51 protein-coding genes and 1 other RNA gene (2 of these 52 cut by a window edge) are annotated in these 56646 nt (G+C 65.7%); 24 read left to right on the top strand and 28 right to left on the bottom strand.

The genetic code is table 11. The features are described from left to right. The 4 genes from pheA to gyrA form a co-directional block, all read right to left on the bottom strand. Positions 1–1069 carry the 5' portion of a prephenate dehydratase gene (gene pheA, locus LK542_RS02815; protein WP_227810716.1) on the bottom strand. The gene continues 2 nt to the left of window position 1, outside the view, so the window shows 1069 of its 1071 coding nt (coding positions 1–1069); it begins with the start codon at positions 1067–1069; only part of the stop codon is in view: it crosses the left edge, with 1 base visible at position 1. Between the two features lie 109 nt (positions 1070–1178). After that, the gene (gene serC / locus LK542_RS02810; protein ID WP_227810715.1) at positions 1179–2267 is read right to left on the bottom strand and encodes a 3-phosphoserine/phosphohydroxythreonine transaminase; all 1089 of its coding nucleotides are present in this window, start codon (positions 2265–2267) and stop codon (positions 1179–1181) included. 15 nt (positions 2268–2282) lie between these two features. Beyond that, a complete protein-coding gene (locus LK542_RS02805) occupies positions 2283–2822 on the bottom strand; it encodes a DUF2059 domain-containing protein (RefSeq protein ID WP_227800449.1) in 540 nt (179 codons plus the stop codon). A gap of 73 nt (positions 2823–2895) precedes the next feature. Beyond that, entirely contained in the window at positions 2896–5511 is a 2616-nt protein-coding gene (gene gyrA / locus LK542_RS02800) for a DNA gyrase subunit A (protein ID WP_227810714.1), read from the bottom strand. A 349-nt stretch (positions 5512–5860) separates the two neighbouring features. On the opposite strand from gyrA, the gene ompA reads away from it, so the two are divergent. From ompA to LK542_RS02780, 4 genes are all read left to right on the top strand, one after another. Further along, the gene (gene ompA, locus LK542_RS02795) at positions 5861–6574 is read left to right on the top strand and encodes an outer membrane protein OmpA (protein WP_227800447.1); all 714 of its coding nucleotides are present in this window, start codon (positions 5861–5863) and stop codon (positions 6572–6574) included. A 135-nt stretch (positions 6575–6709) separates the two neighbouring features. Beyond that, entirely contained in the window at positions 6710–7411 is a 702-nt protein-coding gene (ubiG, locus tag LK542_RS02790; RefSeq protein WP_227810713.1) for a bifunctional 2-polyprenyl-6-hydroxyphenol methylase/3-demethylubiquinol 3-O-methyltransferase UbiG, read from the top strand. 12 nt (positions 7412–7423) lie between these two features. Then, positions 7424–8131 (top strand): HAD family hydrolase, encoded by a 708-nt coding sequence (locus LK542_RS02785; RefSeq protein WP_227800445.1) that lies wholly within the window; start codon positions 7424–7426, stop codon positions 8129–8131. Positions 8132–8285: 154 nt separating this feature from the next. Further along, positions 8286–8960, top strand: a complete 675-nt coding sequence (locus LK542_RS02780; protein ID WP_227810815.1) for a glycine zipper 2TM domain-containing protein — start codon at positions 8286–8288, stop codon at positions 8958–8960. 34 nt (positions 8961–8994) lie between these two features. Here the strand turns inward: LK542_RS02780 and LK542_RS02775 are convergent, their stop codons facing one another. Further along, the gene (locus LK542_RS02775; RefSeq protein ID WP_227800444.1) at positions 8995–9852 is read right to left on the bottom strand and encodes a bifunctional 2-polyprenyl-6-hydroxyphenol methylase/3-demethylubiquinol 3-O-methyltransferase UbiG; all 858 of its coding nucleotides are present in this window, start codon (positions 9850–9852) and stop codon (positions 8995–8997) included. Positions 9853–10020: 168 nt separating this feature from the next. Here LK542_RS02775 and ssrA point away from each other — a divergent pair. From ssrA to LK542_RS02755, 4 genes are all read left to right on the top strand, one after another. After that, positions 10021–10379: a transfer-messenger RNA gene (gene ssrA, locus LK542_RS02770) on the top strand. Between the two features lie 256 nt (positions 10380–10635). Next, on the top strand, positions 10636–10953 hold the full coding sequence (locus LK542_RS02765; RefSeq protein ID WP_227810712.1) for a hypothetical protein: 318 nt from the start codon (positions 10636–10638) through the stop codon (positions 10951–10953). Positions 10954–11072: 119 nt separating this feature from the next. Continuing rightward, the gene (locus LK542_RS02760; RefSeq protein ID WP_227810711.1) at positions 11073–11639 is read left to right on the top strand and encodes a hypothetical protein; all 567 of its coding nucleotides are present in this window, start codon (positions 11073–11075) and stop codon (positions 11637–11639) included. 79 nt (positions 11640–11718) lie between these two features. Then, positions 11719–12159: a hypothetical protein gene (locus LK542_RS02755; protein WP_227810710.1), complete on the top strand. Its 441-nt coding sequence runs from the start codon at positions 11719–11721 to the stop codon at positions 12157–12159. A 662-nt stretch (positions 12160–12821) separates the two neighbouring features. Here LK542_RS02755 and LK542_RS02750 read toward each other — a convergent pair. The 3 genes from LK542_RS02750 to tssF all read right to left on the bottom strand — a co-directional run bounded on the left by LK542_RS02750 (position 12822) and on the right by tssF (position 16350). Continuing rightward, on the bottom strand, positions 12822–13445 hold the full coding sequence (locus LK542_RS02750) for a type 1 glutamine amidotransferase domain-containing protein (RefSeq protein ID WP_227810709.1): 624 nt from the start codon (positions 13443–13445) through the stop codon (positions 12822–12824). A gap of 92 nt (positions 13446–13537) precedes the next feature. Continuing rightward, the gene (gene tssG / locus LK542_RS02745; protein WP_227810708.1) at positions 13538–14518 is read right to left on the bottom strand and encodes a type VI secretion system baseplate subunit TssG; all 981 of its coding nucleotides are present in this window, start codon (positions 14516–14518) and stop codon (positions 13538–13540) included. Next, positions 14515–16350: a type VI secretion system baseplate subunit TssF gene (gene tssF, locus LK542_RS02740; protein ID WP_227810707.1), complete on the bottom strand. Its 1836-nt coding sequence runs from the start codon at positions 16348–16350 to the stop codon at positions 14515–14517. The genes tssG and tssF overlap by 4 nt, the downstream gene beginning before the upstream one ends. 119 nt (positions 16351–16469) lie before the next feature. Here tssF and LK542_RS02735 point away from each other — a divergent pair, with 119 nt between their 5' ends. The 3 genes from LK542_RS02735 (at position 16470) to LK542_RS02725 (ending at position 20969) form a co-directional block, all read left to right on the top strand. Next, the gene (locus tag LK542_RS02735; protein ID WP_227810706.1) at positions 16470–17201 is read left to right on the top strand and encodes a CPBP family intramembrane glutamic endopeptidase; all 732 of its coding nucleotides are present in this window, start codon (positions 16470–16472) and stop codon (positions 17199–17201) included. A 42-nt stretch (positions 17202–17243) separates the two neighbouring features. Then, a complete protein-coding gene (locus LK542_RS02730; RefSeq protein ID WP_227810705.1) occupies positions 17244–18677 on the top strand; it encodes an MATE family efflux transporter in 1434 nt (477 codons plus the stop codon). A 72-nt stretch (positions 18678–18749) separates the two neighbouring features. Further along, complete coding sequence (locus LK542_RS02725) at positions 18750–20969, top strand: S9 family peptidase (protein WP_227810704.1); 2220 nt, start codon at positions 18750–18752, stop codon at positions 20967–20969. A 276-nt stretch (positions 20970–21245) separates the two neighbouring features. Here the strand turns inward: LK542_RS02725 and LK542_RS02720 are convergent, their stop codons facing one another. Next, positions 21246–21449 carry a CsbD family protein gene (locus LK542_RS02720; protein WP_229520612.1) on the bottom strand — a complete coding sequence of 68 codons (204 nt, stop codon included), beginning with the start codon at positions 21447–21449 and terminating at the stop codon, positions 21246–21248. Positions 21450–21626: 177 nt separating this feature from the next. Here LK542_RS02720 and LK542_RS02715 point away from each other — a divergent pair, with 177 nt between their 5' ends. Beyond that, the gene (locus tag LK542_RS02715; protein WP_227800438.1) at positions 21627–22715 is read left to right on the top strand and encodes an AI-2E family transporter; all 1089 of its coding nucleotides are present in this window, start codon (positions 21627–21629) and stop codon (positions 22713–22715) included. Between the two features lie 56 nt (positions 22716–22771). Here LK542_RS02715 and LK542_RS02710 read toward each other — a convergent pair whose 3' ends face one another. The 4 genes from LK542_RS02710 to LK542_RS02695 form a co-directional block, all read right to left on the bottom strand. Continuing rightward, positions 22772–22948 carry a CsbD family protein gene (locus LK542_RS02710; protein WP_227800437.1) on the bottom strand — a complete coding sequence of 59 codons (177 nt, stop codon included), beginning with the start codon at positions 22946–22948 and terminating at the stop codon, positions 22772–22774. Between the two features lie 72 nt (positions 22949–23020). Continuing rightward, positions 23021–23638 (bottom strand): class I SAM-dependent methyltransferase, encoded by a 618-nt coding sequence (locus tag LK542_RS02705; RefSeq protein WP_227810703.1) that lies wholly within the window; start codon positions 23636–23638, stop codon positions 23021–23023. Between the two features lie 248 nt (positions 23639–23886). After that, entirely contained in the window at positions 23887–25944 is a 2058-nt protein-coding gene (locus LK542_RS02700) for a M13 family metallopeptidase (protein ID WP_227810702.1), read from the bottom strand. A gap of 42 nt (positions 25945–25986) precedes the next feature. Beyond that, entirely contained in the window at positions 25987–28602 is a 2616-nt protein-coding gene (locus LK542_RS02695) for a M1 family metallopeptidase (protein WP_227810701.1), read from the bottom strand. 337 nt (positions 28603–28939) lie between these two features. Between LK542_RS02695 and LK542_RS02690 the strand changes: the two genes are divergently transcribed. Then, positions 28940–29221 (top strand): flagellar protein FliT, encoded by a 282-nt coding sequence (locus LK542_RS02690; protein WP_227800433.1) that lies wholly within the window; start codon positions 28940–28942, stop codon positions 29219–29221. 200 nt (positions 29222–29421) lie between these two features. On the opposite strand, the gene LK542_RS02685 is transcribed toward LK542_RS02690, so the two are convergent. Then, positions 29422–30393, bottom strand: a complete 972-nt coding sequence (locus LK542_RS02685; RefSeq protein ID WP_227810700.1) for an HDOD domain-containing protein — start codon at positions 30391–30393, stop codon at positions 29422–29424. Between the two features lie 381 nt (positions 30394–30774). After that, positions 30775–31773, bottom strand: a complete 999-nt coding sequence (locus LK542_RS02680) for a FimV family protein (RefSeq protein WP_227810699.1) — start codon at positions 31771–31773, stop codon at positions 30775–30777. A gap of 84 nt (positions 31774–31857) precedes the next feature. Here LK542_RS02680 and fumC point away from each other — a divergent pair, with 84 nt between their 5' ends. The 3 genes from fumC to LK542_RS02665 all read left to right on the top strand — a co-directional run bounded on the left by fumC (position 31858) and on the right by LK542_RS02665 (position 33887). Then, positions 31858–33255, top strand: coding sequence for a class II fumarate hydratase (fumC, locus tag LK542_RS02675; protein WP_227810698.1), 1398 nt, complete (start codon positions 31858–31860; stop codon positions 33253–33255). Between the two features lie 21 nt (positions 33256–33276). Further along, positions 33277–33489: an RNA-binding S4 domain-containing protein gene (locus tag LK542_RS02670; protein ID WP_227810697.1), complete on the top strand. Its 213-nt coding sequence runs from the start codon at positions 33277–33279 to the stop codon at positions 33487–33489. A 116-nt stretch (positions 33490–33605) separates the two neighbouring features. Beyond that, entirely contained in the window at positions 33606–33887 is a 282-nt protein-coding gene (locus LK542_RS02665; protein WP_227800428.1) for a DUF883 family protein, read from the top strand. A 21-nt stretch (positions 33888–33908) separates the two neighbouring features. Here LK542_RS02665 and LK542_RS02660 read toward each other — a convergent pair whose 3' ends face one another. From LK542_RS02660 to LK542_RS02615, 10 genes are all read right to left on the bottom strand, one after another. Beyond that, positions 33909–35540: a DUF692 family multinuclear iron-containing protein gene (locus LK542_RS02660; RefSeq protein ID WP_227810696.1), complete on the bottom strand. Its 1632-nt coding sequence runs from the start codon at positions 35538–35540 to the stop codon at positions 33909–33911. Positions 35541–35543: 3 nt separating this feature from the next. Continuing rightward, positions 35544–35840, bottom strand: coding sequence for a DUF2282 domain-containing protein (locus LK542_RS02655; RefSeq protein ID WP_227800426.1), 297 nt, complete (start codon positions 35838–35840; stop codon positions 35544–35546). 154 nt (positions 35841–35994) lie between these two features. Then, complete coding sequence (locus tag LK542_RS02650; RefSeq protein WP_227810695.1) at positions 35995–36222, bottom strand: YjfB family protein; 228 nt, start codon at positions 36220–36222, stop codon at positions 35995–35997. A 31-nt stretch (positions 36223–36253) separates the two neighbouring features. Next, the gene (mobB, locus tag LK542_RS02645; RefSeq protein WP_374040110.1) at positions 36254–36790 is read right to left on the bottom strand and encodes a molybdopterin-guanine dinucleotide biosynthesis protein B; all 537 of its coding nucleotides are present in this window, start codon (positions 36788–36790) and stop codon (positions 36254–36256) included. Continuing rightward, positions 36762–37442: a general secretion pathway protein GspB gene (locus LK542_RS02640; RefSeq protein ID WP_227810694.1), complete on the bottom strand. Its 681-nt coding sequence runs from the start codon at positions 37440–37442 to the stop codon at positions 36762–36764. The genes mobB and LK542_RS02640 overlap by 29 nt, the downstream gene beginning before the upstream one ends. A 3-nt stretch (positions 37443–37445) precedes the next feature. After that, a complete protein-coding gene (locus LK542_RS02635) occupies positions 37446–39017 on the bottom strand; it encodes an AAA family ATPase (protein ID WP_227810693.1) in 1572 nt (523 codons plus the stop codon). 18 nt (positions 39018–39035) lie between these two features. Beyond that, the gene (locus tag LK542_RS02630; protein ID WP_227800422.1) at positions 39036–39500 is read right to left on the bottom strand and encodes a hypothetical protein; all 465 of its coding nucleotides are present in this window, start codon (positions 39498–39500) and stop codon (positions 39036–39038) included. A 6-nt stretch (positions 39501–39506) separates the two neighbouring features. Next, positions 39507–39692 (bottom strand): hypothetical protein, encoded by a 186-nt coding sequence (locus LK542_RS02625; protein WP_227800421.1) that lies wholly within the window; start codon positions 39690–39692, stop codon positions 39507–39509. Positions 39693–39765: 73 nt separating this feature from the next. Then, positions 39766–40590 (bottom strand): metal-dependent hydrolase, encoded by an 825-nt coding sequence (locus LK542_RS02620; RefSeq protein ID WP_227810692.1) that lies wholly within the window; start codon positions 40588–40590, stop codon positions 39766–39768. 195 nt (positions 40591–40785) lie between these two features. Then, positions 40786–43647, bottom strand: coding sequence for a PAS domain S-box protein (locus LK542_RS02615; protein ID WP_227810691.1), 2862 nt, complete (start codon positions 43645–43647; stop codon positions 40786–40788). Positions 43648–43866: 219 nt separating this feature from the next. Between LK542_RS02615 and LK542_RS02610 the strand changes: the two genes are divergently transcribed. After that, positions 43867–45222 (top strand): GIN domain-containing protein, encoded by a 1356-nt coding sequence (locus LK542_RS02610; protein WP_227810690.1) that lies wholly within the window; start codon positions 43867–43869, stop codon positions 45220–45222. Positions 45223–45226: 4 nt separating this feature from the next. Here the strand turns inward: LK542_RS02610 and LK542_RS02605 are convergent, their stop codons facing one another. Further along, entirely contained in the window at positions 45227–46261 is a 1035-nt protein-coding gene (locus tag LK542_RS02605) for a kelch repeat-containing protein (protein ID WP_227810689.1), read from the bottom strand. A 301-nt stretch (positions 46262–46562) separates the two neighbouring features. Here LK542_RS02605 and LK542_RS02600 point away from each other — a divergent pair, with 301 nt between their 5' ends. From LK542_RS02600 to LK542_RS02570, 7 genes are all read left to right on the top strand, one after another. Then, positions 46563–47441 (top strand): BadF/BadG/BcrA/BcrD ATPase family protein, encoded by an 879-nt coding sequence (locus LK542_RS02600; protein WP_227810688.1) that lies wholly within the window; start codon positions 46563–46565, stop codon positions 47439–47441. Further along, positions 47438–48523 carry an N-acetylglucosamine-6-phosphate deacetylase gene (gene nagA / locus LK542_RS02595; RefSeq protein WP_227810687.1) on the top strand — a complete coding sequence of 362 codons (1086 nt, stop codon included), beginning with the start codon at positions 47438–47440 and terminating at the stop codon, positions 48521–48523. Before LK542_RS02600 ends, nagA begins: the two co-directional genes overlap by 4 nt. 23 nt (positions 48524–48546) lie before the next feature. Beyond that, positions 48547–49557, top strand: a complete 1011-nt coding sequence (locus LK542_RS02590; RefSeq protein ID WP_227810811.1) for an SIS domain-containing protein — start codon at positions 48547–48549, stop codon at positions 49555–49557. A 2-nt stretch (positions 49558–49559) separates the two neighbouring features. Next, positions 49560–51056 carry a beta-N-acetylhexosaminidase gene (gene nagZ / locus LK542_RS02585; protein WP_227810686.1) on the top strand — a complete coding sequence of 499 codons (1497 nt, stop codon included), beginning with the start codon at positions 49560–49562 and terminating at the stop codon, positions 51054–51056. Between the two features lie 226 nt (positions 51057–51282). Continuing rightward, positions 51283–52599, top strand: a complete 1317-nt coding sequence (locus LK542_RS02580; RefSeq protein ID WP_227800413.1) for a hypothetical protein — start codon at positions 51283–51285, stop codon at positions 52597–52599. 142 nt (positions 52600–52741) lie between these two features. Beyond that, complete coding sequence (locus LK542_RS02575) at positions 52742–53821, top strand: flavodoxin family protein (RefSeq protein ID WP_227810685.1); 1080 nt, start codon at positions 52742–52744, stop codon at positions 53819–53821. 16 nt (positions 53822–53837) lie between these two features. Then, entirely contained in the window at positions 53838–54578 is a 741-nt protein-coding gene (locus LK542_RS02570; RefSeq protein WP_227810684.1) for a GntR family transcriptional regulator, read from the top strand. Positions 54579–54707: 129 nt separating this feature from the next. On the opposite strand, the gene LK542_RS02565 is transcribed toward LK542_RS02570, so the two are convergent. Together LK542_RS02565 and LK542_RS02560 are read right to left on the bottom strand one after the other, a co-directional pair. After that, positions 54708–55499: an SDR family oxidoreductase gene (locus LK542_RS02565; RefSeq protein ID WP_227810683.1), complete on the bottom strand. Its 792-nt coding sequence runs from the start codon at positions 55497–55499 to the stop codon at positions 54708–54710. Positions 55500–55608: 109 nt separating this feature from the next. Continuing rightward, on the bottom strand, positions 55609–56646 hold the 3' end of the coding sequence (locus LK542_RS02560; RefSeq protein WP_374040109.1) for a M16 family metallopeptidase. The gene runs 1707 nt beyond the window's last position; the window shows 1038 of its 2745 coding nt (coding positions 1708–2745); its start codon lies beyond the right edge, outside the window — the gene reads right to left on this strand; its stop codon occupies positions 55609–55611.

Genomic DNA, 56646 nt, shown 5'->3' with positions numbered 1-56646 from the left:
AGAGGCTTTGCGGGTAGGAGCCCAGCACCTTGAAGAAGGCTGCGTTGTCCTTCAGCTCGTCGAGGGCGCGGGCAACGGCTGCGTCGCGCACGTGGCCCTCGATGTCGACGTAGAAGTAGTACTCCCAGGTGCCGATGCGCGCCGGGCGCGACTCGAAGCGCGTCATCGACACGCCGTGCTTGGCCAGCGGCGCCAGCAGGTTGTAGACGGCGCCCGCCTTGTTCGGCACCGCCAGCACGATTGAGGTGTGGTCGCGTCCCGACGGCCCGGTTTCCAGGCTGCCGATCACGGCGAAGCGGGTGCGGTTGTGCGGGTCATCCTGGATGTGGGCCTGGACCACGCCCAGCTGGTACTGCTCGCCCGCCATCTCGCTCGCGATCGCAGCCACGGTCGGGTCCTGGCTTGCCATGATCGCGGCTTCCGCGTTGGATGCCACGGCGCGGCGCTCGATGCCCGGATGATGCAGGTTGAGCCACACCTGGCACTGGGCCAGTGCCTGCGAGTGGGCGCACACGACGGTGACGCCATCCATGCTGCCGGTCTTCGTCATCAGGCTGTGGTGGACCGGGATCGAGATCTCGCCGCTGATCACGGTGGTGGTGGCCAGCATCAGGTCGAGGGTGCGGTTGATCGCGCCTTCGGACGAGTTCTCGACCGGGACCACGCCGAAGTCGGCGGTGCCGGCCTCGGTGGCGCGGAACACTTCGTCGATCGAGACGCAGGGCAGCGTCTCGATGGCAGTGCCGAACTGCTGGTACACGGCCTGCTCGCTGAAGGTGCCGGACGGGCCGAGGTAGGCCACCGTGACGCGCTTTTCCAGCGCGCGGCACGAGGACATGATCTCGCGGAAGATGGTCTGGACGTCGCGATCCTTGAGCGGACCCGGGTTGCGCTCGGCCACGCCGCGCAGCACCTGCGCCTCGCGTTCCGGACGGAACACCGGGGCATTGGTTTCGGCCTTGACGTGGCCGACCTGCTGGGCGATCTGGCCGCGCCGGCTCAGGAGGTCCAGGATTTGCGCGTCGATCGCATCGATCTGCTCGCGCAGGGGAAGGAGTTTATCGTTCATCGTAAGCTCGTATTATTCCGTAGGGTGGGCGGATTCTCTGCCCACGCGGTTTCGGTCCGCATGCGTTGACCGCGTGGGCGGACAAGCCGCCCACCCTACGATCGCAGGCCTAGCGGCCAGCGAATTCGTTCAAATAATCGACGAGGGCTTGCACACCCTCGAGCGGCATCGCGTTGTAGATCGATGCCCGCATGCCGCCGACGGACTTGTGGCCCTTCAGTTGCAGCAGCCCGCGCGCCTTTGCGCCGGCCAGGAATTTGTCGTTCAGGGATTCGTCGCGCAGGAAGAACGGTACGTTCATGCGCGAGCGGTTGTCTGGCGCGACGCGGTTCTGGTAGAAGTCGTCGGCATCCAGCGCCTCGTACAGCAGGCGCGCTTTTTCAATATTCATTTTCTCCATGGCCGCCACCCCGCCCAGCTTCTTGAGATGGGCGAACACCAGCCCGGCGATGTAGATCGCGTAGGTCGGCGGGGTGTTGAACATGGATTCGTGCTCGGCCACGGTCTTCCAGTGGAAGGCCGAGGGGCAGATCGGCAGCGCATCCTCCAGCAGGTCGTCGCGCACGATCACCAGGGTCAGGCCGGCCGGCCCGATATTCTTCTGGGCGCCGGCGAAGATCACGCCGTACTTCGACACGTCGATTTCGCGCGACAGGATGTGCGAGGACATGTCGGCCACGATCGGCACCTTGGGCTTCGATTCGGGCACGAAGTTGTACTCGACACCGTCGATGGTCTCGTTGGTGCAGATGTGCAGGTAGGCCGCGTGCGGGGTCAGGTTCCAGCTGTCCTGCGGCGGCACGCCGGTGAAGCCGTTCGCCTCGCTCGACGCTGCAATGTTGACGTGGGCGTAGCGCTTGGCTTCCTTGATCGACTTGCCCGACCAGGAGCCGGTGTGCACAAAGTCGATGGTCGCCGGCTGCGGGCAGCAGCCGACCATGTTGAGCGGGATGATGGCGTTCTGGCCGAGTCCCCCGCCCTGCATGAATAGGATCTTGTAGTTGGCCGGGACGGCCAGCAGCTCGCGCAGGTCGGCCTCGGCTTGCTGATAGATCGAGATGAATTCCGGACCGCGGTGGCTCATCTCCATGACCGACATGCCGCTGCCGTGCCAGTCGAGCATCTCGCTCGCTGCCTGCTGCAGCACTTCCTTCGGGAGGACGGCCGGGCCGGCCGAGAAGTTGAATACCTGCGTCATGCGGTCCTTTCTCGCTTACTTTTTCTGCACTTCCTGCATCACATCCTGCATCAGCTTGCCGAGGCGCGGCGTCATGATGCGCTGGCCGATGGCCATGCCTTCGGCCGACAGCTTGGGCGTGAGGGTCATCATCTTGCGGCCCACCGGGCTCTTGTAGAAGGTGGTCAGCTGCTTGATCTCGTCGACCGTGTAGTTGTTGGCGTACAGCGGCACCATCTCGTTGAGCATTTCATCGATCAGGGCCGGGTCGTTGAAGACCTTGTTGACGGCCTGCGCCACGCCCGGCAGCATCTGCTCGGCCTTGGCGATTGCTTCCTTCTTCTGCTCGGCGTTCAGCTGCGGGTCCGCCTGGATCATGGCCAGCACCTGCTGGCGCATCATGGCCGGCATGGCCTTCTGCATCTCGGCATACATGGCGGTCATGTTCTTGCGCATCTCCATGGCGTCGAACATGGTTTTCACGGCCGCGGTGGATTGTGCGTCGGCAGCCGATGCAAAGGACGGGAAGGCCGCGAAGGCGGCGGCTGCGGTCAGGGCGAGTACAAATTTTTTCATGTAATTATGCTGGGCCCAAGGCCCTGATTATGTGAAAAAAACGGGCCGCATCAAAGCGGCCCGTCGGGTGCTGTTACTCCGGCGCCTGTTCGAGCTCGACCTCTTCGAGGTCGGTCTCGACGATGCGCTGCAGGCCGGACAGCTTGGTGCCGTCTTCCACTGCGATCAGGGTCACGCCCTGGGTCGCACGGCCCATCTCGCGGATCTCGGCCACGCGGGTGCGGATCAGGACGCCGCCGGTGGTGATCAGCATGATCTCGTCGTTGGCGTCGACCAGGGTCGCGGCCACGACTTTACCGTTGCGTTCGGACTGCTGAATCGCGATCATGCCCTTGGTGCCGCGGCCGTGGCGGGTGTATTCCGTGATCGGGGTACGCTTGCCGAAGCCGTTCTCGGTTGCCGTGAGCACCGACTGCTGCTCGTTTTCGGCCACCAGCAGGGCGATGACGTTCTGCCCCTCTTCCAGGTTCATGCCGCGCACGCCGCGCGCGGTACGGCCCATCGGACGCACGTCGTTCTCGTCGAAGCGCACCGCCTTGCCGCCGTCCGAGAACAGCATCACGTCGTGCTGGCCATCGGTCAGCGCGGCGCCCACCAGCACGTCGCCCTCGTCGAGGTCGACCGCGATGATGCCGGCCTTGCGCGGATTGCTGAAGTCCTTCAGCGGCGTCTTCTTGACGGTGCCGAGCGAGGTCGCCATGAACACGTAGTGGTCTTCCGGGAAGGTCCGGTTCTCGCCCGACAGCGGCAGGATCACGGTGATCTTCTCGCCGTCCTGCAGCGGGAACATGTTGACGATCGGCTTGCCGCGCGAGTTGCGCGAGCCCTGCGGCACTTCCCACACCTTCAGCCAGTACATCCGGCCGCGGTTCGAGAAGCACAGGATGTAGTCGTGGGTGTTGGCGATGAACAGCTGGTCGATCCAGTCTTCGTCCTTCGTTGCCGCCGCCTGCTTGCCGCGGCCGCCGCGCTTCTGGGCGCGGTATTCGGAGATCGGCTGCGACTTCATGTAGCCCGAGTGCGACAGCGTGACCACCATGTCCTGCGGAGTGATCAGGTCTTCGGTTTCGAGGTCGCTGGCATTGTGCTCGATGGCCGAGCGGCGTGCGTCCTTGCCGTTCTCGGTGTAGTCGGCCTTGATCTGCGCCATCTCGTCGCTGATGATGGTCGTGACGCGCTCCGGGCGAGCCAGGATGTCGAGCAGGTCGGCGATGTGGGCCATCACTTCCTTGTACTCGTTGACGATCTTGTCCTGCTCCAGGCCGGTCAGGCGCTGCAGGCGCATCTGCAGGATTTCCTGGGCCTGCTCGTCCGACAGCTTGTACAGGCCGTCCTGCTGCATGCCGTAGTGCTTCGGCAGGTGCTCCGGACGGAAGGCTTCGATGCCGCCGGCCGCGCCGGTCTCGGTGCGGTTGAGCATTTCGCGCACCAGGGAAGAATCCCAGGCGCGCTGCATCAGTTCGGTCTTCGCGATCGGCGGCGTCGGCGCGGCCTTGATGATCGCGATGAAGTCGTCGATATTCGCCAGTGCGACAGCCAGGCCTTCCAGCATGTGGCCGCGCTCGCGTGCCTTGCGCAGCTCGAACACGGTGCGGCGGGTGACCACTTCGCGGCGGTGCGACAGGAAGCACTCGAGCATCTGCTTGAGGTTCAGCAGCTTCGGCTGGCCGTTGACCAGCGCCACCATGTTCATGCCGAAGGTATCCTGGAGCTGGGTCTGCTTGTACAGGTTGTTCAGCACCACTTCCGGCACTTCGCCGCGCTTCAGTTCGATGACCACGCGCATGCCCGACTTGTCGGACTCGTCGCGGATGTCGCTGATGCCTTCCAGCTTCTTGTCGCGCACGTTCTCGGCGATACGCTCGAGCAGCGACTTCTTGTTCACCTGGTACGGCAGCTCGTCGATGATGATCGCGACGCGGCCGCCGTCCTTGCCGTATTCCTCGAAGTGGGTCTTGGCGCGCATCACCACGCGGCCGCGGCCGGTGCGATAACCGTCGCGCACACCCGAGACGCCGTAGATGATGCCGGCAGTCGGGAAGTCCGGCGCCGGGATCAGCTCGATCAGTTCATCGATGCTGCAGTCCGGGTTCTTCAGCAGGTGCTGGGCGCCGTTGATGACTTCCGACAGGTTGTGCGGCGGGATGTTGGTGGCCATGCCCACCGCGATGCCCGAGGAACCGTTGATCAGCAGGTTCGGGATCTTGGTCGGCAGGACGGTCGGTTCCTTTTCCTTGCCGTCGTAGTTCGGCTGGTAGTCGACCGTGTCCTTGTCGATGTCGGCCAGCAGCTCGCTGGCGATCTTGTCCAGGCGGCACTCGGTGTAACGCATCGCAGCGGCGGAGTCGCCGTCGATCGAGCCGAAGTTACCCTGGCCATCGACCAGGGTGTAGCGCAGCGAGAAGTCCTGCGCCATGCGGACCAGCGTGTCGTAGATCGACGCATCGCCGTGCGGGTGGTACTTACCCATGGTGTCGCCGACCACGCGCGCGCACTTCACGTACGGACGGTTGTGCGCGTAGTTACTCTCGTGCATGGAGTACAGCACGCGACGGTGCACCGGCTTGAGGCCGTCGCGCACGTCCGGCAGAGCACGTCCCACGATCACGCTCATCGCGTAATCGAGGTAGCTCTTGCGCATTTCTTCTTCTAGGGAAATGGGAACTGTTTCTTTTGCGAATTGATCCATTGGGCGGGTCGACTGCTTTCAGGCTAATGGTTATTGACTGCAACGGATGATTCTACCATGCCCTAGTTAGCACCAGCACAAAACCGTTCAGGGGGCCAGACCCTTCCAGCGTTGTCGATGTCAGCCCCGTCCGCTTGCCCAAATGTTGCAACAAAACAACGCATCGAGAATATGCATGAAGTTTGATTTAGGTGCAGTCGTGCGTTTTTGGTGCATGTGGCAAAATGGACAGGAAATTAATTGTTTGTTTCACAATGCGAAACTAAGCCCTTCCCTGGACGTGTTAGTATCTTGACCATAACGCCCACGTTGAGTTTCGCAAGGCATTTACCCGAAAGGAAAAAAGAACATGAATAAACTGGCAACCCTCATGCTCGCTGCTTCGGCTGCGATCGCGGGCAACGCTTTTGCCCAGAGCGATGCACCGTATGCACCGCTGACCACCGACATCAAGGCGCGCACGCCGTACAGCGCCTACGTGCAGGACAGCCGCGGCGTGATCGCCCGCAATCCTTTCGGCCTGTGCTGGCGCACCGGCTACTGGACCCCGGCCGACGCGGTCCCGGGCTGCGACGCGCCGCTGTGCGTCCCGCCTGAGAAGCTGGAAAACGGCAAGTGCGTCGCTCCGCCGCCGCCTCCGCCGCCGCCAGTCGCCGAACCGGCTCCAGCCCCTGCTCCGGCTCCGGCTCCGGTCCCGACCTCGGAAAAAGTGTCGTACTCGGCTGACGCCTTCTTCGATTTCGACAAGGCTGTCCTGAAGCCGGCCGGCAAGGCCTCGCTCGACGAGCTGGTCTCGAAGCTGGGCGACATGAACCTGGAAGTCATCATCGCCGTCGGCCACACCGACTCGATCGGTACCGATGCCTACAACCAGAAGCTGTCGATCCGCCGCGCTGAAGCCGTCAAGACTTACCTGAAGGGCAAGGGCGTGGAAGAAAACCGCATCTACACCGAAGGCAAGGGCGAGAAGCAGCCGGAAGCCGACAACAAGAGCTCGGCAGGCCGCGCTAAGAACCGCCGCGTGGAAATCGAAGTCGTCGGTACCCGTACCGTCAACAAGTAATCCTTGCTGATTGCTTAATGAACCCCGCTACGGCGGGGTTTTTTTTCGTTTTCCCGTACGCTTACGGCGACAAGTGCTTGCATATTTTCCGTGCGGCATGCCGTGAGCTTCACCATTTCCAGTATGATCCCGAGTATGAATACGAATGCAGACCCGTTAGAGATCCAGAAATTCAGCGAGCTGGCCCACCGCTGGTGGGACCCGACGTCCGAATTCCGCCCCCTGCACGAAATCAACCCACTGCGCCTCGAGTGGATCAACGCCCGCGCCCCGCTGCTGGGCAAGAACGTGATCGACATCGGCTGCGGCGGCGGCGTGCTGTCCGAAGCCATGGCGCGCAAGGGCGCCAAGGTGACAGGCATCGACCTGTCGAAGAAGGCGCTGAAGGTTGCTGACCTGCACAGCCTGGAATCCGGCGTGGAAGTGCGCTACAAGCACATCGCCGCTGAAGAAATGGCGGCTGCGGAACCGGGCCAGTTCGACGTGGTCACCTGCATGGAGATGCTCGAGCACGTGCCGGATCCGGCCTCGATCGTGCAAGCCGCGGCCAACCTGGTGAAGCCAGGCGGCCACGTGTTCTTCTCGACGCTCAACCGCAATCCGAAGTCCTATCTGTTCGCCGTCATCGGTGCCGAATACATCCTGCGCATGCTGCCGCGCGGGACGCATGACTATGGCAAATTCATCACGCCGGCCGAACTGTCGCAATTTGCGCGTCTCGCTGGATTGCAGGTCGACGGCCTGAAAGGCCTGACTTACAATCCGCTGACCAAGATCTACTCGCTCAACAACGACACCGATGTGAACTACATGGTGGCGTGCAGCAAGCCGCTTTAACTTACCTTTCCCATGACTCTTCCGACCGTCCTGCCGGCACCGCGTGCCGTTCTGTTCGACCTCGATGGCACGCTGGCCGACACCGCGCCCGACCTCGCGGCCGCTGTCAACTGGCTGCGTACCGAGCGCGGCCTGCCGCCGACGCCGTATTCGGTGCTGCGTCCGACCGCGTCCGCCGGCGCGCGCGGCATGATCGGCGCGGCCTTCGGCCTGGGACCGGGCGACGAGGGTTACGAAGAGCTGCGCATGCAGTGGTTCGACCGTTACCAGGAAACCATGGCGGTGCACAGCTCGCTGTTCGGCGGTATCACGGAACTGCTGCACGGGATCGAGCAGGCCGGCATGGCCTGGGGCATCGTCACCAACAAGCCGGCCCGCTTCACCGATCCGCTGATCCCGCAGATCGGCCTGTCGCACGCCGGCTGCGTTATTTCGGGCGACACCACCGGTTTCCCGAAACCCCACCCTGCCCCGCTGCTCGAAGGTGCACGCCGCCTCGGCGTGGCGCCGGAACAGTGCTGGTACGTCGGTGACGACAAGCGCGACATCGAGGCCGGCCACGCCGCCGGCATGGTGACGGTCGCCTGCAACTGGGGCTACTGCGGCGCCATCGAACCGTCGACCTGGGGCGCCGAGTACCTGCTCGACACCCCGACCGACCTGCTGCAGACCCTGCGCCAGGTAGTGGAAGCCGCCCGCGCAACCGCGTCCGCGGCCTGAATCGCCTCCCTCGAGCGGGCCGCAACCCTGTGGCCCGCCTCTCCCTCCGCTTACATCTCATTACGACTGATACAGCCTCAGGGCTAGTTCTGGAAAAGGCTCGCCGGTAATCTACTCCCATACGACAACACAACGTTTCATACGGAGCTAGAACATGGAAACCACCGCACGCTTTAACCGCATTCATCCCCTGATGGCCGCAGCCGCTGCGTCGGTTGTCATTGTCAGCCTCACCGGCGCCGCCGCGATCACCGGCCTGCTGCCGAGCTCGAAGAGCTCCTCCGACGTCCCGGCCATGCCGCTGGCAGCCGCCTCGCCGTACGCAACGCAACAGCCGGGCATGGTCCCGATGACGAATGCGCAAGGCCAGGTCGTGATGGTGCCGGCCGCTGCCCTGCAGGGCCAGGTTCCGGTCGCTGCTCCGCTGTCGGCCACCCCGGTGACGCCGCAGCTGGCCACCCAGCTGGCAGCCGGCACCGCACCGCAGATGATGCCGGTGGCCGCCGCCCAGCCGATCGCCTATGCCCAGCCCGCGCCGCAGCCGGCGCCGGTCGTGATCAAGGAAGTGATCCGCGAAAAGCCGGTGGTTAAGGTGGTTGAAAAGACCCGCGTGGTGCACGCGAAGGCCAGCGAGCCGCGCTACTACCCGCAGCACGCACCTGCCCCGGCGCAGGCTCAGCCGAACTACGTCGGCATCGGCACCGGCGCCGTCATCGGCGGCCTGATCGGCAACCAGATCGGCGGCGGCAACGGCAAGAAGCTGGCCACCGTGGCCGGCATCATCGGCGGCGGCATGATTGGCAACGAGATCGCCAACCGCAACCGCTAAGCCTTCTTCCTTCCCGAAAAAACCGCAGGCGCTGTCAGCCTGCGGTTTTTTTTCGGAAGATGCAGACGATGATGTCGCTCGGGAAAATCCGCAGCACGGGAATCGCGCACATGATCGCGATGTACTGCGCCCACAGCGACAACAGCGGCACGTTGCCCGCACAGCTCAGCCGCTCGCGCAGCCCCTTGGCGCGCAGGGCCGGCAACTCGGCGCTGTCGACCATCTCGAAGCCCCGCCCTGCCACCAGCCTGGCCAGGTTGTCGCTGCTGAAATAATGCACGTGCGGCGACGGCAGGTCTTTCTGCCACAGCCGCTCGAAAGGCGTGCGCCAGCCCAGGCGGGCGATGACTTTCGACAGGCGGTAGAAGAAGCCGCGGCTGTTCGGCAGGTTGAGGATCAGGATGCCATCGGGATTCAGGCGCTGCTGGCAGGCGTCGAGGGCGCTGCGGATGTCCGGGATATGTTCGATGACGTCGTTGAAGACGATCACATCGAAGCGCTCGCCATCTTTCAGCACGTCGGGGAAGAAGCCGGCCCGCACCGGCAGGCCACGCGCGGCGGCGCGCGAACCGACCACGGCATCCGGCTCGACGCCGAGCACATCGAAATCCTCGCGCGCCGTTTCCAGGAACCAGCCATGGGCGCTGCCGACGTCGAGCAGGCTGCGCGCGCCGGGCCGGACATGCCGCTTGGCGTACTGGACGATGGCACGGAAATTCTCGAGCCGCAGGGCCTTCAGGCCGGCTTCGCGCTCGGCTTCGTTGACCTCAGGGCCGGTGTGCTTGTTGATGGCGACGGACAGGGCCGCGCTTTCATAGTGACATGCGGGACAGGTCGCATGCCACGATGCGAGCCCGGCCGTTTGAGTGTTACCGCAGACGATACAAACCATTCCCATTCCTTGTCAAAAAGACGTGAGGCAGACGGCGTAGCCAGGAAATCATATTGCAGTTTCGTCATGCTTGGAGCATATCTTTTAGACCTGTTTGAGCTTAAGCTGGTTCTAAGCAGGCAGACTGCACGTACCGACAGATTGGAGTACAATGAAGGTTCTCTCGTTGGGGGCGACCTGGTTTCGACGTGGGTTGCAAAGCAGCGCAGGGCATACCGAGGACTGGTTACCTCGTAAATACATCCAGAAATCAATAACTGCAAACGATAACTCGTACGCACTCGCAGCTTAATTGCTGCTAGGTCCACACCACCTCGCCCCTGGGGTGTACCGCAAGGTTCGTGGACTCATTTACAGGGGCTCGCAGTAGGCCGGGTTACTTGGTCGACTGTTAAATAATAGGTGACTCGCCTGTCCAAAGGGTGCACATCCCCGTTGTCCAGGTTAAATTAATTGATAGTGCTAAGTATGTAGAACTGTCTGTAGAGTGCTTGCGGACGCGGGTTCAATTCCCGCCGCCTCCACCAACCTCTTCCAAAAAGCCGCTGATTCGTCAGCGGCTTTTTCTTTTCTGGCGCCAGGTTAGGTCTTTGGTACCCACAGGATTGTGAACATGTCTATGGTGCGTACCTCGCTCGTCCGACGCTGACGGAAATGTTTGGGTTGCTGTGAAGGCCAATAAATTCATACACAAGCGATACAATTCGTGATTTTTTGCCAACTCCTTAACGGTATTATTGTTGAGCGAGTCGGCACACCATTGATGCCGAAGCCGAGGCCAAAATGAAAATTCGATTTGCCGTTTTAGTAGGCACCGCAATGTCGCTCGTAGCTATAGCCACTGCGGATGCTGCCGGTATTAGCGTTGGAGCGGCGCCTAAAGGTGAGGCGCAATTCGTAGCGTCCAAGATCATCAAAGACAACCATCCAACATGCAAGAAAGTCTCGGGCGCCAAACGTCGGCCGGATGGTTCGATCAGCGCTCAATGCGATGGCGCCAACTTCTTAGTCTTTACGGTGTTCAACCCGAAAGAAGGTCGCACCCTAGAGCTAGCGTTGAACTGTAGTGCGGCGAAGAAGCATCTCAACGTCGGCTGCTAACCACATCAACCGAAATCACAGCACGAGGTTACAGGAAGAGCGTGATGGTACGCCTCGATCAGCCGAGGATGATGCTTAAGACGCTACGCACGCCCGGGTGCCAAAAAAACTGTTAAGACATGAAGAACACTTTCCTCGCATTAGCTTTTCTCCTGACCGCAGCCGTCGCACCAGCAGCCCCAGTAAAAAAGGTGGCAGCAGCCCCCTCCACGACTAGCCAAGCGGCGGTGCAGGAGCAGGTTGCCGATTTCAAAGCCCTTGTTGCGACTGCCTCAGAACCCAAAACTTGGACGCGAGTCTTCTTGCATCCTCGCAATGGAAAGTGGGTTAAGCAATACTACTTCCTTGGGCAAGTAAAGTTTGACATCAAGAAAACAGACTCGTTGTTGAACCCAGCAATGGGTCTCGTCAACTTTCCTGTGGAGGTAAAACTATCTGATTTTTACGCAACTGAAGAAGAGGCAGCGCAGTCAACCACCTTATCCGATTTGAAGGTTACTTACTTCTATAGCGGGAAGTACCTTTTTAGCGATAGCGGTTGGCATACCGATCAGTTCTCGTATTACGCCGCGATTGGCGACAATCCCCCGGAGCGGACGACGGTACAACTTCCTAGGGAAAGACTGCTGCAGAACCGAGAAGCAGGGAAAGAAGAGTCTCAATGGCTGTACAAGTGGGTTCGATAGTTAGATTTAAAGAGTATTCGCTTGCTTGACAGCAGTATCAAGCGAAACGGCACGCCGAGATGCCGGCAATGAAAGGAAAATGATGAGCAAACTTTTTTTTGTATTGCCTGCACTTTTTTTCTCCGCCGCTCTGTCTGCACAGGCCACCGAGAAGCAAACGCCAACCGATGCGTTCCGCGGCCAAACGCAGTACCAAATAATGATGTGCAGCCTTAAAGTTAAGCTGTTCGCTTCGAAGTCCACCCTCGGCACTGCAACAGCTGAAGATGATCCTGCGAAGTGCATTAAAGATGGCAAGGCGGAAGTGAAAAAATTCTACCCGGCTGCCCTTAAGAACGTATCAAAGAACCCATCTGCTACTAAGCTCATCAAGGACTATTACGCCGCTTGGCTAACCGCATTTGAGGCTGTGCCCCCTCGTTCTGATGAACTAAGGATCGACTACGAGCGCCGCCAAGCAGCTAGCGAGGCGAAGTACGATGAGATCTGGAACCGCCTGGAAGTAGAGGCAGGGATCTAGCATACATGGCGGTCTGGCTAATGGGAGACGTCATGTGATTCGATCTGCCGCAGGATGACGATTATGAGCAGAGCTAAACCTGAAGTGCTGGAAGGCGGCTACACCGTTCTGGTCAAGAATCGTTTGAAGGCTAGCGAAGAGACTGACCCAGCGAAGTGGGGACTGTGGAAGCTCATCTGGGAATGCACCTCTTTCGAGCAACTAGAGAAGCGGGCGCCGAAGGAGGTACTCACCAGCTCGACCGGCCGGCGTGTCACCTGGCAAACTGAGGTACGCTGGGCGCTGCGACGAGGGTGGATTAAGAAGGTTGAGCCAGCACTACGCAGGAGTGCAGAGTGACTTGCCGCACGATGATCATTCGTGAAAGCGTCATTGAAAGCAAAACGTAAGTTCTAACCTATGGAGTGTAAGCGTCGCTGTTCGGATTTCGAAACCCACGAGACGATAAAGCACTCGTTATAACACTGCTAGTGATCTTTACCAAAGATCCCGGCGCCGGCGGCCAGGCAGGCGCGAGGCATTGGCGAAGCCCTAAGGCCTATTTGAGACCTTGCAAGCCAGCTCGCTTGGCTTAAGCGGACTATATTTCCTCTACATTCCTGCCAAAGCACATGGCAACGAAAAGCCGCTGAGTCGTCAACGGCCTTTTCCAATGTTTGCCATTACGAGGTCGGCCCCGGATCCGTCCCCGCCTTCTGAATCACCATCAATTCCTTCATCAGCGCGTCATTGAACGCCGGAATATCCTCCGGCTTGCGGCTCGTGACCAACTTGCCGTCCACCACCACCTCATCATCCGTCCACTCTGCGCCAGCCGCCTTCAGGTCATCCTGAATCGCTGGATAGCTGGTCAGGTGCTTGGACTCCGCAATCCCCGCCTCGATCAGCGGCCACGGTCCATGGCAGATTGCAGCAATGGGCTTGTCGGCATCGTCAAACGCCTTGATGAAGGCAATCGCCTCCGGAATCTGGCGCAGTTTCTTCGGATTCTCTTCACCACCCGGCAGCAGCAGCGCATCGTAATCGTTGACCTGAGCCTGCGACAGGCTTAGCTCCACCTTGAACTTATCCCCCGGCTGGTCATGGTTCATGCCTTGCACTTCCTCGCCCGCGGCCTTCGGCGAAATCAGGGTCACCCGCACACCCTTCCCTTCGAGGAAAGTCCGCGGCCCCGTGTATTCGACCTGCTCGACGCCATCGGTCATCAGGACCGCCACGCGCCGGCCCACCAGGTCCTTCTCGCTCACCAGGTCCAAGTGGTCGCCTGCATTCACAATATTTTCCATATGCCCTCCTGTCTGGTTCATTCAGTCGTCGGGTCGATTGTAGGTCGCGGCTTCGGCAGGCGTCGCGCGGATGATGCCCGCGGGTAGAGGAACTAAGCGAGCAAGTAGCAGACGTCTTCGCGGTCGCGCTTGTCAGGCTGCGTGGACAGAAAGCCGTCCAGCCCGAGCCGGACCGTGCCGTCCAGGCTGGCGCCGTCGACCTCGTCGCCACGCAAAACCACCTGTAGCTCGCGGTACGGAACTTCGATCGCAAAGCGCCCCAGCAGCGCCGCTAGCGCACGCGCCCCGGCAGTGCCAGGCAGGAACTGTTCGAACATGCTAGAGGACAGCGGCCCGACGCGGATGCGGATGCCGAGCTCCGGCCGCAGCAGCCGTTCGCCCAGGGTCGCACCGAACCCGACGTCGCAGTTGTTCTCGCCCAGCCGGCTGCGGTCGGCCGTGCCGAGCGGATCCCAGCGTCCCGCGAACTGCTCGACCGTGACCGGCACCTGCAGGTAGTCGCGCAGCACGCCCGCGATCAGCTCCGCCGGCACCACCCGGCTGCGCAGCTGTGCCGCGAAATAGGCGAGGCTCTCGAAGGGCAGACCGGCATCCAGCTGTCCTGCCTCGGGGTGTGTCCACCCCGCGCCCCCAAGTGCCGCCAGCTGGGCCAGGAAGCGGTCGCGGTTATGCTCGTCCGGCCCGCCGCGCACCCGGTATTTGCGCCAGGCGCGGTAGAACAGCGCCACCTGGCGGCTGGAGAAGGCATCGTAGAAGGCGCGCGGGCCGTCGTCATGGGCCGCGTGTTGCCAGGATGCGATGCGCTCGGTGTAATGCAGGGGCAGCGCGCCGTGCGCACCGAGCAGGCCCATCACCGCTGTGCGTATCCGCAGCCGCATGGCGCCATCGTCGGCCGGGTCGCCGTCGAGGCGCAGCGCTTCGATGTCGCTGGTCGGGAAGGCGAGCGAGAGGCTGTTCTCGAAGCGGATCGCGGTGTCCGGCGACAGGCCGTAGCGGCGTAGCCAGCGCGACAGCAGGCGCACCGCCTGGAACAGTTCGTAGCGCCAGGGCTCGGCCAGCAGCTGGTCGATCACACCAGTGTCAGGTTGCCGTTGCGTGGCTCGCATCGCAGGAGCTCCCTGTCGGTCTGCGCCGAGCGCACCACCAGCCGCGTGAAACTGTTGATGTGCACGTACAGGCCGAAGAAGCGGTTCACCACTTCCGCGAACACGTAGACGCTGCTGCCGGCGAAGGCGTCTTCGTCGACCGTCATGCGCACATCAAGGCCGTGCACCATCGTGGCGCCGATGCGGGTGCGCATCCAGGCTGTGGACGACAGGGTTTCCATCGCCGTGATGCCGGCGATCTGGCGCTGGGTCGCGGCCGAGCGCGAGACGTCGTACAGGGTCAGCACTTCGCGGAAGGCGTCGAGGTCGCCCAGCGAGCGGTGGTTCAGCGCCAGCTGGGCCACCAGGCGCCAGTGGGCGCCGCCGGACGAAGGGAAGCGGTGCGGCAGTGTGGGACGGCGCAGCAGGTGGATCGGCAGGCCGCCAGCGGCGGTCTCGCTGGTCATGTCGCCGCCCGGCGCGCCGAAGCCGGTACTGGTGGCGTGCGCGCCATTGGTGCAGGTCAGGTCGATCGAGGCCACGCACTGCTCGTCGGCGGCCAGCGAGAAGCCGGCGTCGGTAAAACCGATCTTGGTGCGCTGGCGCTGCACGCCGCGGTCGTCGCGGCGGGCGAACCAGTAGCGCTCGCGCAGCTCGCCCCCTTCGCCGTGACGCAGTCCGTAATAGGGCCGGTAGGCGATCGACTGCACCCTGCCCTCCGCCGTGCGCAGCACGTTGACGCTGTCGATGCTGTAGACCTCCACGTCTTCTTCGTGCCGTCCCGGCAGCACGTCGTACATCGCGGTGCGATGGGTGATCCGGACCGGCATCGCGGCCTGGTGGAACAGGTTGACCACTGCCGCGCAGCCGGCGAGCAGGTGCGACGCCTGCAGGGTGCCGAGCAGGCGCGCGGCGCCGCTGTCGCCGTGCAGGCCGTTGACGATCAGGTGCAGCGTGAAGCGGTGCGCCGCGGCCGGCAGCATCGGCGCCAGCTTGCCCAGGTCGATGTCGATGAAGTGGAATTTGTCCGGGAAGGCGAAGTATTCGCTCAGCAGCCGGTAGGCCGCGTGTTCGCTGGGGCGCAGCGGCACCAGCGCGTCGTCGTCGCCGAAGCCGCCCAGGGACAAGGGCATGCGCTCGAGCTGGCGCCACGGGCCGCCGTCGCCGATCTCCAGGTAGCTTGCGCCGACGTGCATGAACAGGGTGTCGATCAGGGCTGCCGCCAGCAGCGGATCGGCATCCACATACAGGCGCAGGCGCGGCATGCCGAGCTGGCGCAGCAGGCGCGCCGGCGCCGCGCTGTCGATGGTGATGGCCACCTGCCCGGTAGCGCGCGCCGGCAGCCGCACGTGGGCCGGCGCATGCACCACCGGTTCGTAGCGCGCCTTGGCCACGCCGACCGGGGCCAGGGTCAGGGGGCTGGTGGTGCGGAAGCGGCAGGCCGTGCCCTTGTGGTGCAGCGCGCTCATCTCGGTGCCGCGCGGGATCGTCTCCACCCGTTCCGGCCGGCCGCTCGCTTGCGGCCCCGGCGCGCCGCCGATGCGGGCGATCGAACACGATGGGATGCCCTGCAGGAAGTAGGGATACAAGCTGCCCAGCAGGGCTTCGGTGAATTCCGGATAGTCGTCGTCGAGCTTGCGCGCCGTGCGCGCGTTGAGCAGCGCGCAGGCCTGGATCAGGCGCCGGATGTGCGGGTCTTCCAATCCTTCGGCGCCAAGGCCCAGTTCGCTCGCCAGGCGCGGGTACTGGTGCGCCAGCTCGCGCCCGACCGTGTTCAGGTAGACCAGCTCGCGCTCATAGTACGGCAATAGTTCTTCCATGACACCTCCTTGGAATACCTTAAGGTCGTGCAGTTTTGCTCAGTCGATCTTGCGCAGACTCAAGAGCTTGCTTCTAGTAAGATTCGCTGTCGCCTGCGCGCACTCCCGGTGGAGATGGAATGATTGGCCCCCTGCTGCTCCTGGTCTCATGGCTGCTGCTGCGCTGCGAAGGCAAGCGCCTCGATGCGCTCGGATTCGATGCGCCGCGCCTGCGCCTGCGGCAGTTCGGCGCTGGCCTGGCGGTGGCGGCGCTGGCAGCGGGCATCCAGCAGCTCGGCTACGCCCATGCGCTCGGGACGACATGGACAGTGAACCCTGCATTCACGACGTCCCGGCTGGTCGGCGGCTTGCGCTGGGAACTCAATTCCGTACTGTTCGAAGAGCTGCTGTTTCGCGGCTATCTGCTCTACCAGGCGGTACGCCTGCTCGGCGAGCGCCGCGCGGTCCTGTTCGACGCCCTGGCCTTCGGCGTCTATCACTGGTTCAGCTACGGCGTCCTGGGCAACCCGGTGGCGATGGTATTCGTGCTGGCATGGACCGGGATGTACGGCTGGATGTTCGCCCTTGCGTTCACGCGGACCGGTTCGCTGGCTTTGCCGCTCGGCCTGCATCTCGGCTGGAATCTCGTTACCAACATGCTGTTCTCGGCCGGACCGCTCGGCGCTGCCGTGCTGGTAGCCGCCAACGGCGCCGCACGGTTGAAGGCGCATGGGAACCTGGGCATGCTGCTGAAATTCGTGCTGCCGGTCCTGCTGGTCGCCGGCGTATGGGCCTGCTTGAGGCGCTCCAAGTCCGCCCCCCCGTCAAGGCAAGGCCAGCCGTCCCAAGGGTCCCGCGATGTTGGCGATTAATCAGTAAAATGGAGGGCTTTCCTGCATCGCCCCTAGAACAACATGACCACTGCCGCCATTTCCCCATCCGCTACGCCCGTCCGCCACGAGGTCGCTACCCTGTGGCGCCTGTCCTGGCCGATGCTGGTGGGCCAGCTGGCGACTGTCGGCATGGGCGTGGCCGACGTGGCGATGACCGGCCACGTCAGCGCCGAAGAGCTGGCTGCGGTCTCGCTCGGCACTTCGGTGTGGTCGATCGTGCTGGTCACCGTGATGGGCACCATGATGGCGATCAATACCGTGGTCGCGCACGAGATCGGCGCCGCCCGCTACGACCAGATCCCGCATTCGGTGCGGCAGTCGCTGTGGAAGGGCCTGATCGTGGGCCTGGTGGCCTGCCTGTTCGCCAACCTGTGCACCCTGCTGTTCGACCATGTCGGGCTGGAGCAGCACGTGGCCGACCGCGCCTCGCTGTTCCTGCACGTGATCAGCCTCGGCATGCCGGCCTTTGCCTGCTACCGCGCCCTGTACGGCTACACCACCAGCATCAACCAGACCAAGCCGATTATGTGGATCGCGATCTTCGGCCTGGTCTTCAACGTGATCTCGAACTGGCTGCTGGTCTACGGTAACTGGGGCTTTCCGCAGCTGGGTGCGGTCGGCTGCGCGGTGTCGACCGCGGTGGGCATGTGGCTGATGCTGGGCGCCATGATCGTCTGGATCAAGTATGCGCCGGCCTACCGCATGACCTACCCGTTCACCGGCTGGGAAGGCCCGGACTGGAAAGAGATTGGTTCGATGCTGCGCCTCGGCCTGCCGATCGGCGTCACTTATTTTGCCGAGGTCAGCGCCTTCGGCCTGATCGGCCTGCTGGTGGCGCGCTTCGGCGTGGTGGCAGTCTCTTCGCACCAGGTGGCGCTGAATTTCGCCTCGCTGGTGTTCATGGTGCCGCTCAGCTTCTCGATCGGCATGATGACCCGCGTCGGCCAGGCCATGGGCGAAGGCAACCCGGTGCGCGCCCGCTTCGTGGGCTGGGTCGGCGTCGGCACCTCGGTCGCTTTTGGCGCGCTGTCGGCGATTTTCATCGCCCTGTTCCGCTGGCAGATCGCCGCCATGTACACCTCCGATCCTGCGGTGCAGGCGGCCTGCGCCAACCTGCTGCTGCTCGCGGCGCTGTTCCAGCTGTCCGACGCCACCCAGGTGGCGACAGCCTCGGCCATCCGCGGCTACCAGGTGACGCGCGCGCCGATGATCATCCAGCTGGTCGCCTTCTGGGGCATCTCGCTGCCGCTCGGCTGCATCCTGGGGCTGGCGCCGGAATGGTTCCCATGGCGGCCCGGCGCGCCGATGTCGACCACCGGCTTCTGGATCGGCCTGGTGATCGCGCTGACGGTGGCGGCGGTGCTGCTGACCTGGTCCTTCGAGAAGCTGGCGCGCCAGCGCATCCGCGAAGGGGTGGCCGGCGAGGCGACTCTGGCGAAGGAAATGCATACGTAATTACAGCGCTCGGGTGCTGACTCTGGTATCGTTCCGCAGTTGTAGCAAATTAACTTACACCAGAGACATTTCATGCGCCCTACCCTGCTTCTTCTGGCCGCCCTCGCGGCCGCTCCCGCTTCGGCCGAACGCCTGACGCTGGACCGTATCTACGGCGACCCAGCCCTGGCCGGCGCCAGTGTCAAGAACCTGCGCGTGTCGCCCGACGGCGAGCGCGTCACCTTCCTGCGCGGCCGCGCCGACAACCAGTACCAGCTGGACCTGTGGGAATACAACATGAAGACCAAGAGCACCCAGCGCCTGGTCGATTCCAAGCGCCTGGTGCCGAACGAGGAACTGTCGCTGGAAGAAAAAGCGCGCCGCGAGCGCGCCCGTACCGCCGGCCTGTCGGGCATCCTGAACTATTTCTGGTCGCCGGATGGCAAGCAGCTCTTGGTGCCGATCGGTGGCGACCTCTACCTGGTCGATGCCGCCAAGCCGGATGCGCCGCGCAAGGTCGCCTCGGGCAACGTGATCGACCCGAAGATTTCGCCGAAGGGCCGCTACGTTTCCTTCGTGCGTAACCAGAATCTGGTCGTGATCGACCTGCAGACCGGCGCTGAGCGCCAGCTGACGACCGATGGCAAGGGCACCATCCACAACGGCGAGGCGGAATTCGTCGCGCAGGAAGAGATGGACCAGCACACCGGCTACTACTGGGCGCCGGACGATTCCGCGATCGCCTACCGCCGCTATGATGAAAAACCCGTCCCGGTCGTGCGCCGCTTCGAGATCTTCGCCGACCGCACCGAAGTGATCGACCAGCATTACCCGGCCGCGGGCGATCCGAACGTGCTGATCGAGCTGATGATCGTCAACCCGGCCACCGGCCAGCAGCGCAAGGTTGACCTGGGCGCCGAGAAGGACATCTACCTGGTGCGCGCTGACTTCAGCGACGACGCCAAGACCCTGGTCTACCAGCGCCAGACCCGCGACCAGAAGCGCCTCGACCTGGTGGCCGTGGACGTGAACACGCTGGCCCAGCGCCCGCTGCTCACCGAGACCTCGAAGACCTGGGTCAGCATCCACAACGACCTGCGCTTCCTGCGCAGCAAGAAAGCCTTCATCTGGGCCTCCGAGCGCAGCGGCCGCAACCACCTGTACCTGTACGGCCTGGACGGCAAGCTGATGCACCCGCTGACCAAGGGTGAATGGGGCGTGGACAACATCCTGGCGATCGACGAAACCGACGGCAAGGTCTATGTCTCGTCGAACAAGGATGCCGTGATCGACAAGCAGACCTATGCGGTCAAGCTCGACGGCAGCAATGCCGGCGCGCCGCTGCGCGTCACCGCCGGCGACGGCTGGCACGACGCCGTGTTCGCACGCAACGGCAAGATCTTCGTGGACACCTACTCGAACCCGAAGACCCCGCCGCAGGTGTCGATCCGCCGCGCCGACGGCAGCATGGTCGAATGGCTCGAGAAAAATGAGCTGAACGCGAACCACCCGTACGCCAAGTACATGCCGGACCACCTGCCGACCGAATTCGGCACGATGAAGGCCAAGGATGGGCAGACGCTGCACTATTCCATCATCAAGCCGGCCAACTTCGACGCGAGCAAGCGCTACCCGGTGTTCCTGTTCACCTACGGCGGCCCGCACTCGCAGCGCGTGACCCGCACCTGGGGCAATTATTTTGACCAGTACATGGCCCAGCAGGGCTTCGTGGTGTTCCGCCTGGATAACCGCGGCTCGAGCCGCCGCGAGCGCGTCTTCACCGACGCCCTCTACAACAACCTGGGCAAGGTCGAAGTGGAAGACCAGGTTACCGGCATCGACTGGCTGGCCCAGCAGAGCTTCGTCGATCCGAAGCGCATTGGCGTGTTTGGCTGGAGCTACGGCGGCTTCATGACCCTGCGCCTGCTGTCGGCAGCCTCGGACAAGATCGCCATGGGCGTGTCGGTGGCCCCGGTGACCGACTGGGCCCTGTACGACACCCACTACACCGAGCAGTTCGTGGGCGGCACCCCGAAGTCCGATCCGGAAGCCTACAAGCGCAGCGGCGTGTTCGCGCACCTGGACGGCCTGAAGTCGCCGCTGCTGCTGATCCACGGCATGGCCGACGACAACGTGCTGTTCACCAACACCACGCGCCTGATCGACGAGCTGGTGAAGCGCAACGTACAGTTCGACCTGATGACCTATCCGGGCGCCAAGCACGGCATCTCGGGCAAGGTCAATCAGCGTCACGTGTATGGACTGATCGAGGCCTTCTTCAAGAAGAACCTGGGTGGGACGGCGGCGAAGTAAGCTTGCTGTCTGCTTAGTGGAAACAGCCGCCTTTGGGCGGCTGTTTGCTTTTGGTAGTAGCTGCTCTACGGAATTGGGTCCCGGCCTCCGCCGGGACGACGTGCTACTGCTAACGATGAATTGAAACGTAGCGGACAGTACCACCAGCTTTAAAAACGTCATGCGCGCCACTGGCGCCCATGACTCCCGGCGCAGGCCAGGATCTAAGTTCGCACCGCAGCCCGTAAACAACAACAGCCGCCCTCAGGCGGCTGTTCTCGAAGCGTAAAAAGCGAATCAGTGCGAGCGGCGCGCGGCGTCGTCCAGCTTTTCTTCCACTTTTTCCTGCGCATCGCCCAGCGTCTTCTGGGTCTTGCCTTCAACTTTGGTCGCCTTGCCCTTGGCTTCCTGGGTCGGGCTGTCGATCGCGTCACCGAATTCTTCTTGGATCTTGCCACCGATTTCTTTCAGTTTACCTTTAACTTGATTTTCGTTAATCATGGTCTTCTCCTTAGAAGTACATGTCCGGATGGCCATGCATGGGTACAGAATACGACTGTCGGCGGAGCTCTTCTGTTCGTGCCCGCACATTGCACAAATGTCAGCATTTGCGCGACGTCAAGACGTCGACAGTGCTAACATTTCGTCAACTCGACAATAGCGCACGAAGGTGATGCCATGAAAGAACAAGCTCAAGAACACGCCGCCGACTCGCCGCCCTCGCAACGCCGCGTCGCCAAGCGGGTCACGATGATCAGCGGGATCGCCATCCTCTTTATCGCCCTCGCCGCCGCCGTGGTACTGGCTGCCGATGCACTGCTGCTGATCTTCGCCTGCATCCTGTGCGCCATCCTGCTCTACAAGCTGAGCGAGATCATGGCGCGGCGCCTGCACATGAACCGCAAGCTGGCGCTCACCATTGTCGTGGTCGCGCTGCTCGCCATCATCGGGCTCGGCAGCTGGGCCATGGCGCCGCAGATCTCCGAACAGTCCACCAAGCTTGCCAAGGAAGTGCCGGCTGCCGTCGAGCGTCTGAAGACGAGCGTTGAGCAGCATCCGCTGATGAAACGCATCGTGGCGGAACTGCCGCCGCCCGAGCAGGTCGTCAAGCAGATGGGCAATATGGTGCCGAATGCTGGACTGTTCTTTGGCGGCGTCATCGGCGCGCTTGGGAACGTGGTCATCATCCTGTTCGTCGGGATTTATTTTGCCGCCAGTCCCCACACCTACACGACCGGCGTGATCCGCCTGATTCCGAAACCACGCCGCAGCCGCGCGCGTGAAGTGCAGCAGGAATTGGGCAACACCCTGGCCAGCTGGCTGCTCGGCAAGGGGGCATCGATGCTGATCGTCGGTGTCGCCACGTCGATCGGCCTGAGCCTGCTCGGCGTGCCGCTTGCGCTGATCCTCGGCATTATTGCTGGCCTGCTCGACTTCATCCCCTACCTGGGTCCGATCATGGCAGGCATCCCGGCGGTGCTGCTGGCGCTGTCGATCAGCCCCGACCTGGCGCTGTACACCGTGCTGCTGTTCGTGGGCATCCAGCTGGTCGAGGGCTACCTGCTGCAGCCGCTGATCGAGGCCAAGGCGGTGGACATGCCGCCGGCGCTGGTGATCGTCATGCAACTCATTTTCGGCACACTGTTCGGCTTTGCCGGGGTGGCCCTTGCCACGCCGCTGGCGGCCGGGCTGTCGGTGCTGGTCAAGATGCTCTACATCGAGGATGTCCTCGGGGACAGACCGGCGCACACATCCAGTTCGGGCTAGCCGACCAGCAATAAAAAAGCCGCGCACAGCGCGGCTTCTTGCTATGGCGAGAGCAATTAGTTGTTGCCCTTGAAGATGTCCTTCACGTCGCCGACCTTTTCCTGCACCTTGCCTTCGGCCTGGTTCGACACGCCTTCGCGCTGGGCCTGGCGGTTGCCGACAGCTTCGCCCACCTTCTCCTGGATCTTGCCGCCGATGTCCTTGGCCTTGCCCTTGATTTGATCGTCGTTCATTTCAGTCACCTCGTCTGTTCGTGGAACGAGGTCCCACCATAGGCCTGATGGAGCTGCAACTCTGTTCGCTGATTAACACACGGGCTTGCGCCAGACGCTGGCGAGCCAGGGCTGCTGCTCGCGCGGCAGGCCGGCTGGGCGGTAGTAATGATGCAGCGGAGCAAAACCTGCAGCCGTGAGGTAGCGCTCCCAGGTGTCGTAGTCGTGGTAGCTGCCGTAGCGCGGGCCATTCCAGCCTTCGCGGTTGTCGCCGCGCGGGTTGGAACTGAACAGGACGCCGCCGGGTTTCAGGGTATTGAAAAGCTTGTCGAGCACGCCCGGCAGTTCGGCGCTCGGGACGTGGAACAGCGACGCGTTGGCGAAGACGCCGTCGAAGGTCTCGGGCGGGAGTTGAAGGTGCAGGAAGTCCTGGTGCCAGACCTCGCAGCCGCTGTAGGCACGCGCCATGTCGACGAAGCGGCTGCTGCCATCCAGGCCAATGGCCTTGTGGCCGAGCTGCGTAAAATTCTTCAGGTCGCGGCCGGGGCCGCAGCCGAGGTCGAGGATGGTGTACGGGGCGGGGGCTTCGATGGCGCCGAGCAGGGCGTCGATGTTCTGGCTGACGTCGTGGTCGATGGTGCCGGCGAAGAAGGCGTCGGCGGTTTGCTCGTAGTGCGCGAGCGTGCGGCGGGAGATGTCGTCGGGGGTCATGACGGCATTATCGGCGGAATTGGTGTAGTGTGTGCGGCACCGTTAGTCCGCTGCGTGAGCACGTCGCCCCTGCGGAGGCCGGGGCCCAAGTTTGCGTGCGTTACGGCGAACGCATGCGGTTCGACGGCTTACAGAAAATTGGGTTCCGGCCTTCGCCGGAAGTCGTAGGCGCCAGTGGCGCGTACGACGGTCTTGAGGCTAAGGGCGAGATCTGGCGTGAACGATGACGATGATCTCGCCCTACCCCATCACCACACCCGCACGCGCTGCTCCGGCGCCAGGTACAGCTTCTGCCCCGGCTGCACATCGAAGGCCTTGTACCAGGAGTCCAGGTTGCGCACGGTGTAGGTGCGGTACTGGCCCGGGGCGTGGCCGTCGGTCAGGACGGCGCGGCGCATCGAGGCTTCGCGCATCTTGGTGCGCCAGCTCTGTGCGAAGCCGGTGTAGAACTGGCGGTCCGCCTCCACGCCGGTGCCCTTGCCGTTCGGCGAGGACTTGAAGGCGTCGTAGGCCGCGGCCAGGCCGGCCAGGTCGGACAGGTTCTCGCTCAGCGTCAGCTGGCCATTGACGGCCAGGTCGTCGAAAGGCTTGTAGGCGTTGTACTGCTCCACCAGCTTCTGCGACGCGGTCTTGAAGTGGGCCAGGTCTTCCTTGGTCCACCAGTCGCGCAGGCGGCCCTGGGCGTCGAACTGGGCGCCCATGTCGTCGAAGCTGTGGCTGATCTCGTGCCCGATCACCGAGCCGATCGCGCCATAGTTGTGCGCGTCCGAGGCCTTCGGATCGTAGAACGGCGGCTGCAGGATCGCGGCCGGGAAGTTCAGCGCGTTCTGCAGCGGCAGGTTGACGGCGTTGACCAGCTGCGGCGGCATGGCCCAGTCGGTCTTCTTCGGCTTCTGCTTGAGCTTGGCGAGCTGCTGGGTGTAATTGAACTCTTGCGCACGCAGCACGTTGCCCAGCGCGTCGGTCGGCGAGACCTGCAGGGCGCCATACGACTTCCACTCATCCGGATAGCCCACGCCCACGTACATGGTGCGGACCTTTTCCTTGGCCTGGGCGCGGGTCGACGGCGCCATCCATTCGAGCTTGTCGATGCGGCGTTCGAAAGCGGTCGTGATGTCGCCGACCATTTTGAGGATGCGCGCCTTGTCCTGCGCCGGGAAGTACTTCGCGACGTACATCTTGCCGACCGCTTCGTCCATCGCGGTATTGGTGGCCGACAGCGCACGCTTCCAGCGCGCCGACTGCTGCGGCGAGCCGGTCAGGCCCTTGCCATAGAACTCGAAGCGCAGGTCGCCGTAGGCCTTGGGCAGGGTGCTGGCGAACTGGTTCATGCTGTGGAAGGCCAGGTAGTCCTTCCAGGTAGCGAGGTCGGTGCTTGCCACCTGCTGGGCCGCGCCCTTGATGGCGCCCGGGTGGTAGGCAATGAAGCGGTCCTGGCCGGACAGGCGCGCGCCCTGCATGAAGGCGTTCCAGTCCATGCCGGGCGCCTTGGCGGCGAAGTCCTTCATGGTCCACGGGTTGTTGGCTTTCTGGATATCGGCCGACTCTTCGCGGCTGGCGTGGCTCTGGGCCAGTTCCGACTCGAGCGCGAAGATCTTGGCGGCGCGCGCTTCGGCGTTGTCGTAGCCGGCCAGTTTCAGCATCGCGCCGATGTACTGCTGGTACTTGGTGCGCAGCTCGGCCATCTTCGGGCTGTTGTCGAGGTAGTAGGCACGGTCAGGCAGGCCGATGCCGCCCTGCAGGATGTAGGGCACATTACGCGACGGCTCGGTCAGGCCCTGGTTGATCCACACACCGAACAGGTTCGGGGTGTTGAAGTTGGTGGCGTTGAGCGGGTCGACATCGGCGCGCAGGAATTCACCCAGCACGCGCGACAGGGCCGCGCGATCCTTGATTGCTTCGATCTTCGCCAGGCGCGGCTTGAGCGCGTTCAGGCCGGCAGACTCGATCGCCGCCTCGTTCATGTAGGCCTTGTAGAAATCGGCCACCTTGCGCGCCTCGGCATTGGCGGACTTGCTGCTGCCTGCTTCCTCGATCAGCTTGACGATGCGGGCATTGGTCTCCTCGGCCAGCGCATACATCGAACCCCAGGCGCCGCGGTCGGCCGGGATCTCGGTCTTGGCCATCCACTCGCCGTTGGCCCAGGCGTAGAAGTCGTCGCCCGGCAGCATGGTGGCGGCGGCCGGCTTGGTCTGGGCGGTGCCGGCGGCGCTTTGTTCGGCCGCGTGCAGCGGGGCAAAGGTGAACGCGGCGCCGCACAGCGCCAGGGTGACGGCGGTCTTGATCGGAGTCCAGCTGGTTTTCATAGATTCCCTTCTCTGTGGTGTGTCTCGTGAATCGGTTTTGTTTTATTGCAGGGCTGCCCGCACCTGCGGCAGCAGGCGGGCCTTCTGGTCGGCGCGGATGCGCACGCCATTGCCGACGCGCTCGGCTTCGACAACGCCATCGGGGCCGAAGTTCTTGCGCATATAGGCTTCCATCATCTCGGCATGCGCCGGGTTGGCGGACGAGGCGACGATGCCGGCGAACATGCTGTTGCGCCCGAGCGCTTCCATGTTGTTCAGCAGCGCTTCGCGGTTGGCGACGGCAAAGTTCCAGGTCTGGTCGAGGTGCTCATTGGCGACGCCGCCCAGGATGTAGGGGGTCAGGTCGGGCGGGGTCTGCGGCGACAGCAGCAGGCCCAGGGTGCGCGCCGCCAGCACCGGGTCCTGCACGCTGGTGAGTGCGCGGCCGAAGCGGTTGCGCTCCTCGCTGGTCGGGGCGTTGGCGGCGCGTGCGGCCAGGGCTTCGTAGGTGGCGGCGTCGGCATAGCGGCCGGCGGTGCCGGTGACGAAGTCGATCATCGATGGCGGCACCGAGGATGGGTCCTGCAAATAGCGCGCAAAGCGGGCCTTGCCCTCCTCGATCGCGCGCGGGTCGCCGGCACGTGCCAGGGCGGTTGCCAGCGTGCCGCGCAGCTGGCTGTCCTCGGCCGTTTCGCCCGGCTTTTCGTCCCAGCCAAGCTTGTCCATTTTCGGGCCCACGAACTCGACCAGGAAGCGGCGGATCAGGGCCTGCTCCGGCTCGCCGCGCGCCAGCGAGTCCAGGGTGCGCAGGTTGGACAGGATCGAGTCCCAGACCGCCATGCGCGGCTCGTCGCCGTAGCTGCGCACCAGCTTCAGGTAGCCGTCCAGCCCCATGCGTCCGTTTGAAGCGAAGCTCCAGGTATCGGTGAGGAGCTTCAGGCGGGTGCTGTCCGGCAGGCGCGGCGCCTGCTCGGCCAGGGCCCGGAAACTGGCCGGGTCGTACTGGACGCGGAAGTAGCCGACGCTGTACGGATCGACCACCAGAGCACCTTCGCAGCCGGCCTGGGTGATCGTGGTGCTTGGGCCGGACAGCAGCGTGTACCAGGCCTTGCCGTTGACGGTGCCGACCTGCAGCGGCACGTTCCACAGGCGCTGCTGCTTGGGCGGCTCGTCGAGGCGGTATTGTTCCTGCGACAGCGTGACCTTGCGCTTGCCCTCCTCGCAGGCCTGCTCGACCTTGATCAGGGGGAAGCCCGGCTGGAGGGTCCAGTCCGAAGCGAGCTTCTCGACCGGCTTGCCGGACGCTTTTTCCAGCGCCGCCCACAGGTCGGCGGAAGTGGTATTGGAGTACTGGTGCTTCGCCATGTAGGCGCGCATGCCCTTGCGGAAGGGTTCTTCGCCCAGGTAGGCCTCCAGCATGCGCAGGAAGGCCTGGCCCTTCATGTAGGTGATCGCGTCAAACGCGGCGGCGGCCTGTTCCTCGGTATCGATCCGGGTCTGGATCGGGTGGGTGGTCTTGCGCGCGTCCAGGTTCATCACGTATTCGCGCTCGGCCATGGCTTCCAGGTAGGGGCGCCACTCGGGATGGAAGTGGTGCGTGGCCTTGGCCGCCATCCACGAAGCGAAGCCTTCGTTGAGCCAGAGGTTGTCCCACCAGGCCATGGTGACCAGGTTGCCGAACCACTGGTGCGCCACTTCGTGGGCGTTGATGTTGAAGGTGAACTTCTTGACCTTTTCCGGGCTCTTCTTCGGGTCGTAGAGCAGGGTCGGCTCGTTGTAGACCACCGCACCCCAGTTTTCCATGGCGCCGTTGAAGCCGCCGGGAATGGCGATCTGGTCGAGTTTCGGCAGCGGGTACGGAATGCCGAAGTAATTATTGTAGTAGCGCAGCAGGTCGCGCGTGGCGGCCAGCGGGAAGGTGGCCGAGCCCAGCTTGCCTTCGGTGGTGACGATGCCGATGTCGACGCCGTCCTGCTTGCTGGCGAGGCGCTCCAGTTCGCCCGCCACCAGCACCACCAGGTAACTCGGCATCTTCGGCGTATTGCCGAAGCTGATGCGCTGCATGCCGCCGGCGAGCTCTTCGCGTTTCTCGATCGGGGTGGTGGAATAGGCCTTGAAGTTCCCTGGGACGTCCACCGTCAGCTTGAAGCGGGCGCGGAAGGCCGGCTCATCCCAGGTCGGGAGCATGCGGCGCGCGTCGGTCGGCGCCATGGTGGTGGCGATCAGTTTCTTTTCCTGGCTGCCGGCCTTGTAGTTCACGTAGAACAGGCCGCGTCCTTCGCGGTTGATCTGGCCGCGGAAGGCCAGCGCCAGTTCGTATTTACCGGGCGCCAGCGGTTGTGGCAGCTTGAAACGCAGCGTCTGCTGCTCCTTGTCGAGGATGGGCTCGAGTTTCAGCTTGCCGATGCCCTTGCCGCCCAGGCTGGCCTCGTCGATCTGCAGGTTGTCGGCATTCAGCATGATGGTCGAGGTCGGGCTCAGGACTTCGATCTCCACCGTCTGCGTGCCACGGAAGGTATTGCCGGCGACGTCGGGCATGATGTGGGCCGCGTACTGCAGCGGAATCACGTCCTTCGGCAGCTTGCCCGGCGTGGCTGCGAAGGAAAACGGCGCCTCGGCCTGCGCCGTGGCGGCGGTCAGCGCGAACGCTGCCGCGGCGACGCTACGCGCGACTGGCATGTCTCTCATAAAAGTCTCTCTCTCGAATCTGTTTTTATTGGCGCGGCTGTTGCGCTCCATGGCGCAAGAACCCAGCATGCACTCTATGAAAGCCGGGCATGCACTGCGCGCGAATTGCGACAGACTGCAAAAAACGGGGCCAGACTGCGCAAACCGGGGAATGGCGGGGGCATTCTGGACCACGCCGGAGGGATTGAACATGTATGACTGACAACATTCGTGGCAGCCGAAAAATTTTTAAAAATATTTTCGAAAAACCCTAAAGTTCCCAAAACCCCAACCGTAAATGCCTTAGATACCCGGCAATCCGGCCGGCGTGAATTGCCTTGGTGCTAACATGACCTCGAACGACGTCCTCTCGATGTACGAAAACCTCGCTGGCCTGAGCGGTCAGATGAAGGGCGCCGCCGAGGCTGGCGACTGGACCGGTTTCGACAAGCTGAACGTGCAGGCGTCGGTGGCTGCAGGCGCGGCAATCGGCGGCGTGCCGGCACTGGAAGGCAGCATGCGCCAGCGTAAGATCGACCTGCTCAAGCAGCTGATGGCCAATGACCGCGCGATTCGTGACGTGACCGAGCCGTGGATGGGGCAGCTGGACCGCGCGATGTGCGCACACTGATCCGGACGGATCGAGCATCGAAGGCACCTGCGGGTGCCTTTTTTGTTTGCCGTAGGTTGGGCGGCTCGTGCTCTGGTCCACCGGACCAGAGCCCCCCACGCGGTCAGCGTTCGCCAGCACTGTCGCGACGTAATCAACCACACCCATTTCCGCGTGGGCGTTTGTAATTCCGGGCACTGCCCAGAATTACCCCGCCCACCCTACGAGTCCAGATTGCTCAGCTTCCCGAGGCAACGCCGCTGGTAGCCATTCAAGCCCTGGCTGACCAGCGCATCGTCCTCGTCGATCAGGCCGGCGTCGATCAGCAGCCGCAGCTTGGCGATCTGGTCGCCCTGGGCCAGCGCCTGTGACAGGCTCGAGCCAATCCCCTCTCCCGCTTCCACGATCGCATCGCCTACGGCTGGCGGGAAATCCCAGTGCGCCGCGATCACCGCCGACAACGCCCGGCTGCGCGCCAGCAGTTCGATGCCGAATTCCTCCGAGCGTGGCACCTTGCCGTTCTGGCAGATCCGGTCGGCCAGGCGGAAGGCGACCACCAGCCCCACGTCCTGCATCAGCCCGGCCAGGCAGGCTTCGAAGATATCGGCCGCCACGGCCGACGCCATCAGGCTGGCCGCGACGGCGCATTTCTCGGAATGGTTCCACACCAGCGGCGCCGCGCGCCGTGCAAAGCCGGCTTCGTGCAGCTTGATGACGGGACGGAAGGCGACCCGCGCCAGCAGCATGCGCAGGCCGTTCTGGCCCATCAGCATGATGGCCGCGTCCAGCGTCTTGATGGGGGTGGCGGGCCGGTAATAGGCGCTGTTCGCTTCGCGCAGCACTTCCGCGACCAGCACCACGTCCTCGGCCAACTGGCTGGCCAGTTCGCCGGTGGACACGCTTTCGTCACGCAGGCTGCGCAGCAGCCGGGGGATCAGTTCGGGCACGCGCGGCACCAGTTCCGCCGCCACGGCGGGGTTCTGCGCCAGCGCGCTTATCTGCTCGAGGATCTGGCGTTCGGTGTCGGCCGGCGCGTCGAACATGGCCGGACCGGCCAGCCAGCGGTAATACAGGGCGTCGGTGCGGCCGCTGTCCGCCCCGCCCTCCTGCACGCCGGGCTGGGCAGCACCGGCTTGCGGCGTCGCCGTCTGCGCCTGCTCGCCGCTCAATAAACGATTGATCCAATTTTTCATAGTAGGCCCGGGTCTGTCCCGCATAGGGATTGTAGCCTGTCCGGCCGACTGGCGGCAGGCCGGATATGCACGCCACATGACAAGGCGCGCCGCGAAACAGGAGCCGGAAAAGAAAAAAGCGCCCGCGGGCGCTTTTGTCGATGTACCCGAGCGGAAGGCTCGGCTACGAAATTGGGGGAGAGCGACCTCCAGGTATCTCCTGGCGTCGCCTCTTGCCGGTTGCATCCGGCGTTTGCTGCCGCAGTTGGCAGACAAACCGCTTCCGGACACAGGCGCTTCTTCAGCGTCACCTGCTTTCCGCGCCACGCTATCGGTGGTGGCTGCGCCAGGTCTCTGTGCCGTTTGTGATCTCGCGACCACGAAACCAGTATAGCGCAATTATCAGACTTGTGTAGACGACTCGTGCGCGCCCTCTTCCAGGGTCGGCTCGACCGTTGTTTTGGGCGCCGGCTTGCGCTTGAAGCGGGCCTTCAGGCGCGCCACCAGGCCGACCCGGGGCTCGACCGCGCGCCCCTTCGCCTTGCGGCGGCGCAGGACGATTGCCAAGACCGCCAGCAGGGCCAGCACGGCGGCGCCGGCTCCAGCCAGCGGCAGCCAGGACATGTCCGGATCAGGCGCAGGCTCCGGCTTTTTCTTCTTCGGCTTGTGCACCTTGACCGGCGGCACAACGGACGCCGGTGAGGCGCCCGCCGCCACCTGCAGCACCTTTAACTTGTCTTCCAGCTGGCCCAGTTGCTCGCGCAGCATGGCGTTCTTCGCCCCCAGCATGACGCAGGCGTCGACATCCTTCCGCACCACGGGGGCGCAGCTGGCGCCTTCCGGTGCTGCTGCAGGCTTCGCTGGCACGACTTCAGCCGGCTTGGGCGCCACAGCGACCGGCTTGGGCGCAGGCGCTGGTTTCGGCACAGGCGCTGGCTTTGGCGCCGGTTTTGGCGCAGGCTCCGCCTTGGCGGCGACCGGCGGCGCGACCGGGACCGGTACCGGCGGCGGCGCCGGATTCGGATCCGGCGTCAGCCACAGGGTGGCCAGGCGCACGCTGCGCTGCGAGCCGTCGGCCAGTTCCAGGTAGAGGTGCAGGTGTTCGGTGTCCACCGTCCCCAGCGAGGTCACATGCAGGAACTGGCGGCCGTCGCGCCGCATCACCGACATGCGCAAGGTCGACAGCACGGCCGGCATGCCGATGTTGGCGCCGCGGTAGACGTTCGGATGCGCCAGGCGCACCTGGACCGGGGTGGCGGCGTCTTCCAGCATGGTCAGCTCGATGTCGGCCACCAGCGGCTGGCCGATGAAGGAGCTGACACGCGCTTCGCCGAGTTCGGCCGCCTGGACGGCGCCGGCCAGCAAGGCGCAAATAAGTAACAGTGGAAGGCGGCTAGCCATAGGAGCAAGAAAATGAAGCCAGAGCGTAGTTAACGGACAATCGGCTAAACTCTTTAATAACAGCCCTCATTCGACAGGAAAGCCATGGAAAACAGGATTGAAAAGGACAGCTTCGGCCCGATCGAAGTGCCGGCCGACCACCTCTGGGGCGCCCAGACCCAGCGTTCGCTCCACCATTTCCACATCTCGACCGAGCGCATGGCGCCGGAACTGGTCGCCGCCCTGGCCCAGGTCAAGCGCGCCGCCGCCGCGGTCAACCGCTCGCTCGGCAAGCTCCCGGCGGACAAGGCCGAGGCCATCATCCGCGCCGCCGACGAAGTGCTCGAAGGCCGCCACCCGCATGAATTCCCGCTGGCCGTGTGGCAGACCGGGTCCGGCACCCAGAGCAACATGAACATGAACGAGGTGCTGGCCAACCGCGGTTCCGAACTCTTGAAAGGGGAACGCGGCGAGAAGCGCCTGCTGCACCCCAACGACCACGTCAACATGGGCCAGTCCTCGAACGACATCTTCCCGACCGCCATGCACGTGGCGGCCGCAGGCGCGGTGGCGCAGAACCTGCTGCCGGCCCTCGCCCAGCTGCGCGCGACCCTGCTGCGCAAGTCGCGCGACTTCGAAGACATCGTCAAGATCGGCCGCACCCACCTGCAGGATGCGACGCCCTTGACGCTGGGCCAGGAGTTCTCGGGCTACGTCGCCCAGCTGGAATTCGCCGAAAGCGCGATCCGCGCCACCCTGCCCGGCCTGCTGGCGCTGGCGGCCGGCGGCACCGCGGTCGGCACCGGCCTCAACGCGCACCCGGATTTCGCCCCGCGCATCGCGGCCGAGCTCGCCTCGCGCACGGGCCTCAGCTTCAAGAGCGCCCCCAACAAGTTCATGGCCCTGGCCGGCCACGACGCCATGGTCGCCGCCCACGGCGCCATGAAAACCCTGGCCACGGCCCTGATGAAGATCGCCAACGACATCCGCTGGATGGCCTCCGGTCCGCGCTCGGGCCTGGGCGAGATCACGATTCCGGAAAACGAGCCGGGCAGCTCGATCATGCCGGGCAAGGTCAATCCGACCCAGGCCGAAGCGCTGACGATGCTGTGCTGCCAGGTGTTCGGCAACGACGTGGCGATCACGATCGGCGGTTCGCAGGGCAACTTCGAGCTGAACGTGTTCAAGCCCATGATCGCGCACAACTTCCTGCAGAGCGCCCGTCTGCTGGCCGACGGCATGCGTTCCTTCGACGAACATTGCGCCCAGGGCATCGAGCCGAACCACGCGCGCATCGCCGAGCTGATGGAAAAATCGCTGATGCTGGTGACTGCGCTGGCCCCGCATATCGGGTATGATCGCGCCGCCCAGATCGCCAAGACCGCGTCGCACGAGGGCCTGACCCTGCGCCAGGCCGCGCTGCAGTCCGGTTTCGTCACCGACGCGCAGTTCGACCAGTGGATCGTGCCGATCGACATGACCCGGCCGGACCAAGTCGAATAAACCCACCACCCCGAGGATAGAATGCAAAAAATAGTTTTCGATTTGACATCAGAATTCGTCGAGGTCAACCAGCTGCTGAAGCTGGTCGGCCTGGTCGACAGCGGCGGCGCCGGCAAGAACATGGTCGCCAGCGGCGTGGTGTCGGTCGACGGCAAGCAGGAACTGCGCAAGACCGCGAAAATCCGCAGTGGACAGACGGTCAGCGTGGGCGACCTGCAGATCCGCGTTCAGTAAAAAGGGGCAAAAAACGGCGGGCTTATGTTTGCGCCCTAACAAACAGAGCGGGGCTTCCTTGTTTATATTTTAAGTCATCAGGACACGACTTATATCAACCGGCCATAGGTGGAGCCATGGAAACCCCAAACCGCGCCCAGTCTCAGGAACAGCTCATTGGCGACCTGCGTCTCGTCATCGAGAACGCGGAAGAGCTGCTGAAAAACACCGATCACTACACCAGCGCCCTGTACCAGAACGCGCGCGCCAAGCTGGCGCTGGCGCTGGAAGCGGCCAACGAGGAGCTTGCGCGTTTCGAAGACGCCCAGCTGGAGCGCATGATGGCCGCCACCCGCGCCGCCAACGAACGCTTCTGCGACCGCACCGGCGAAGACCGCATCCTGCGCGCTTTCCACTGAGTTCCAGCGGCCTTTCCGGCTTTAGGCCGCAATCGCGGCCACCACGCCCAGTCTGAACCAGCCCTGCAGCATGGCGCCGATGTCCGGCGCCCGCCCTTCCACTGTAGCGCCCAGCAAGGCATCGATCGCCTCGCCGAAGCTGGCGCCCGCCGCCAGGCACTCCAGGGCGGCCGCTTCCGCACCCATCAGTTCCACCACCTGTACCTGCCAGCCGCGCCGGACCACCAAGGCGGCGCAGCGCTGGTCCATGCGCGCCGGCAGCGCCGGACCGCCCGGCTGGTGCGCCTGCCACAGCGCCGCGACCGCCCAGCGGCTGCGCACGAGCGCCACGGACGGGTGCAGGGTGAAACGGGCGGCCTCGACGGCGTCCGGCGCCAGCCCAGCCAGCGCCTCGACGCCAGGCGATACCACATCCGGCGCCAGATAGGCCCGGTGCACCGCCCACTCGACCCTGGCCACGTCCGGCAGGTAGGGATACGCGGCGGCCGGGGCAAAGCCGGCAAGAAATTCCGCGAAACGGGCGCCGAAACCGGCCAGGTCCGGGTCTTGCGAAGGTAGCGCCTTCCCATAGACGCGCGCCAGGCCGGCGAAGAATTCCTCTCCCACCAGCTGGCGCAGCACCGGATAGGCCTCGCCCAGGGCGCGTTCCCAGCCGGCGCTCAGGTTGCCGCGATACAGCGCCAGCCGGTCCACCCTGCCCTCGCTCAGCAAAGGCTCCAGGTCGGCTTCGCGCCAGCGGTCGAACAGCGCTTCGCCGAAGCGCTGCTGGAGCGTGGCGAGCCGGCCGTCCACGGGCGCCGGCTGCGGCGCAGCCAGGACCGCCGGCGCCGCGGCGGCAGGCGGCGCATCGCGCGCGATGGCGTCGGCCTGCGCCGCCTGCGCCACCAGGACGGCGAGCTCAGGCAGATCGGCATCCCATTCGACCAGCGCCGGCACCCGGCCGAAGCGTTGCAGCGCGGCGCGGTACAGGTCCCAGACCGGCTCGGCCACCGCGGCGCCGTGGTGGTCGACCAGGGCCAGCGGCGTGTGCAGGTGGCCCGCGAGGTGGATCTCGCCCACGCAGCCCACGGGCAGCGCGGCGATGGCGGCGCGCGCATCCTCGCCGTGGTTGTGCTGGTTGACGTAGAGGTTGTTCACGTCGAGCAGGATGCCGCAGCCGGTGCGCCGCGCCAGCTCGGCCAGGAATTCGGCCTCGCTCATGGTGTCGGCGCGAAAGCGCACGTAGGTCGAGACGTTTTCCACCAGCAGGCGGCGCTTGAGGCGTGTCTGTACCCGGTCGACGCGCTCGCACAGCAGCGCCAGCGCGGCCTCGTCCAGCGCGAGCGGCAGCAGGTCGTTGAGCTGGCGGTCGGCCAGTGCGCCCCAGCTCAGGTGTTCGGAAACGAGGAAGGGATCGACGGCGTCGACCAGGGCGCGGATGCGCTCCAGGTGGGCCTCGGAAAAGCCGCGGGCGGAACCCAGGCCCAGGCCGACGCCGTGCAGGCTGACGGGATAGTCGCGGCGCAGGGTGCCGAGCACGTGCCAGTCCCAGCCGGCGCGCGCGAGGTAGTTCTCGCTATGGACTTCGATGAAGCCGACCGGCGGACGCTGTTCGAGGAAGGCGCGGTAGTGCGGGGCACGCAGCCCCACCCCTGCCGCACCGGGGACATGCATGGATTACTTCTTGGCTTCGGTCTTGTCGGCGTCGGCCTTGCCAGCCTTGCCGGCCTCCAGCGAACCGCCCAGCTTGGTGCAGGTGCCCTTGGCCACGAACTTCCACTCGTTCGGATCGTTGTCGACCTTGGCGACGCCGGCGCAGCCGTGGGTAGCGGTGCCGCAGTCGTTCTGGCCGGCCTTGGCGACGCCGTAGCAGGTTTCCTGGTCGGCCTTCGGCGTGCCCATCTGGTCCTGGGCGGCGGCATGGGCGCAGACGCTGGCAAGGGCAGCGGCGATCAGGGCGTGGCGGTGGGTCATGCGGGTACTCCTGGCAGGGGAAAGGCGCCAGTATTTATCAGGTGGGGGAAAGATGCAAGGTGGGGTGTTGCTGGGTTGCGGCAGCTCAACGAACTTGAGGAGAACGATGCCAGTGGCATGGTTCTCCCTTCACCGAACAGCCGGAACGCGACGGTCAAGCCGTCGTATTGATTTTATTGCCTAAATGCGACGGCAGATTCGAGGACTGCACCGCCGGCAGCGCTTCGAGCAGCTGGGTGGCGGTCGCTTCCTGGATCTGCTGTGCCTTCTTGAAAACGGCGAGGCTCACTTCCTGGCGGGTGCCGGTTTCGGCGATGCTGGTGGACAGCTTGGCAATACTGGACACATCCATGTCGTTCTCCCATTGAGGCGTATCCACCATTAACGGCTCCCCGCAACAGAACTTTAGCTCTTCAGCGCATCCAGTGTTGCAACCACGCCAGCACCCCGTCCGGATCGTTCAGGTCCAGCCAGTCCAGCCCACCCGCCCCGGCAGGCCGCGGACCATCCGACGCCACGGCCACGATGTCCGCATCGTCGGGATACAGCGCCGGCCGCCCCAGGCTGGGCCGGAACACTTCCAGCTTGGGCAGGCGCTCCCATTTGTAGCCTTCGACCAGGGTCAGGTCGGCCGGCGCGAGCCGCGCCAGGTGCTCGGCCAGCGAAGGTTCGGGCGCGCCGCGCAGTTCGCGCAGGATGGCGACGCGGTAGGGTGAGGCCAGCATCACCTCGGCCGCCCCGGCCATGCGCAGGCGCGCGCTGTCCTTGCGCGGCGGCTCCAGTTCGACGTCGTGGTGGCTGTGCTTGACGACGTTTACCCGCAGCCCCTGCCCCGCCAGCCGCAGGATCAGGTGTTCCAGCAGCGAGGTCTTGCCGCTGCCGGACCAGCCCACTACGCCCAATACGGGACCCGGGCCGCGCTCAGTACCCGACACGGTAGCGGTAGCCACGGAAATTCATGATCGCCGCCTTCGGCAGCAGGCGCTCGAGTACGAGCCCGGGCGCGACTTCTTCGCCTTCGCGGCGCAGCATCTTGTCGACCAGCAGCAGGCGCTCGGCCGGGTTCGGCGAATAGATATAGCCGCCGAAGCTCACTTTCGGGATCTCGCGCTGCACCGCGTCCGGCAGGGACTGCAGCGTGCCGACGTTGTCTTCCGGCGCGGGAGCGGCCGCCACCAGCACGGGACGCGACGGCGCCTCCGGCACGGCTTCCACCGGCTCCGGGCGCGGCGCCGGCTTGACGGGAGGCGGCGCTGGCTTCGGTTTCACCGCCTCCACGGGCTTGGCGGGCGCGACGGGTGCCGGCATCGGTGCGGGCGCCGGTGGCGCAGCAAGCGGCGCCGGCGCCTGGACGGGAGCAGGAGCAGGAGCCGCCTGTGCGACGACGGCAGCCGGCGCCGGCGCCGAAGCGGGCTGGCGCAGCAGGAACAGCGCGCCCAGCGCCACCACCAGCGTGCCGGCCACAAGGCCGACGATCAGCGGATTGCGGCTGCTGCGCGTCACCGGCGCCGTATAGCTCGGCGCGGGCGCGTGGATGGTCGGGGCGTTGCCGAGCTGGCGTTCGGCCTGGGCCTTCTTGAGGGCTTCGAGGATGTACGACATTCGTTATTTTCCCGTCGCGTGCGCCAGCAGGCGCGGTTCCGGCACGCCGGACAGCTGGTTCAGGCGCATGTAGGTGCGCGGGCCGGCCAGGCCGTCCGCCTTCAGGTTCTGGGCCGCCTGGAAGCGCCGCAGCAGTTCGCGCGTATCGGCGTCGAGCGGGCGATCGGCCTTCGGGACCGGGGCCTTGTTCAGCTGGGCCAGGCGCCCGGCCAGCCAGTCGACGTCCGGCCCACGCGCGCCCTCGGCCAGCTCCTCGCGGAAATTGCGCGGCATGCGCCAGAAGGTGGTGAACTCGCCGCCGAAACGGGCCACGAAGGTGGCCAGGTCGACCCGCTCGCGCCGGGCGCCGGCGCTGAGGGTGACGCTGTCGGCGTCCATGGCGGACAGCACCGCGTAGCCGGTGCGCGGGCCGTCGTGCAGGGTGACCACGGCCGGACGGTCCAGCAGGCGCAGTTCGTACAGGCCGCCGCGGCCCTGGTGGCAGCGCAGGTCAAGGCGCAGCGCCGCTTCGCAGGGCTTGTCCCCTGCCAGCGGCTGGCCCCACAGCACGGCGAGCTCGCGCAGCGCATTGGTTTCCTCGGCCTGCACCGGCGGCACGGTGGACGAAGCCGGCGCCGCCCTGGCCGGCTTGCTTGCCAGTGCCGGCGGCGCCGACGCCGGCGCCCGCGCGGGCAGCGCCTGCCACGCCGCCGCGCTGACCGCCGCCAGCGCCAGCACACCGCCCGCCACCAGCGGCATCCGGAGGCGGCGCGGCGCCGGTTCGCCGGCGAAGACTTCGCTTGCCGCTTTCCTGAGGATCGCGCGCGTCACCTGCGGGCTGTTCTCGACATAGGCGCCGAGCAGCGCGCGGTCGCACAGCAGGTTGATCCGGCGCGGCACGCCGTGGGTCAGCGCATGGATCAGGGGCGTGAGCGTGGGCGGAAACGGCGTGCCGCCCGCCCCCGCCACCGCCAGCCGGTGCGCGACGTAGGCGCCGGTTTCCGCTTCCGAGAGCGGTCCCAGGTGGTAGCGCGCGATCACGCGCTGGGCCAGCTGTTCCAGCTCGGGGCGCGCCAGCATGCTGCGCAGTTCGGGCTGGCCGATCAGGATGATCTGCAGGAGTTTGCGTTCGCTGGTCTCGAGGTTGGTCAGCAGACGCAGCTGCTCCAGCACCTCGGCCGACAGGTTCTGCGCCTCGTCGATGACCAGCACGTTGTTCAGGCCCTGGGCGTGCGATTCCAGCAGGTAGCGGTTGATCGCATCGACGTAACCCTTGAGGCCAATGGCCGTGCCGGCCGGCGGCAGTTCGATGCGGAACTCGTCGCACACGCTCAGCAGCAGTTCCTCCACGCTCAGGCGCGGATTGAAGATATAGGCCAGGCGGCAGTTCTCGGGGATCTGCTCGATGAAGCAGCGGCACACCGTGGTCTTTCCGGCCCCGATCTCGCCGGTCAGCAGGACGAAACCGCCGCCGCTGCCGATGCCATACAGCAGGTGCGCCAGCGCCTCGCGGTGGCGCTCGCTCATGAACAGGTAGCGCGGGTCAGGGGCGATCGAAAACGGCGCGCCCTTCAGGTGGAAATAGTGGTTGTACATGCTGTGATGCAGGCGCGTCTAGCGGACCGGCAGCGATTTGAACTTCGCGCAATATATCTTGCTTTTGTCATTCATGTAAGCGATCGTGCTGCCCGGATTTGATACACGCAAAGGAAAGGGCGAGGCGTCGACCGCCCGGAAGGCGGTGCCGGAAGCGGCCTTGATCGCCCCTTCCAGCTCCTGCGGCGTGCTGTCGGTGAGCGCGGCGATAAAGACCAGCTCGCTGGTATCGTCGCTGACCATGACTTCCTTTACCTCGGCGCCCCACAGGGTCGCCTCGACCTTGAACCACCACGCGCCGCCCTCGCGCTTATAGGCCGGGCCGAAGGACGTCGTCAGGTAGTCGTGGAAGTACCGGTTGTCGAGGGCGCTGCGGCACAGCAAGGCATTGCCGACTACCTGGCCGAAGGTCGAGGGCATGGCCTGGGCGGCCAGGGAAGAAGTAAAGAGTGCGGCGGCAAGCGCCAGTCGGGGGGCTCGCACGGCGGCTTACAGCTTGGACAGCCAGGCGCGGTTGGCCGCGATCTTGGCCTTGACCGACGCCGGCAGGGCCTCGAAGCAGCCAGGATGCTGCTTGAGCGCATGCTCACGCACTTCCTTGTGCATGCCGTTGACAATGAAGACGTAGACGGCCGCCCCTTCGTCGTTCTTGCGGGTGCCCATATAGCGAATCACGGGAGTTCTCCTTCCATGCCCGCATTATGACACCGCCCACCCCTCCCCCGCCACGCGGCAGGCCCGGCAGCGGTCAAGGCGTGGTCGTGCGCACTGCCCGGTAGGCGCTGCTGTTGCGGTCGAGCCACATCTGGACCAGGCTGCGATTGTCATGTTGCCAAGGATGGAAGCGTGGCGAGAAATAGTGCAGCACGGGTCCGGCCATGTGCCAGGCCAGCCCGCGCCGCCCGAACCACATGCGCGCGGCGCTCGCCCAGGTCGACAGCTTCCACAGCGCGCCGTCGCGCCGCAGGTTGTGGGCGGTCTGCACGAAGTTATCGAACCAGAACACCAGGCTCACGTGCAGGAACCACAGTACCCGGCGCCAGTAGCCGCCGCCGGCGGCGCGGTAGGCGTCAAACGCCACCGCCTTGTGCTCCAGCTCCTCCACCGCATGCCACTCCCACAGGCGGCGCAGCTGGGGCTCGGCATCCGTGATCCATTCGGGATGGCGTAGCACGCCGTCGGCCAGCATCGCCGTGTAGTGCTCCAGCGCGCAGGTGATCGCCACCCGGCTTCGCACGCTGAAACCGGTCACGCGGCGTATCCGGCGCGCGAGGCGTTCGCCGGTGACAAAGGAGAGGCCCTGCCGTTCCAGCTCGGCGTTGTACTGGACGTGCATGTGGCGGTGGGTCGCTTCCTGGCCAATGAAATCCTTGACCTCGGCGCGCAGGAGCGGATCGGTGAGCTGGTCTTGCGGGATGGCGCGCAGGCTGTCGATGAACATCTGCTCCCCGATCGGGAAGGTCATCGACAGCGCGTTGAACAGCTGGGTGCGATAGGCATCGCCGCCCAGCCAGCGGCGGCCGAAGCCGCGCGACAGGTCGACGTCGAGCTGGCGGACGGTAAGCGAAGACATGCGGGCTCCTCAGGTGAGGAATAACTATAGCACTGTAGGGTGGTCGGCTCTGCCGACCGCGCGTTCAGCCACTATATGCGCAGCATTGTAGGGTGGGCAGGTCTCCTGCCCACGCGGTGATCGTTGCTGGCTCCAATTTCGTGCAGGATGATCTTGCAGCAAACTGTCACCGCGTGGGCGGGGAACCCGCCCACCCTACGCCCGGATACGCCCCAGGATATCCAGCAGCAGGTCGACATCCACCGGCTTGGTGAGGTGATGATCGAAGCCGCTGGCCTGGGTGCGGCGCCGGTCCTCGGCCTGGCCCCAGCCGGTGAGGGCCACCAGCACCAGCGCGGCATTGCCCGGATCGGCGCGCAGGCGGCGCGCCACCTCGAAGCCGTCCATGCCCGGCATGCCGAGGTCGAGCAGCACCGCATGCGGCGTCATCTGGCGCACCGCCTCCAGCCCGGCCGGCCCATCGCGCGCGGTGCGCACCTCGGCCCCGGCGGCCTGCAGCAGCAGGGCCAGCGACTCGGCCGCGTCGCCGTTGTCGTCGACCACCAGCACGCGCCGGCCCTCGAGCGGCGCCGCGCCCTCATCAAGGCCGTCGTGGGCGACGGGCGCCGCCACCGGCGCCAGCGGCAGGCGCACCAGGAATTCGCTGCCCTGCCCCGGCCCTTCGCTGCGCGCCTCGACGCTGCCGCCATGCAGTTCGACCAGGCTGCGCACCATGGTCAGTCCGATGCCCAGCCCGGCCTGGCCGCGCACGCTGTCGCGGTGGGCCTGCGAGAACATCTCGAACACGTGCGGCAGCTTGGCCGCCGGGATGCCGATGCCGCTGTCGCGCACCGAGACCACTACCTTGTCGTCCTCGCGCCATGCGCTCGCCCAGATATGGCCACCGCGGTCGGTGTACTTGGCGGCGTTGTTGAGCATGTTGCCGAAGACCTGGGTCAGCCTGACCTTGTCCGCTTCCAGCACCAGGGTCTCTTCCGGCAGCGACACCGTCAGTTCATGCCGCCCGGCCTCGATCGCCGGCATGCTGGTCTCGACGGCCATCGACAGGATCTCGGCCAGCGACAGCGGTTCGCGGCGCAGCTCCAGCTTGCCCTGGGTGATGCGCGAGACGTCCATCAGGTCGTCCACCAGGCGCACCATCTGGCGCACCTGACGCCCCACCATCTCGACCATGCGGTCGGCGGTGCGGCGCCCGTCCGGCCGGCGCAGCAGGTGCACCGCGTTGCTGATCGGCGCCAGCGGGTTGCGCAGCTCGTGCGCCAGGGTCGCCAGGAACTCGTCCTTGCGGCGGTCGGCGTTGCGCAGCGCCTCTTCCGCCTGCACCGCTTCGGTGACGTCGATCGAGATGCCGACGTGGCCGCGGTAGGCGTTGCCGGCCCCGAACAGGGGCGCGCCATGGCTTTCGAACCAGTGCCAGCCGCCGTCTGCGGCGCGCGCCCGCACCCGCTGCTGGAAGGGTGCGCGTTCCGCGATCGCCGTCCGCACGCGCTCGATGTAGCGCGGGCCGTCGTCCGGATGCAGCAGCGAGCCCCAGCCGTCGGCCGGCCCGGTCCCGGCGCGCATGCCGACCACTTCCAGGCTGCGCCGGTTGGCGTAGCTCACCTGGCCCTGCTCGTCGAGCTGGAAGATCAGGGCCGGCGAGGCTTCGGCCAGCACCCGGAAGCGGCCGTCGCTTTCGCGCAGGGCGGCCTCGGCCTGGCGGCGCGCATCGACGTCGATGTTCATGCCGATCCAGCGCGCAATGCTGCCGTCGGGATTGCGCAGCGGCGCGGCGCGCGCATTGGTCCAGCGCCAGCCGCCGCCGGCCTGGCGCACCCGGAATTCGGCGTTGACGGGCGAGCCCTGGGCCACGGCTTCGTGCCAATGGCGCATGACGAAATGGCGATCGTCGGGATGCACCGCGTTGACCCAGCCCAGGCCCGCCGATTCTTCCACGCTCTGGCCCGTCATCCGGCGCCAGCCGGGCGAATCGGTGCGCACCGCGCCGTCGGCATCGGTTTCCCAAGTGGCCTGGGCCAGGCCTTTCATCAGGGCCTGGAAGCGTTCTTCGCTGGCCTGCAGCGCCACTTCGGCGCGGCGCGTTTCGGTGATGTCGATGACAAAGGCGATGCACTTGCGCTCATCGCCTTCGCCGGGCAGGCAGGTCGGCGCCACCATGGCCCACCAGCGGCTGCCGTCCTTGCGTGCGAGCTGCTTGATGTACGGGGCCGTGCGGCCGCCGCTGCGCAGTTCGGCCAGCGCGCGCAGCGTGGTGTCGGTGAACTCGGGCGTGGCCAGATCGCTCCAGCGCACCGCGCTGCGCAGTTCCTCGCGGCCGTAGCCGCTCATCCGTTCGAGCGCGCTGTTGCAGTCGATGATGCTGCCGTCGAGCGCATAGAAGGCCAGGCCGACCGCTTCGGTGTGCATGGCCGCCTCCAGGATCGCATGGCTTTCGCGCAGCTCGCGCTCGGCGGCCAGGCGCTGGGCCGCCTCGTCGGCCAGGCGCGCCTGGGTGGCCTGCAATTCGTCGGTGCGGCGGACAAAGTCGCGTTCCATCTCGCGCCGCGCCTGGCCCGCATGGCCATGCGAACCCGCCAGGCGCTGGGCGGCGGCGGCAAACGGCGCCAGGCTGCGCAGCAGACGCGCATCCTCGGCGTCGAGGCGGCGTTCGTCGCCGCGGCTGGCGACCCAGATGACGCCAATGCCGCCATCCTCGCACCTGCAGGTGGCCAGCAGCAGTTCGGCCGGCGCCGCGGCGCCCTCCAGGAAGGGGAACACGCGTGCCGGCCGGCGCAGCAGCACGACGCCGTCCGCCCCCGCCGCGTGCCAGTCGAAGCCGCCGTCCGTTTCCGCCGGCAGGCCGACGCCGCATGCCTCGACGCCGCACAGCGCGCGCAGCACTTCCTCCAGCCGTTCGGGCATCCGGTCCGGCTTCTGCGCCAGGTCCTGCGCCAGCGCGGCGAGGGCCCGGTTTTCGGCGGCATGATCGGGCACGCGAGCCGGCCGGGTGGCCAGTTCGTGTGTCACAACCAGGTCGTCGATCTCGGCCACAGCCTGCGGCGGGGCGTTGTAACTCATCAGCTGTCGATGCGAGTCAATGTCGGGACGAAAAAGCCTATGCCAAAATGGCGGCCCATGCCAACAGGCTTCCGCTGGGAACGACGAGGCCGACGGCACGGCTCATCCGTTCGATATGCATTCTGGTCCCCGATTTTGCGCGTCCGTCGGTTTTCGCATGCGGCCGCCGGCGGCTTGCCTTAATGTTCAGGCTCCCCTGTTTCGATCGACGACAAGAACATGAAAACCGTCCTCAAGCCCGTCCTCCTTGCCGCCGCCATCTCGGCCGGTTTCCTCGCCGCCCAGGCCAGCCGTGCCGAGTCGCCGGCCGCCCCGGTGGCGCAGCAGCGCAGCGTCCAGCCCTTCAGCGCCATCGAGCTGTCGGGCCCGTACAAGGTGGTCGTGCGCGCCCAGGGCCGCCAGGCGCTCGAACTGCGGGGCGAGCGCAAGGAGCTCGACGAGATCGAGACCTCCGTGCGTGGCGACACCCTGGTGGTGCGCCCGGTGCAGCGCAACGGTTTTCACTTCAGCTGGGGCAAGCGCGAGACGCCCACCATCAGCATCACCGCCGGCCAGCTCAAGAGCCTCAGGATGAACGGCAGCGGCGACGTCGAACTGCTGCAGCTCTCCGGCGACCGCTTCAGCCTCAGCGTCGACGGCCCGGGCGACCTGCAGGCGTCCGGCGCGGTACGCGAGCTGACGCTGCGCGCCAGCGGCAGCGGCGACGTCGACCTGCACCGCGTGAAGTCGGCCAATGTCGACCTCGACATGTCGGGGCCGGGCGACGTGCGCCTGTCCGGCGTCGGCAACGAGCTGGCGGCCACCCTCAGCGGTCCCGGAGACCTCGAAGCCGACGGCCTGCGCCTGGCGCGCCTGACTGCGCGCATGAGCGGCCCCGGCGGCATGAAACTGGCGGGCAGCGCGCGCGAGCTGCGCCTTGAAGCCAGCGGATCGGGCGACTTCGAAGCCTGCGGCCTGGCTGTCGAGGCGGCGACCACGGTCCAGCAGGGCCCGGGCAGCGCCTGCGTGTCCGGCAACATCAAGAAGTTCGACGCGGTCGTAGAAGGATCGGGCGAGCTGCAGGTTAGCGGCCTGCAGGCGGCCAGCGCCATCGTCCGCCTGAGCGGCCCCGGCAGCGCCAAACTGGACGGCAGCATCGGCGAACTGACGGCCGACATCAGCGGTTCGGGCGACCTGGAGGCCGGCGGCCTGACAGTCAGGCGGGCGGCCGTCAAGGCCAGCGGCCCGGGCGGCATCGAGCTGGCCAAGGTGTCCGACACCCTGGACGCCGAGCTGCACGGCTCCGGCGGCCTGGACGCGCGCATCGAAGGCAAGCGCCTGCTGCTCAAGATCACCGGCCCGGGCGCCGCCCACATCGGCGGCAGCGTCGAGCTGGTCAAGGCGCGGCTCAGCGGTTCCGGCGGACTCGACGGCCGCCGCCTGACGGCCGGCCGCGCCGACATCGCCGTCACCGGCCCGGCCAGCGCGGCGGTCAACGTCCATGGCGAGAATGAGCGCCGCAAGGCCTCGCGCGGCGAGCGCCAGGCGGCGCTGCTACTGGTCGACCGCAACGGCAGCCGCCACAACGCGCCGTAAGAAGCTAGTTGGCCGGGAGCTCGAGTACCTGCAGCACCCGGCTGGCGCCGACGCCCACCTTTTCGCCGCCGCCGATGGCATAGATGCGCTTGCCGACGACCACTGCGCCATGGCCGTGGCGCGGCAGCGGCATGTCGGGCAGCGGCGACCAGCGGTCCGCCTTCGGATCGTAGATCCAGGCCTCCGCGAACACCTTGGTGCTTGGCACGAACTGCTCTCCGCCGAATGCAATCAGCTTGCCGTCGACAGCGACAGCGGCCAAGCCGCCCTGCGCCTGGGGCATCGGCGCCTTCGTTTCCCAGCGATTGGTGGCGGGATCGTAGACCTCCAGCGTCGCCAGGTTGACCGGGCGCCGCCTGCCATCGGCCTGCTCCACCATCTGGCGGCCACCGACCACGTAGATCCTGCCGTCGATGACGGCCGCGGCCGCGCTGTTGCGCGCGGTGGGGGCGTCCGCGATGCGCTCCCAGCGGCCGGAACTGAGGTCCAGCGCCTCGCTTCTCGCGGTATCTGCGTGGGCATTGATGTGCATCGCGTCCGGGCTGCTCGGCACCCGGCCGCCGATGAAGTAGATCTTTCCCTTGACCGTCGCGACCACGCCTTCGGCCCGCGGCTGCGGCAAGGATGGACCGGCGGTCCAGCGGTTTGCCCGCGGGTCGTAGACGAACACCGTCGCATGGGCGCGCCAGTCGGGGATCGCGCCGGAGAAACCGCCGATGCCATAGATCTTGCCACCGGCCTCGGCCAGGGCGATGTGATGGCGGCCTTCGGGCAGCGAGGCGAGCGTAGTCCAGCGGCCGGCTGTCACGTCGAAGGCTTCGACGTGGTCGGTGAAGCCGGGTGGCTGCGAGAGCACGCCGCCTGCCACGATGATCCTGTCGCCGAGGACGACCGGGTAGATTTCCTGGCGGGCCACGGAGGCGTCAGCCGCGCGCGACCAGCGTGCGCCTGGTTTCGCATCGGCGGCCGCTTGTGCCGCGGCCTGGCAAGGGGTCGCGAGTAGCGCTGCGGCGAGCATTGCCGGGATAATTGTCTTCAACGGTTCTCCATCGATCTTCTTGTAACGGAACAGATTAATATAAATTCGCCAAGAGCTGGAGCGTCAATGACAAGGAGAAGGAGGCCACCTCTGCCAGAAGCAATACCAGCCATTTTTCCCTCGCTCGACAATACCAGTTTTCATACCAATAAAAATATTTTCAAATTCAAAGACTTACGCAAATTTTGTAGGCATTTTCAGCGCGCCGCGCACAGGAAATTTGCATACCAGTTAAATACCTGTTGACACCGCCTCGGCGCCTGCCTATAGTGCGCTGACCTCCCGGCTCAACATTCACACCATGACCGACTATCTCATCGGCGTCGACGGCGGCGGCACCGGTACCCGCGTGCGCCTGGCTCGTCCCGACGGCACTGAAATCGCGCAGGCAAGCGGTGGCCCCTCGGCCCTGTCACGCGGCATCGACAATGCCTGGACTACCATCAACGGCGTCGTCGCCGAAGCATTCGCTTCCCTCGGCATCGACACCATTCCCATGCAGTCCTGCGCCATCGGCCTTGGCCTCGCGGGCGTGCACAACAAGGAATGGGCGGCCCAGTTCGTCGCTACCAATCCCGGCTATGCCGCCCTCGCCCTCGACACCGACGGCTTCACCACCCTGATGGGCGCCCACGCTGGCCGCCCCGGCGCCATCGTCGCGATCGGCACCGGCAGCGTCGGCGAAGCCATGCTGGCAGACGGCACCAAGGTGGAAGTCGGCGGCTGGGGCTTCCCGGCCGGAGACGAAGCGAGCGGCGCCTGGATGGGCCTGCGCGCACTGAACCATATCGAACAGGTGCTGGACGGCCGCGTCGAAGGCCGCGCCTTTGCACGCGAAGTCATCGCATTCTGCGGCGGCTCGCGCGATGCGGTGCAGGTCTGGTTAGGGCGCGCCAACCAGACCGCCTACGCCGGCCTGGCGCGCTTCGTGGTCGCGCATGGCGACACCGATCCGGTGGCGCGCGCCATCCTCGAACACGCCGGACGCGAAGTGGCCAGCATTGCGGACGCGCTCGACCGCCGCCACACCCTGCCGCTGGCCCTGTGCGGCGGCCTGGGCGAGGCCCTGCGCGCCTGGCTGCCGGCCGATACGCTGGCGCGCTGCGTACCCGCACAAGGCGATTCCGCCGCCGGCGCGCTGCGCATGATCGCCCGCCAACTGGAAGGAGCAGCACAATGAAGGGCAACATTCTTACTCCGGGCGGCTGGATCCACGGCGAACTGCGCCACGGCGCCTTCATCGAATCCGTCGAGGGCCACGAAGTCGACCCCTCGGCCAACGGCGACGACTACATCCTGCCCGGCTTCATCGACGTGCACGTGCACGGCGGTGCGGGCCGCGACATGATGGAAGGCGGCGACGCCCCGCACGTGATCGCCGCCCTGCACGCCAAGCATGGCACCACCTCCCTGCTGGCCACCACCATGACCGCGCCGGTGGACGACATCGACCGGGCCCTGGGCGCCATCGGCGCCGCATGCAAGGCGCGCGGCAAGGGCGAAGCGCGGATCCTGGGCGTGCACCTGGAAGGCCCCTACATCAACTCGGGCAAGCTGGGCGCCCAGCCGCCGTTTGCGCGCGAAGCCACGCTCGACGAGGTGATGCGCTTCCATGCGATGGCGCCGATGCGCCTGATCACGGTGGCGCCGGAGATCGACGGCCACATGGAGCTGGTGCGCGCGATCGCCGACGCCGGCATCCGCGTGCAGATCGGCCACACCAACGGCTCCTACGAAGTCGGCGTGCAGGCGCTCGAACATGGCGCGGCGGGCTTCACCCACCTGTTCAACGCCATGCCCGGCCTGCACCACCGCGATCCCGGCATGGTCGGCGCCGCGCTGGCGCACGCCGAATACGCCGAGATCATTCCCGACCTGCTGCACGTGCATCCGGGCGCGATCAAGACCGCGCTGCGCTGCATCCCGAAGCTGTTCTGCGTGACCGATTCGACTGCCGCCGCCGGCATGCCGGACGGCGAATACATGCTGGGCCGCCAGACCGTTCATAAATGCATGGGCGGCGTGCGCCTGGCCGACGGCACCCTGGCCGGCAGCACGCTCACCATGGACCAGGCGCTGCGCAACCTGGTCAAGATCGGCCTGCCCCTCGCGGAGGCCAGCCGCCGCGTGTCCCTGAATGCCGCCGACTACCTCGGCGAAGCCCAGCGCGGCCGCCTGGCGCCGGGGTGCCACGCCGACTTCGTGGTCCTCGACCGCGAGCTGAACATCAAAACCGTTTATATCGAAGGAGAAGCGCAGTGACCGCCCCCACCCCAACGTCCCTCATGTACCAGGAAGCCCTGTCCGCAGGGGACTGCGTGGCGCAGCAGCTGGCGCAGGATGCCGAACGCTACGCGGACCTGGGCCGCGCCCTGCGTTCGACCAACTTCCACAGCGCGGTGACGGTCGCGCGCGGCAGCTCCGACCACGCCTCGAATTACCTGGCCTACCTGATCATGGCGCGCATGGGGCGCCTCGTGACCTCGCTGCCGATGTCCCTGATCACGCTGTACAAATCGCCCCTGGTGACGCGCGACACCCTGGCGGTGTCGATCTCGCAGTCGGGCCAGAGCCCGGACGTGGTGGAACCGATCAAGTACTTCCGCGACGGCGGCGCCACGACTGTCGCACTGGTGAACGACGCGGCTTCGCCGCTGGCCCAGGCCGCCGAATGGACCATGCCCCTGCACGCCGGCAAGGAGCAGAGCGTGGCCGCCACCAAGAGCTTCATCGCCAGCATGGTCGCCGGCGCGCGCCTGGTGGCCGAATGGCAGAACGATCCGGAACTGAAGGACGGCATTGCCGCCCTGCCCGACGCCCTGCGCGCGGCCGCGCAAGTGGACTGGTCGCCGGCGCTCGAGGTGCTGGCCCCGGCCCGCAACATCATGGTGGTCGGCCGCGGCATCAGCTTCCCGGTGGCGCTGGAGTCGGCGCTGAAGTTCAAGGAAACCTCGGCCCTGCAGGCCGAAGCCTTCTCGGGCGCCGAGATCAAGCACGGCCCGATGGCGCTGATCGAGGAAGGTTATCCGCTGCTGATCTTCGCGACCCGTGGTCCGGCCCAGGCAGGCCTGGTGGCGCTGGCCGAGGAAATGCGCGGCCGCGGCGCGCGCGTGCTGCTGGCTGCCCCCGAGGACGTCGCCAGCCGCGACCTGCTGCTGCCGACCGCCGCCACCCCCGACCTCGACCCGATCGCCGCGGTCCAGGCCTTCTACATGATGGCGGCGCGCCTGTCGGAAGCGCGCGGGCTCGATCCGGACAAGCCGCGCCACCTGAGCAAAGTCACCAAGACCAATTGACCATGACCGACTACCTCGCTCTCGCCGGCCAGCTGATCATGGTGCGGCTGTTCGGCACCGAACTCGATGCCGAGACCGACGCCTTCCTGCGCCAGTACAAGGTGCGCGGCGCCTGCCTGTTCCGCCAGAACATGGTGGACGCAAGCCAGCTGACGCGCCTGACCGGCGCCCTGCGCGAAGCGATGGGGCCGCAGGCCCTGATCGCCCTCGACCAGGAAGGCGGCGCTGTGGTGCGCTCAACCTGGGTGCCGGCGCCGCCGAGCGGCATGGCGCTGGGCGCCGCCAACGACCCGGGCCTGGCGCGCGAGGTCGGCGCCGCGGTGGCGCGTGCGGTGCGCGCACTCGGCTTCAACTGGAACTTCGCGCCGGTGCTGGACCTGAACAACAACCCGCACAACCCGGTGATCGCCGAGCGCTCCTTCGGCGCCGATCCCGAGACCGCGACTCGCATCGCCATGGCCTGGATGGAAGGTTCGGAAAGCGAAGGCGTGGCCTGCTGCGTCAAGCACTTCCCCGGCCACGGCGACACCCACGTCGATTCGCACCGCGACCTACCGACTGTGGACAAGCCGCTCGAGGAACTGGAGCGCTTCGAGTTCGCCCCCTTCCGCATCGCGGCTCCCAAGGCCTCGGCCGTGATGACCGCCCACATCGTGTATCCGGCGCTGGATCCGCAATTCCCGGCCACGATGTCGCGCCCGATCCTGACCGGCATCCTGCGCGAGCGCTTCAGCTACGAGGGCGTGATCATCACCGACGGCATGGACATGCACGCGATCGCGCACCGTTACGGCGCGGGCGAAGCGGCGGTGAACGCCCTTGTGGCGGGCGCCGACATGGTGATGGCGATCGGTGCGCGCGAGACCCAGGTCGAGACAGTGCACGCGATCGCCCAGGCGATTCGCGACGGCGTGCTGCCGCTGCTTGAGGTCGAAGCGCGCCTGGCGCGCCTGGCGAAGCTGGCGGACGCGCACCCGGCAGGGCCGGTGGCGTATCTGGCCGAGCCCGACGACCGCGCCCTGATGGCGCGCGCCTGGCGCGCGGGGCTCACCGCGCTCGGCCAGCCGCAGCGTCCTGCCAGGGGCAGCAAGCTTCGCCTGGTGGCGCGCGCCGACGTGGTGAGCGACGGCGTGTCCGAAGCCGGCGTGCCGGCGGCAAGCGTGGCAGCCGCGCTGGGCCGCCTGTACGAGGTCGACCTGGTGACCTTTGCCGACGCCGAGAACTTCGACTGGAATGCGCTGCCGCAGGACGGCTGCTTCACGATCCTGGCCTCGACCTCGCGCCGCCGCTACGGCCCGCATGCGCGCGCCACCTGGCGTCCGGACCTGCACGTGGCGCTGTGGAACCCCTACCAGGCGCTCGACTTCGACGCCCCTGCCCTGCTGACCTATGGCTTCGCGGCGCCGGCCGTGGATGCGGTGGTCGCCTGGCTGGCGGGCGAGATCGAGGCCCCCGGCCACTGCCCGGTGCCGGGCTTCGGCGAGCGCGCCGCGCGCTGAAACACAAAGGGGGCGATGCCCCCTTTTTCTTTCCCGAATACATCAGGTAACGCTATGTAACGGCGCGCGCAAAGTAGCGCACGGTACGTCACAATTGCCGGGCCTGAAAATGGCACTTTTATGGGACAATGCACACTTTGTCCGGGATAGCATTCTCGCTATATTGACGAGTATGCATGTCCCAGAGTTTATTACTCACATTATCGACTTGATAGAAGGATTATCCATGGCCCAATTCCGTCTTGCCCGCCTCTGCCTGATGCTCGCCGCGATCGGCGTTTCCGCCCCGGCACTGGTGTCCAGCGCCCACGCACAGCAGAAGAGCGATGCGGCTGCTGCCGCACAGGCAGCGGCGAAGGACACCGTCCGTCCCGACATGTTCAAGTTGCTCGACCCGGCTGCCATCAAGGCCCTGATGGATGCGAAGAACTACACCGAGGTGCAGACCCGCATCACCCAGGCCGAAGCCATGCCGAACCGTACCCCGTACGAAGACTACGTCATCAACCGCATGAAGCTGTCGTGGGCCCTGGCGACCGAGAACAACGCCATCGCGATCCCGACCATGGAAGCGGTGCTGAACTCGGGCCGCCTGGAAAAGGCCGACCAGCTGAACTACTACCAGGCCCTGGGCGACGCCAACTACAACTCGAAGAACTACCCCAAGGCGATCGAGTGGTACACCCGCTTCGAGAAGGAAGGCGGCGACCCGGCCAAGGTGCGCGGCGCGCTGTCGCGTGCACAGGTCAACAGCGGCAACTTCGCCGGCGCCAAGGACATGTTGATGAACAACATCAACACTGCCAAGCAGGCGGGCCAGAAGCCGTCCGAGAACGACCTGCGCCTGCTGGGCCAGGAAGCCAACAAGGCCAAGGACAGCGCCACCTACCTGTTCGCGCTCGAGAACCTGGTGCAGTACTACCCGACCGACGACTTCTGGCTGGACCTGCTGAGCCGCGGAGTGACCCGCAAGCCGGGCTTCGACGAGCCGACCTACGGCACCACCATGCTGCGCCTGGAAATGGCCGCCGTGAAGAAGGAAGCCGTGCCGCCTGAGCACTACACCTACCTGGCCGAAGTGGCCCTGCGCGACGGCTTCCCGGCCGAAGCCAAGGACGTGCTGGATGCCGGCTTTGCCGCCGGCGTGCTGGGCAAGGGCAGCGATGCCAAGACCCACAACGCCCTGCGCACCAAGGCGACCAAGCAGGCCGCGGACGACGTCAAGACCATCGCCGCCGGCGAAGCGAACGCCCAGAAAGCCAAGACCGGCGCCGGCCTCGTCAACCTGGGCTGGGCCTACGCCACCATGGGCCAGGCCGACAAGGGCATCGGCTTCATCCAGCAGGGTATCGCCAAGGGCGGCCTGAAAGCCCCGGACGAAGCCAAGCTGCGCCTCGGCATGGCACAAGCCCGCGCCGGCAAGAAGGCCGAAGCGATCCAGACCTTCCAGGGCATCAACGGCAAGGGCGGCGCGGCCGACCTGGCCAAGTACTGGGTCCTGCTGCTGCAGCAGCAGGGCGGCAACGCGGTCGCTGCCCAGTAAGCTGGCGCACTTCGAAAAAACCGGACCTTGGTCCGGTTTTTTTTCGTCCCTGCTTTGTCCAGACTTTCTTGGATTTATGTGCGCGTGCGAACATCGGTACCGCCGTGGCGGCTCGATAATTTCGGCAATTCACGGAGGCGGCATGACACAGGTACCTGAAGTACGCAAAGGACAGGCTCCAGCCAAGCTGGGGCGCAACGAATTCCACCTCCGCTTTCGCAAGGCCTTCCAGGACCCCGCTTACGAGCCGCTCGAACGCGAGCTCGAGGCCATCGAGCAGGTCGCCTGGGAGGCGTACCACGAGGGCCGCAAGGCGCCGCGCACCGTCAAGGCCGGTCCCGGCTTTGCCGACCCGGGCTACGACCTGTCGGTCGAATGGAAGGAAGCGCACGAGCGCCTGCTGGCGGCCGAGCGCCACCAGAAAGACCCGGATTCGCGCAACCGCATCCTCCTGATCAACGGCTCGGCGCGCAACGACGGCACCTGCCCCGGCGAGGTCTCGAAGAGCTGGCGCATGACGGAGCTGGCGCGCGAGATCCTGGCCGCTGAAGGTTTCGAGGTCGACGTGCTCGACCTCAGCCTGCTCAATTCCGACTACGACCGCCACATCCACCCCTGCAAGGGCTGCGTCTCGACCGCCATGCCGCTGTGTCACTGGCCGTGCAGCTGCTACCCGAACCATGCCGAGCGCCAGGTCAACGACTGGATGAACGAGATCTACGAGCGCTGGGTGCTGGCGCACGGCGTCATCATCGTCACGCCGGTCTACTGGTACCAGGCGCCCGCCGTGCTCAAGCTCATGATCGACCGCCTGGTGTGCGCCGACGGCGGCAACCCCGACCCCTCCTCCACCCACGGCAAGAAGGCGGAACAGGCCAAGGCCCTCGAACTGCAGGGCTGGGACTACCCCAAGCACCTGGCCGGCCGTGCCTACGGCCTGGTGGTGCACGGCGACGTCGCCGGCATCGAGGGCACGCGCCGCTCGCTGGCCGACTGGTTCGCGTGGATGGACTTCGTCGACGCCGGCAGCTTCGCCCAGCTCGACCGCTACATCGGCTACTACGAATCGTATGCCGACAGCCACGCCACCTTCGACCGCGACACGGCGGTGCAGGAAGAGGTGCGCAACGTGGCGCGCGCGGTGGCCGAAGCGGTGCGCGAGATCCGCGCCGGCCGCGTGGCCGTGTCGCAGCACCGGCTGCGGGACCCGCGTCCGAAGTAGCGCGTAAAATGCGCGCATGAACGCACTCTCGGAACTGATGCAATCGGCCGCCGGCGGCGGCAAGCTACCCCTCTACCAGCAGCTGCAGCACGCGCTGCGGCGCGCCATCGACCAAGGCGCCTGGGGTTCGGCCTCGGCCCTGCCGGCGGAGCGCCAGCTGGCCCAGGAACTCGGCATCTCGCGCATCACGGTGAGGAAGGCGATCGACGCGCTGGTCGAGGAAGGCCTGCTGGTGCGCCGCGCCGGCGCAGGCAACTTCATCAACACCCGCATCGAAAAGAACTTCGCCAAGCTCACCTCGTTTTCCGAAGACATGCGGGCGCGCGGCCGTGTTCCCCGCAACGAGTGGCTCAAGCGTTCGGAAGGCCTGGTGACGCCCGAGGAAGCACTGCGCCTGCGCCTGTCGCCCGGCACGCCGGTGTACCGCTTCAACCGCATCCGCTATGCCGACGAGGTGCCGATGTGCCTCGAATACGCCACCATCGCCGCGTTCGCCCTCGGCTCGCTCGATGCCGTGGGCGATTCGATGTACGAAGCATTGGGCTCGACCGGCAACCGCCCGGTGCGGGCCCTGCAGCGGTTGTCGGCGCTGCTGTTGAATAGCGAACAGGCACGGCTGCTGCAGACGCGCGAAGGCGATGCGGGGCTGTGCGTGGAAAGGCTGGGGTTTGCCCGGGATGGGCGGGCGGTGGAGTTTTGCCGGTCTTACTTCAGGGGCGATATGTACGACTTCGTGGCGGAGTTAAACGCATCGTAGGGGTAATCTGGTCCAGTGGACCAGATTACGGTCTCCCGCCCACGCGGTGATGGTTGGTGCTCGAATCGTCGCGAAAGCTCCGGCGTCCGTTGACCGCGTGGGCGGCAAAGCCGCCCACCCTACGCACGATTAGACAGCGGTAAAGCCGCCATCCACGACCAGCTCGTGCCCATTCACATACGACGCCTGCTCCGACGCCAGCCACAGCGCCGCATTGGCCACTTCCACCGTTTCGGCAAAGCGCCCCATCGGATGCGAAGCCTTGAGCTTCTTTTCGCTGGACGGATCGCGCTCGACCGCGCGCGTCAGCATTGGCGTCTTGACGGCTGCCGGGCACAGGGCGTTGATGCGGATGCCTTCGCGCGCGTACTCGGCTGCGGCGCTGCGGGTCAGGCCGACCACGGCGTGCTTGCTGGCTGCATAGATGGCGCGGTTCGGCGCCCCCACCAGGCCCGAGACCGAGGCCACGTTGACGATCGCGCCGCTGCCCTGCTTGAGCATGTGGCGCAGCTGGTACTTCATGCACAGCCACACGCCCTTGACGTTGGCGCCCATGATGCGCTCGAACTGCTCTTCGTCGCCCTCGGCCAGCGGTGCGCACTCTTCGTCGATCGCGGCGTTGTTCACCGCGATGTCGAGGCGGCCATAGTAGTTGATGGTCTTCTCGACCAGCGCTTCGACCTCGTTCGACTTGGTGATGTCGCTGCGCACGAACAGCGCCTTGCCGCCCGATTCGACGATCATCGCCGCCGTCGCATGGCCGCCGTCGATGGCGGTGTCGGCCACCACCACGTGCGCGCCCGCGCGCCCGAATGCCAGCGCCGTCGCGCGGCCGATGCCGCTGGCGGCGCCGGTCACAATGGCTACCTTGCCGGCGAACGGGGCCTCGTTCGGGGCTTGCGCTTTTGATATGCCTTTCATGATGCTCCTGATGCTTCGCAACTAATGCTTCCCAAGGGAAACATTTTAACGCAGCATCGTGGCCCTTGTCACAAACGGTTCGTAGACTGTTGCTTCTAGGTGCAGTCGGCTATTTTCCTGCCTTGCCCAGATCGCCCGCCATGACGACCGACAGCTTGGCCGGATCGATCGCCTTGCGGAAGGCCGCATTCAGCTGGGGCAGCGTGACTGCCATCAGCTTGCGCTCGAACTCGGCCGACCACTCGAACGTACGGCCGCGGTACAGGTAGGCGGTCCAGCCCGAGGCCAGGGCTGCGTCGGTGGCGCGGGTCTGCTGGCGCTGCTGCATCAGGCCGGACTTGGCGTCCGCCAGCTCTTGCGCCGTGAAGCCGCTCTTCACCGCGCGCCCCAGTTCGTCGCGCACGGCGGCGTCCAGCTTGCGCAGATTCTGCGGCGCGGCGATGGCGCTGATCGAAAAGCCGCCGGCGCGGTCGAGATCACCCGCCGCCAGGTCGGAGCCGCCGCCATAGGACAGGCCTTCCTTCTGGCGGATGCGGTCCATCAGGCGCGACTTCAGGCCCCCCTCCCCGAAGATGTAGTTGGCCAGCATCAGCGCCGGATAATCGGCGTCCTCGATATTCAGGTCGAGGTTCATGTTCGCCATGTAGAAGCCGTTTTCCTTGTCCGGCGTGTCCAGGGTCTTCGCCAGGGGCGCGACCTCGGCATGGCGGCGCAGCACCGGCGCCACGTTGGCGGGCGCCTTCCAATTGCCGAACAGCGTGTCGACCAGCGGCACGATCTCTTTCGGGTCGAAGTCGCCGACGATGGCCATCTCGGCCGGGTTGGCATTGTAGAACTCGCGGTGGAAGGCCGGCAGGTCTTCCAGATGCACCGCTTTCACGTCTTCGATGTCCTCTTCCAGCGTGTTGGCATGGCGGATGTCGCCGCGCGGATACTGGTTGAAGTGGGTCGACAGCGCACGCGCCGCCACCGCCTGCGGCTCGGCGCGGCTGGCTTCCAGGCCGACCAGCATCTGCTTGCGCATCTGCTCGAATTCGCTCGCCGGGAAGGCCGGTTCCTTCAAGACGTGGGCGGCCAGCTTGAGCGCCTCGACCAGGTTCTCGCGCGTGGTCTGGAAGCCGTTCGGGCTGCCCGTCATCTTGAGCTT

Origin of the sequence: Massilia sp. IC2-477, assembly GCF_020707265.1 — a bacterium.
Lineage (GTDB): Bacteria > Pseudomonadota > Gammaproteobacteria > Burkholderiales > Burkholderiaceae_D > Telluria.
This window is presented reverse-complemented; position numbering and strand designations above follow the sequence as displayed.

Bases quoted from the DNA above. Each gene is read 5' to 3' on its own strand.
- serC (WP_227810715.1), bottom strand. From the start codon at position 2,267: ATGACGCAGGTATTCAACTTCTCGGCCGGCCCGGCCGTCCTCCCGAAG.
- LK542_RS02805 (WP_227800449.1), bottom strand. From the start codon at position 2,822: ATGAAAAAATTTGTACTCGCCCTGACCGCAGCCGCCGCCTTCGCGGCC.
- gyrA (WP_227810714.1), bottom strand. From the start codon at position 5,511: ATGGATCAATTCGCAAAAGAAACAGTTCCCATTTCCCTAGAAGAAGAA.
- ompA (WP_227800447.1), top strand. From the start codon at position 5,861: ATGAATAAACTGGCAACCCTCATGCTCGCTGCTTCGGCTGCGATCGCG.
- ubiG (WP_227810713.1), top strand. From the start codon at position 6,710: ATGAATACGAATGCAGACCCGTTAGAGATCCAGAAATTCAGCGAGCTG.
- LK542_RS02785 (WP_227800445.1), top strand. From the start codon at position 7,424: ATGACTCTTCCGACCGTCCTGCCGGCACCGCGTGCCGTTCTGTTCGAC.
- LK542_RS02780 (WP_227810815.1), top strand. From the start codon at position 8,286: ATGGAAACCACCGCACGCTTTAACCGCATTCATCCCCTGATGGCCGCA.
- LK542_RS02775 (WP_227800444.1), bottom strand. From the start codon at position 9,852: ATGGTTTGTATCGTCTGCGGTAACACTCAAACGGCCGGGCTCGCATCG.
- LK542_RS02765 (WP_227810712.1), top strand. From the start codon at position 10,636: ATGAAAATTCGATTTGCCGTTTTAGTAGGCACCGCAATGTCGCTCGTA.
- LK542_RS02760 (WP_227810711.1), top strand. From the start codon at position 11,073: ATGAAGAACACTTTCCTCGCATTAGCTTTTCTCCTGACCGCAGCCGTC.
- LK542_RS02755 (WP_227810710.1), top strand. From the start codon at position 11,719: ATGATGAGCAAACTTTTTTTTGTATTGCCTGCACTTTTTTTCTCCGCC.
- LK542_RS02750 (WP_227810709.1), bottom strand. From the start codon at position 13,445: ATGGAAAATATTGTGAATGCAGGCGACCACTTGGACCTGGTGAGCGAG.
- tssF (WP_227810707.1), bottom strand. From the start codon at position 16,350: ATGGAAGAACTATTGCCGTACTATGAGCGCGAGCTGGTCTACCTGAAC.
- LK542_RS02735 (WP_227810706.1), top strand. From the start codon at position 16,470: ATGATTGGCCCCCTGCTGCTCCTGGTCTCATGGCTGCTGCTGCGCTGC.
- LK542_RS02730 (WP_227810705.1), top strand. From the start codon at position 17,244: ATGACCACTGCCGCCATTTCCCCATCCGCTACGCCCGTCCGCCACGAG.
- LK542_RS02725 (WP_227810704.1), top strand. From the start codon at position 18,750: ATGCGCCCTACCCTGCTTCTTCTGGCCGCCCTCGCGGCCGCTCCCGCT.
- LK542_RS02720 (WP_229520612.1), bottom strand. From the start codon at position 21,449: ATGATTAACGAAAATCAAGTTAAAGGTAAACTGAAAGAAATCGGTGGC.
- LK542_RS02715 (WP_227800438.1), top strand. From the start codon at position 21,627: ATGAAAGAACAAGCTCAAGAACACGCCGCCGACTCGCCGCCCTCGCAA.
- LK542_RS02710 (WP_227800437.1), bottom strand. From the start codon at position 22,948: ATGAACGACGATCAAATCAAGGGCAAGGCCAAGGACATCGGCGGCAAG.
- LK542_RS02705 (WP_227810703.1), bottom strand. From the start codon at position 23,638: ATGACCCCCGACGACATCTCCCGCCGCACGCTCGCGCACTACGAGCAA.
- LK542_RS02700 (WP_227810702.1), bottom strand. From the start codon at position 25,944: ATGAAAACCAGCTGGACTCCGATCAAGACCGCCGTCACCCTGGCGCTG.
- LK542_RS02695 (WP_227810701.1), bottom strand. From the start codon at position 28,602: ATGCCAGTCGCGCGTAGCGTCGCCGCGGCAGCGTTCGCGCTGACCGCC.
- LK542_RS02690 (WP_227800433.1), top strand. From the start codon at position 28,940: ATGACCTCGAACGACGTCCTCTCGATGTACGAAAACCTCGCTGGCCTG.
- LK542_RS02685 (WP_227810700.1), bottom strand. From the start codon at position 30,393: ATGAAAAATTGGATCAATCGTTTATTGAGCGGCGAGCAGGCGCAGACG.
- LK542_RS02680 (WP_227810699.1), bottom strand. From the start codon at position 31,773: ATGGCTAGCCGCCTTCCACTGTTACTTATTTGCGCCTTGCTGGCCGGC.
- fumC (WP_227810698.1), top strand. From the start codon at position 31,858: ATGGAAAACAGGATTGAAAAGGACAGCTTCGGCCCGATCGAAGTGCCG.
- LK542_RS02670 (WP_227810697.1), top strand. From the start codon at position 33,277: ATGCAAAAAATAGTTTTCGATTTGACATCAGAATTCGTCGAGGTCAAC.
- LK542_RS02665 (WP_227800428.1), top strand. From the start codon at position 33,606: ATGGAAACCCCAAACCGCGCCCAGTCTCAGGAACAGCTCATTGGCGAC.
- LK542_RS02660 (WP_227810696.1), bottom strand. From the start codon at position 35,540: ATGCATGTCCCCGGTGCGGCAGGGGTGGGGCTGCGTGCCCCGCACTAC.
- LK542_RS02655 (WP_227800426.1), bottom strand. From the start codon at position 35,840: ATGACCCACCGCCACGCCCTGATCGCCGCTGCCCTTGCCAGCGTCTGC.
- LK542_RS02650 (WP_227810695.1), bottom strand. From the start codon at position 36,222: ATGGTGGATACGCCTCAATGGGAGAACGACATGGATGTGTCCAGTATT.
- LK542_RS02640 (WP_227810694.1), bottom strand. From the start codon at position 37,442: ATGTCGTACATCCTCGAAGCCCTCAAGAAGGCCCAGGCCGAACGCCAG.
- LK542_RS02635 (WP_227810693.1), bottom strand. From the start codon at position 39,017: ATGTACAACCACTATTTCCACCTGAAGGGCGCGCCGTTTTCGATCGCC.
- LK542_RS02620 (WP_227810692.1), bottom strand. From the start codon at position 40,590: ATGTCTTCGCTTACCGTCCGCCAGCTCGACGTCGACCTGTCGCGCGGC.
- LK542_RS02615 (WP_227810691.1), bottom strand. From the start codon at position 43,647: ATGAGTTACAACGCCCCGCCGCAGGCTGTGGCCGAGATCGACGACCTG.
- LK542_RS02610 (WP_227810690.1), top strand. From the start codon at position 43,867: ATGAAAACCGTCCTCAAGCCCGTCCTCCTTGCCGCCGCCATCTCGGCC.
- LK542_RS02600 (WP_227810688.1), top strand. From the start codon at position 46,563: ATGACCGACTATCTCATCGGCGTCGACGGCGGCGGCACCGGTACCCGC.
- nagA (WP_227810687.1), top strand. From the start codon at position 47,438: ATGAAGGGCAACATTCTTACTCCGGGCGGCTGGATCCACGGCGAACTG.
- LK542_RS02590 (WP_227810811.1), top strand. From the start codon at position 48,547: ATGTACCAGGAAGCCCTGTCCGCAGGGGACTGCGTGGCGCAGCAGCTG.
- nagZ (WP_227810686.1), top strand. From the start codon at position 49,560: ATGACCGACTACCTCGCTCTCGCCGGCCAGCTGATCATGGTGCGGCTG.
- LK542_RS02580 (WP_227800413.1), top strand. From the start codon at position 51,283: ATGGCCCAATTCCGTCTTGCCCGCCTCTGCCTGATGCTCGCCGCGATC.
- LK542_RS02575 (WP_227810685.1), top strand. From the start codon at position 52,742: ATGACACAGGTACCTGAAGTACGCAAAGGACAGGCTCCAGCCAAGCTG.
- LK542_RS02570 (WP_227810684.1), top strand. From the start codon at position 53,838: ATGAACGCACTCTCGGAACTGATGCAATCGGCCGCCGGCGGCGGCAAG.
- LK542_RS02565 (WP_227810683.1), bottom strand. From the start codon at position 55,499: ATGAAAGGCATATCAAAAGCGCAAGCCCCGAACGAGGCCCCGTTCGCC.